Source organism: Aestuariibius violaceus (assembly GCF_040779325.2).
In the GTDB taxonomy this organism is placed as follows: domain Bacteria; phylum Pseudomonadota; class Alphaproteobacteria; order Rhodobacterales; family Rhodobacteraceae; genus Aestuariibius; species Aestuariibius violaceus.
Window position 1 is genome coordinate 554,981 of record NZ_JBFONT020000002.1, and the last position, 56,452, is coordinate 611,432.

The window sequence follows — 56,452 nt, forward strand, 5'->3', positions numbered from 1 at the left end:
GCCAGAAGGCCAGCCATTCGATCAGATCAAGCGCCCGCCTGCCGAGATAGACCGCTGCGTCGAGCTGCAGCACATAGTGATCGAGCACGAAAAACCCTGCGATCAGAAGAAGAAGCCAGATCGCGATCCGATTGGTCATTCCCGTCCCTCGACTTCCGTGGCGATCCGAGTCGGCGCCATTAGAGTGTGCATCTCTTAAGAAAACCAATCCCCGGCATCTACGGCAGAAGAAGCGAGGAATCGCCATAGCTGAAGAAACGGTAACGCTCGGCGATGGCATGGTCATAGATCGCCCGGATCCGCTCCGGCCCCATCAGCGCGGAGACAAGCATCATCAAAGTCGATTTCGGCAGGTGGAAATTGGTCATCAGCCCGTCGGCAATCCGGAACCGGAAACCAGGCGTGATGAAGATGTCGGTCTCCCCCACCCAGGGCGCAATCGCACCGCCCTGCCCCGCCGTCTCGATCAGCCGCAGCGCGGTGGTCCCCACCGGGATGATCCGCCCCCCGGCCGCCCGCGTCATCTCGATCTCCGCCGCGGCCCGCTCGGTGATCTCGCCCCACTCCGCATGCATCTTGTGATCGGCGATGTTGTCGGCCTTGACCGGCAGAAACGTGCCGGCGCCCACGTGAAGCGTCACATGGGTGAACTCGACGCCCCGCGCCCGTAGCGCTTCCAGAAGCGGCTCGTCGAAATGAAGCGATGCCGTCGGTGCGGCCACCGCCCCCTTCCGGGCGGCCCAGACGGTCTGATAATCCTCGCGATCCCGCTCATCCGCCGGACGCTTTGCCGCGATGTAAGGCGGCAGCGGCATCGCCCCGGCCTCGGCCAGGGCCGCATCGAAATCCTCACCGGTCAGCGAGAACCGCACCTGTGCCTGCCCGCCCTCCCGCGCCTCGATCACCGCCGATAGACCGCCGGGAAAGACGATCTCCTCCCCGTCCTTCACCTTTCGCAGCGGCTTGACCAGGGCGCTCCACCTCCCGTCCGCCTGCGGTGCCAGCAGCGTCACCTCGATCTGCGCGCTAACCGGTCCCTGGGCGCTCTGCCGATGCCGCGTCCCCGTCAGGCGCGCGGGGATCACTTTGGTATCGTTCAGGATCAGCCGGTCGCCGGCGCGCAGGATCTCGGGCAGGTCATAGACGTGGCGGTCGCTAATCCGGTCGCCCTCGGCCAGCAGCAGGCGCGCCGAACTGCGCGGCTTGGCGGGCCGTGTGGCGATCAGGTCTTCCGGAAGGTCGAAGTCGAAATCGGAAAGCTTCATTGCGTCAGGTCTGGCGCCGGCCTCCGAAAGATCTCGCGGAACATCCCCGGCGTCAGCGCAGATAGCGGATTGACCGAGACCTGCGGCGCGCGCGGCGTGCCTGCCAGGTTGAAGTTGAAGCCGATCAGCCCTTCCCCCCTGCGGGTCAGCGGCGCACCGATCTGGTTCACGAGATAGACGGGAGACACGACGCCCTGGAAATTCATTGCCTTGCTGGCAAGCGTATAGACCCCGTCGAGAGAGAGGCCAAGGGACGGCCCGACGGCCGACGACTGCGCCACGATGATCTGGTTCGGCGTCAATCGAAACCGCGCCGAGACCTCGTCGAATTGAAGCCCGTTGCCATCAAGCTGCTGGATCAGCCCGACCACGGAAATCGCGTCCAGCAGCGCGGCCATCGACGGGGCATCGCGCAGCCGGATATTGGTCAGACTGAGCTGTCCATCGTAACTGCCCCGCGCCCCTGTCGGAACGAGGACGAGGTCCATGTTGCCCTTGCGTGCCCCTTCCACAAGATCGGCCGCCCGCAGGACAAGACCGGCATTGTCCGACCGGATCTGAAGCGCCGTCCCCCCGTTCTGCGGCGCCAGGCGGCCGGTCACAGGGGCACGTCCATTGACGTCACCACTGAAATTGCCCGAAAGCCCCCGACCGGTATTCAGCGTCGACCGAAAGTTCTCGACATCGATGCCATCGGTCACCGTCAGGCGATCCAGGGCAACGGCAATCGGCGCCCCCGCCCCGCCGCCTGAGCCGTTTCCGAAATCGGGAAGGTTGCGCAGATCCATCGTTCCGCCGCGGATGGTGACAGCAGGCGTGGCGCCGGGACCCCGCCCCCGCAATGTCACCGGGGCATTCAGCCAGTCGCCGACCCTCAACCGGGACAGGTCCAGGCGCTCCAGCCCGCCATTCGCCAAACTCAATGTCCCCGACGCCTCCAGGCCCGGGGCCGACAGGGATAGCGCGTCAACTGTCGGCGGATTGCTCAGGGCGCCGGAAATCTCCAGACGGCCCGAGGCACTTTCGCGCTTCGTCCAGCCGATGGCGGGCACCGCGAGACGGACGCCCGACAGATCCGAGTTCAACCGGAACGACGGCGGCGCCCCCTTGGGCAGGTCGAGCGCGATATTGGCCTGCCCCAGGCCCGCCACCGTCCCCGGGGGCAACCCGATCCCGAAGGTGTCGAGCGCATCTTGCGAAACGGCAACCCGCCCAGTCACGGACGCAACCGCCCCGGGGAAGAACGGCTGCGCATAGCGGATCCGCGCAGGCACGTCATCGATCAGCACCGCGCCTTCGACCGCCAGGCCCTCAGGTCCGGCCGTGATGCCCAACGTGTCCGCTGTCAGCGTCCGGTTCGGAATCAGCCCGTCCGACTTCGCGTCGGTCACGGTCCCGCTGGTGAAGAACAGAACGTCGCTCGTCGTAAGCGGACGCTTCAGCGGCAGCTCCAGGCGCGTCTGTGCTACGGCCCTCCCTTCGGCCAGCTCCGGGGTTCGCCCTGCCCTTTCGATGAAATGAAACGGTTCCTGATCAAGCAGCGACAGCGTCGCGCCGAGCGATCCGTCGGTTTTCAGAAAGGCCCGCGCCGGCTGCGGCTTCTGCGCCAGATCCGGGATCTCGAACGTCGACCCGGCGACAGAGATCGGCCCGCCGAAAGGCGGCGTCACCGTCCCGCCGGTCACGGCGACCTGCAGCCCGCCATTTTCAAGCGTCAGAAAGCCCCGCCCCTCCTCGATCGGCGGAAGTGTCCGAAGGATCCCGATCGTCGCGTCTTCGATACTGCCCGAGACCGCATAGCGGGCCGGCTGTCCCTGGGCAGTCCTGATCCCCGCCGAGATATCGGTGACCCGCCCCTCACGGATATTGCGCTGGATCCAGTCACGGGTCTTCGGCTTGTACGAGGCGGGCCAAAGCTCTTTGAACCGCTCCGCCGTGGTCTCGGGGAAGGTCGCATCGAGGGCGGCCTGCCAGCCATCCTGATCGACCGTGACCTGACCTTTCGCCGAAAGCGTTCCGGTCGGCTCGACAACGCTGATCTGCCCGAAATCGACGCTGAAGGGGCTGAGGGTCAGCCTGAAATCCGTCTGAACTTCGTCGACCCGAACCGGCTCCTCATACAGATCCGGCAGAGCAAGATCGATGTGTCTCAGGCTGAACTGCGCAACAAGGGCATTCGGGAACCCGTTCTCGAAATCGCGAAGATAGGCGCTGCCGTCGGCGACGAACCCGCCCTGCTCGCTCTGCACCTCGATCAGATCAAATGACAGCCGTCCCTCCGCCGGATCGAAGGATACATAACTCTGCGCGCTGTCGAACCGCACCGGTTTCGCCGCCGCATTTGGCGCAAGCGCACCGGCGCCGACCCCCAGCGTCCCGCTGATCGGGCCGACGGTCCCGTCACCCGACAGCGTGGTCCGCGCCGCCCCGGTGATCGGCGCATCGAGAACCGACAGGAAGGCAAGCCCCGGCGCTTGGGTCGCCATATCCGCCGCCGGCATCTGCTCGACTGACAGGCTCACGAGGCTGTCGCGGGTATCCGGCACCTGATCCAGTCCCACACGCAGGCGGCTCGCATAAGCACGCCCCGACAGCAGGGACAGATCCGCCCGCAACCGCCGCCCCTCGGTCAGATCGATCGTCACCCGCCCGTCATCGACGACCCAGCTTCGGCCGACCCGCGCATCGGTGTAGTTCAGCACGATGTTCTGGGCCGTGATCTCCTCCAGCGCCGCCAGCGGCTGGCTCTCGAGGATCGCATCGAAACGCGCCATCATGTCCGGAACCGATCGCGGCGCCGACGGGCCTTCGGCGAAGTCAAAGGCGACGGCAAAGCCCCCGTTCGCCGCGCGGTGAAGCGCCAGCTCTGCGCCGGTCATGTCGAGTGTCTGAACCAGCGGCACCTGATCGAAGATCAAACCGCGCGGGCTGATCAGCGCATCCGCCGATTGCAGCCGCGCAATACGCCTGCCGGTCGCGTCGGACAGCGTCACGTCGGTCAGCCGCACCCGCGGATGCAGATCGCTGCCCAAACGCACATAGATCTCGCCGAAGTCGACCGCCCCGCCACCAAGCGCGGCGTCGACCCGCTCGGCCACGCTGGTCTGAATCCAGGACGGGGCGCGGATCTCAAGGTCGATGATGAGAAGCGCCGCGGCAATCACAAAGGCGGCGATGAAAACCAGCGTCAGCGTCACTGTCCGGACGCAAACCCGCAACGTGCCGAGGCAGATCCGCCAGGGCAGCCTGCGGCCGCTCTTGACCTCGGAGATCTCCGAAGGCTCCGCCGGATCCGCTCCGGCCGGCGCCGTCGTGATACGATCGTCGCCCAAAACCTCTGCCTCGTCCTTGATCGCGCCCCTCCTTCCCATCTTGCGATGACGGCGTCTTTCTTTTCGCTGCGCGGCCCCTAGAACAATACCGAAATATGGCCACCGCGAGGCGGCCCGACCAAAAAGGAGACTGACCCCGTGACCGACACGCCCCAAATCGACAGCAAAGCCCCGGACTTCACCCTGCCCCGCGATGGCGGCGGGGACGTGTCGCTCTCTGATCTCAGCGGCAAGAAAGTGGTCCTTTACTTCTATCCCAAGGATGACACGTCAGGCTGCACCAAGCAGGCCATCGGTTTCAGCGATCACCTCGCCGATTTCGATGCCGCGGGCGCCGTCATCCTTGGCGTCTCTAAGGATAGCATAAAAAAGCACGATAAGTTCCGCGACAAACATGACCTCAAGGTGATCCTTCTCTCGGACGAGGAAAGCGACGTCTGCGAACGTTACGGCGTTTGGAAGGAAAAAAGCATGTACGGGAAAACCTATATGGGCATCGAGCGGTCCACCTTCCTGATCGACGGCGACGGCGTTCTCCGGCAGGAATGGCGCAAGGTGAAGGTCCCCGGCCATGTCGAGGGCGTGCTGGACGCAGTAAAGGCCCTGTGACGGCGAAAGGGGCGGATGTGACATCACTCAGGGAAAGGGCGGTCGAGGTTCTGACGACGGCAGACGGTCGCGCAAAGACAGCGCTGTCGCGCGCCCACGCCGCCGACTGGGATGCGGCGCGCACAGCCGGCACCCCGATCCCTCTCGGCGTGGCCCCCCCGCCCGACCGCCCCGCCCGGCCGGACAACCCGCCGCTCGTCGATCCCCGGGACGTCCCGCGGCGCAAGCCCGGCAGTCCCGAAGGCCGGATCGCCATCCTCCATGCCATCGCGCATATCGAACTGAACGCGGTCGACCTCCATTGGGACATCATCGCCCGCTTTCCCCAGATCGAGATGCCGCCCGGCTTCTACGACGATTGGGTCCGCGCCGCCGACGAGGAATCCAAGCATTTCAATCTCGTCTGCGACCGGCTCGAGGCGCTTGGTTCCCATTACGGCGCGCTCACCGCCCATGCCGGCATGTGGCGGGCCGCCGAAGATACGGCCGAGGATCTGATGGCTCGCCTTGCTGTCGTGCCGATGGTTCTGGAAGCGCGCGGTCTCGACGTGACCCCCGGCATGATCTCTCTTTTCGAACGGGCCGGCGATCCGGAAACGGTCGATGCGCTCAAGGTGATTTACGCGGAAGAGGTCCATCACGTCGCCTACGGCACGAAATGGTTCCACTTCCTCTGCGGTCGAAAGAATCTCGATCCGAAGGACGCATTCCATTCCCTCGTGCGGAAATATTTCCCCGGCGGCACGAAACCGCCCTTCAACGAAGAGAAACGGGCAGAGGCCGGATTGCCGCCGGATTTCTATTGGCCCTTGGCCGGTTAACCCTGCGAAACCCCGTTTTTCGGCGAGTTCTTGCCCAAAACCTGCAGTTGCGCGCTGATTTCTCCCCGATCTGCGCAAAAAAGTTGCGGCGTTGCGAAGGCACCGATATTCGATTTGTAACGTGCGCCGAACAGAAAGGTCGCACGAGTGCGCTCGTTTGTGGGGAACGGGCCGGTTGGGACAGGTTAATTCAAGGGACGGAGCGTGCGCAGGAAACTCATTGACCGTTTGAACCACGCCCTCGAGAGGGCATTCCCCGAAAAACGGCTTTTTCTAAGATCCGAGACGGACACAAGGTTCATCCGCCTCACACCATCGACGCAGTTGATCGCATGGAGCGGCTCTACGCTCGTTGTCGGCTGGTCCATCATCGCAACGTCCATCGTTCTGATGGACTCCATCGGCGCCGGAAACTTCCGGGCCCAGGCGGAACGCGATCAACAACTCTATGCAGAGCGCTTGAATGCGCTCTCGGCGGAACGCGACATGCGTGCGGCAGAGGCTGCTGCGGCCCAGACCCGGTTCGACGAAGCGCTCGATCAGGTCTCCCGGATGCAGTCGGAATTCCTGCGCTCCGAAGAGCTGCGCAAGGAACTGGAAACCGGGATCGAAATCATCCAGGCGACGCTCCGCAAGACGGCGCGGGAAAGGAATGACGCCCGCGACGAAGTGCAGACGCTCATGGCCAGTGTCGAAAGCGGCATCGTCCCGCAAAGCGATGCGGACGCGACCGGCACCGTCGATCTTCTGTCTGCCGCCCTCGCCTCCACCGCCGCCGAACGCGACATGATCGCAGCCGATGCGGAGTTTGCGATCGAACGCGCCGCGGAACTCGAACTCGAACTTGAACTTCAGCACGAGAAGAACGACCACATCTTCCGCCAGCTGGAAGAGGCGATGCTCGTCTCCGTCGAACCGCTCGATGAGATGTTCAAGGCCGCCGGCATGGATCCCGACAACCTGATCGCTCAGGTGCGGCGCGGCTATTCCGGCCGCGGCGGTCCGCTGACGCCCGTCCAGTTCTCGACCCGGGGCGGCACCAACGACCCCGAGGCGCAGCGCGCGAACGACATTCTGGGCAAGATGGACCGGATCAACCTCTACCGCATCGCGGCTGACCGGGCGCCGTTCGATGTGCCCGTCAAGGCCGCCTACCGCTTCACGAGCGGTTTCGGCCCCCGCTGGGGACGGATGCATAACGGCGCCGACTTCGCCGGGCCCCACGGGACCCCGATCCATACGACAGCCGACGGCGTCGTCACCCATGCCGGCTGGCTGTCGGGTTATGGCCGCCTGATCAAGATCCAACATGAGTTCGGGATCGAGACGCGATACGCACATCTCAGCCAGATCCGCGTCAAGGTCGGACAAAGGGTCTCGCGCGGCGATCATATCGGTGATATGGGGAACTCCGGACGGTCCACCGGCACCCATCTTCACTACGAAGTCCGGGTCGGTGGCAGACCGGTCAACCCCATGATCTACATAAGAGCGGGACGCGATGTTTTCTAAGAGCAAAATCAATGAGCCCGGGCCCAAATCCGGCGAGCAGTCCGGAGATGCCCCCAAGGCAGATGCCCCCAAGCCCTCCACGGCACCGGCAAAGGACGCACCTCCGTCAACGCCCAAGGCCAAGCCACCGGCCTCCGTGCTGTCGGCTGACCTGCACATCACCGGCAACGTCAAGACGTCCGGCGATATCAATGTCGAAGGCCAGGTCGAAGGCGACATCCGCGCCCACCTCCTGACCGTCGGCGAAGGTGCGACGATCAAAGGCGAAGTGATGGCTGACGACGTCGTCGTCAACGGCCGCATCGTTGGCCGCGTGCGTGGCCTGAAGGTGCGCCTCTCGTCCTCCGCCCGGGTCGAAGGCGATATCATCCACAAGACGATCGCAATCGAAAGCGGCGCCCATTTCGAAGGGTCGGTCCAACGCCAGGACGATCCGCTCAGCAGCGGCGGCAAGCCCGTCGCGGCAAGCGGAACCACCGCGAAAACCTGATCGCATCAGCATCGAACGAACGAAAGGCATCGCATCTGCGGTGCCTTTTTCTTTGTGCGCCCCCCGGCCCAATGCAATGGTGCGGGCATAGAACAGACGATTGGCGGGCCGTTTCCGCACCCTCACCCCGATTGAGACATTCATTCGCCGGAGACGCGTCTTGAGCACATCGCTTTCCTTCAGAACCCGCCACGACCCGTCCTTCTGTTCCGAAGCCGCCCGCCCCTGGATCCTGATCGCCGCGATTCTCGCCTCTGCGCTTGGCTTCATCGACGGCTCCATCGTCTCGATCGCGCTGCCCGCCATGCGCGAGGATCTGGGCGCGACGCTGGCCCAGGCCACCTGGATCTCCAATGGCTACATGCTGCCTCTCTCGGCCCTGATTCTCGTGGGCGGTGCCGCAGGCGACCGGTTTGGGCTGGTGCGCGTCTTCGGCATCGGCATCATCGTCTTCGTTGCAGCCTCCATCATCTGCGCCCTCGCGCCGACTCCCGAGGTTCTGATCGCGGGCCGGGCGCTCAAGGGCATCGGCGCGGCCTTGGTCGTGCCCGGATCGCTCGCGCTGATCGCGCGGGCCTATCCCAAGGCAGAGCGCGGCCGGGCCATCGGCTTCTGGGCCGCCTCCTCTGCGCTGACCACCGCGCTCGGGCCGATCCTGGGCGGGGCATTGCTCTCTTTCGGTGGCGAGGCCGCCTGGCGCCTCATCTTCGCGATCAACCTGCCCTTCGGCCTCTTCGTCCTCTGGATCCTGCGCGCCAAGGTCGGGCAGGATCGTCCACTGACCGATGACGGCCTCGACTGGATCGGCGCGGCCCTCATCAGCCTCTCGCTTGGTCTTGGCGCCTGGGCCCTGACCCTGCTGATTGCGGGCGATGACGCCAGCCTCTCCCCGGCTCTCCTCGGCACCGGCGCCGCGCTGGCGCTGATCCTCTTTCTCGCGCAAGAGGCCCGCGCGCGGCATCCCATGATGCCCCTGCACCTCTTCGCCGATACCCGGTTCTCTGCCGCCAACCTCGCGACCTTCTGCCTCTACTTCGCCCTGGGCGCGATTCTGTTCTACCAACCGATGACCGTCATTGCCGGCTGGGGCTATTCCGAACTCGCGGCGTCGGCCGCCTTTGCCCCCCTCTCGGTCTTCATCGGTTTCCTCTCCGGCTGGGTCGGCGGCCTCGCCGACAGAGTCGGGCCGGGCAAACTCGTGGCGACAGGCTCCGCCCTCGTCGCGATCTCCTTTGCAGGCCACGCCATCACCGCCCCGCTCGAGGCATTCTGGACCCTCACCGTTCCCCTCAATTGCCTCATGGGCTTCGGGATGGCGCTGGTCGTGGGCCCCCTCTCCACAGCCGTCATGGCAAGTGCGACGGACGAGACCACCGGCGCCGCCTCCGGGATCAACAACGCGATCAGCCGCATGGCGGGTCTCATCGCGGTTGCGGCGATGGGCAGCGTCGCAGCAGGCGTCTATGCCGGCCCGGCCAGCTTCGGCGCCGAGGCCGACCTTCCTGGACACTCAGAGGCGACGAACGCCGCCTTCGCGGCCATCGCCTGGATCACTGCCGCATTGTCGGGAATAGCCGCAATCGTGGCCTGGCTCGGGATCGCCGGTCGCTCGGAAGACGACGGCAGCGATGCCGGCCAGACCGAGGATGTGATTTAGGCATCGATCCTTAAGAAAGGGTTAAGCCCTCATAAGGGTGCGTAAAGCGCCCGCCGGTAGATGTGCCAGCTGGCATGCCCAAGGATTGGCAGGACCACCACGAGGCCCAGAAACGCCGTCATGATCCCGGCGAAAAGTCCCACTGCGATGACCGCCGCCCAGATCAGCATCACGCCGAGATTCTGCCGCACGCAGGACAGGCTCAACAGCATCGCAGAGACGAAGTCGATCTCCTGATCCAGCAGAAGCGGCAGGCTCACAACGGTCAGCGCGAACAGAAGATAGGCCAGAACGCCACCCACCACGATTTCGATCGCGATCATCGTCAACCCGCGCGGTGTCATCAACGTCTCGACCGAGGACGTGATGTTGACCAGCGCCGACGGCCCCATGACCAGCGCGAAGATCATATGCGCCAGGAACGTCCAGAAGAGGAAATAGATGACGATCAGCGCCCCTAACCAGGGGATCTGCCGGTTCCGCTCGGCCCAGACGACGCCCAGGATGCCGGGCCACTCAAGCGGCTCGCCCGCCTCCAGACGGCGGCTCACCTCATAAAGCCCGACAGCCGCAAACGGCGCGATCAGCGGAAAGCCAAGGGAGGTCGCCAGGATCCAAAGAACGTGGCCGGCTCCAAGCCAGACCATCGCAAAACCGCCCAGCACGTAGACGGCGCTGAAGAAAAGCCCGAATTGCGGCGCGGCGCGGAAATCATCCAAGCCACGACGCAGAGACACGAAGATCTCTGCAACGGTCAGCCGGCCGATCGAAGGGAGCGGCGCGGCAGTCGGGGCCGGAGTGACGCTCATGCCGTCAGGGTGACGTCACGGCACGCCCGCGTCAAGGCAATCAGGCGTCCGCGCCCTCGCCGCGGGCCTTGCCCGACATGCCTTGCGCCAGCGTTGCCGCCATGAACTTGTCAAGGTCGCCGTCCAGAACCCCTTGCGTGTCCGAGGTCTCGACGCTCGTCCGCAGATCCTTCACCATCTGGTAAGGCTGCAGCACGTAAGACCGGATCTGATTGCCCCAGCCGGCATCCCCCTTGTTCTCATGCGCCTCGTTGATCGCCGCATTCCGCCGGTCCAGTTCCATCTGATACAGGCGGGACTTCAGCGCCTTCATCGCGATGTCCCGGTTCTGGTGCTGCGACTTCTCCGACGACGTCACGACGATCCCCGTCGGAATATGGGTGATCCGCACGGCCGAGTCGGTCGTGTTCACGTGCTGCCCGCCCGCCCCGGACGAGCGATAGGTGTCGAGCCGGATATCCGACGGGTTCACCTCGATCTCGATATTGTCGTCGACCACCGGATAAACCCAAACCGAACTGAAAGACGTATGTCGCCGGGCAGAGCTGTCGAAGGGCGAGATCCGCACCAGCCGATGCACCCCCGATTCCGACTTCAGCCAGCCATAGGCATTGGGTCCCGAGATCTTGTAGGCCGCCGACTTGATGCCGGCCTCATCGCCGGCACTCTCCGATTGCAGTTCCACCTTGTAGCCATGCTTTTCGGCCCAGCGAACATACATCCGCGCCAGCATCGACGCCCAATCGCAGCTTTCCGTGCCGCCCGCGCCCGCATTGATCTCTAGGAAGGTGTCGTTCCCATCCGCCTCCCCATCGAGAAGCGCCTCGATCTCCTTCTGCGCGGCCCGCTCCTTCAGCGCCTTGAGCGCCGTCTCGGCCTCGGCCACGACCTCTGCATCGTCTTCCATCTCGCCCAGTTCGATCAGCTCGACATTATCCGAAAGCTCCTGCGCGATCGTCTTCTCGGTCTCGATCGCATCGACGAGCATCTGCCGCTCCCGCATCAGCTTCTGCGCCGCCTCGGGATCGTTCCACAGGTTCGGATCCTCGGTTCGCGCGTTGAACTCTTCCAGCCGATGCGCGGCGGTCTCGTGATCCATCCGCTGCCGCAGAAGCGTCAGCGACTTCTCGATATCTGAGACGACGGATTGGATTTCGGCGCGCATGGAACGGAACCTCGAAGCGGAATGAAGCGCTGGTGTAGCGAAGGCCCTTAGGGCCGTCAAACCGTCCGCTCGGCGCTCCCGTTCGGGCGCTTCTCGCTCGCGAAGAGGCCCGCAAAGGGCCGATGAGCATCCCTTCTCAGTAAAGCCCGCCCGACGACAGCGTTCCGAAATTCGCCCGCGGCCCCACCGTTACCGACTGTCCGGTCGAGGTCGTCACCCGGCGGCCACCACCGCCCGCCTCTTCGAACAGCGGCACGTCGGAGGCCATCGTGAACCCACCATCGAAGGTGATCCCGAAGATCGGCTCCTCTCCCGCCCGGAAGCATTCCGACACGACATTGCCGCCCGACGCGCCGGGCGGCAGGCGCGATCCCGAGAAGCGGTCGATCTGGATGAAATCGCAGCCTTCCGGGATCGCAAACTTGCTGCCACCGTACTTGGCCACAGCAGCCTGCATGAATTCATTGAAGACCGGCGCGCAAAGCCGCCCCCCCCCCGCGCCCTGTCCCATCGGCCGCGGGTTGTCGAAACCAATGTAGCACCCGGCGGCAATGTTGGACGTGAAGCCCACGAACCACGCATCCTTCTCGTCGTTCGTCGTTCCTGTCTTGCCCGCCACCGGCACCGACAGGTTGACGGCCCGCGCCGCGGTTCCCCGCTGCACGACCCCCTCCAGCATGGAGGTCAGCTGATACGCGGTCACGGCATTCATCACCCGATCCCGGTTCGACACGATCGACGGGGCCTCGCCATAGGGCAGGCGCGGGTCCGAACAGTCTTCGCAGATCCGTCGGTCATGGCGATAGATCGTGGTGCCGTAGCGGTCCTGCACCCGGTCAACGAGCGTCGGTTCCACCCGCTCGCCGCCATTGGCGAACATCGCGTAGGCGGCGACCATCTTGAAAACCGTCGTTTCCTCCGAGCCGAGGGCGTTCGACAGATAGGCGTTCATGTTGTCGTAGACGCCGAACCGCTCTGCGTAATCGGCGACGACGCCCATGCCCACTTCCTGGGCCAGGCGGATCGTCATCAGATTCCGCGACCACTCGATCCCCGTCCGCAACGGTGTCGGGCCATAGTAGCGATTCGTCGCATTCTTCGGCCGCCAGACACCGCCGCCGGGGATCTCGACCTCGATCGGCGCGTCAACGACGATCGTCGCCGGCGTGTAACCGGAATCCAACGCCGCAGCATAGACGAAGGGCTTGAAGGCCGATCCGGGCTGCCGATCCGCCTGCGTCGCCCGGTTGAAAACCGAATGCTGGTAGGAAAAGCCGCCCTGCATGGCCAGGACACGGCCGGTATGCACGTCCATCGCCATGAAGGCGCCCTGCACTTCCGGGATCTGGCGCAGCGACCAGCGGATGAACGCCCCGTCGTCATCCGTCGTCATCTTGCGCACATGAACGACGTCGCCCCGTTCGAAATTGTCGAAGAAGTTGCCGCGCATCCACTGAATGTCTTCCCGCGGCACCACGGGTGCTGGGTCGCCATCGCGCCAGTCTTCGATGCCGAGCGTCAGGCTCTGATCCGCGATCTCCAGCACGACGGCAGGATGCCACTCCTGCTCAAGCACCACATCGCGGGGGACGTCGACATCGCCAAGCGCCTCCTGCCAGTTGGCCAGCTGCTCTTCCGGGATGACCTCCCCGGTGCCGCGCCATTCACCGGTCCCGCGATCATACTGCTCCAGCGCACGGCGGAGGGCCTTTTCGGCCTCGATCTGCATCTCGGGATCGATCGTCGCCCGGATCGACAGCCCGCCTGAGAAGAACTCGCTCTCGCCGAACGTGCCCGACAGCTGGCGCCGGATCTCGTCGGTGAAATAGCCCCGCGGCGGCAGCTCGGCCTTGAAGCTCGCGAAGTCGCCCGATTGCACCGTCCGCAAAGGTGCGACCGCAGCGGTCTCGAACTCCTCGCGGGTGATATAGCCGTTCTCCCACATCTCGCGCAGAACGAAGCGGCGGCGATCCATCGCCCGCTCCCGGTCACGGACCGGATGATAGTTCGACGGCGCCTTCGGCAGGATGGCCAGATAGGCCGCCTCTTCGAGGTTCAGCTGCGCCAGCGGCTTGTTGAAATAGCTCTGCGACGCGGCCGCGACCCCGTAGGAATTCGCGCCAAGGAAGATCTCGTTCAGGTAAAGCTCTAGGATCCGGTCCTTCGAGAGAGTCTCCTCGATCCGCGCCGCCAGGATGATCTCCTTGATCTTCCGCTCGACCGAGCGCGACCCGTCCAGAAGGAAGTTCTTCATCACCTGCTGGGTGATCGTCGAAGCGCCGCGGATATCCTCCCCACGGGACCGGACCGCATCGCGCACCGCCGCCGCGATCCCTTCGACGTCATAGCCGCCGTGCTCGTAGAAGCGCTTGTCCTCGGCCGATATGAAGGCCTGCTTCACAAGGTCCGGGATCTCCTCCGACGGCGCGAACAACCGCCGCTCGGTCGCAAACTCGTCGATGATCCGCCCTTCGCCCGAATAGACCCGGCTGATCGTCTTCGGCGTGTAGGAGGCCAGCACGGATGTCGACGGCAGGTCGCGGCCATACATCCAGAAGATTCCCCAAAGGCCCAGCGCGGCCATGATCAGGCCAAGCGTCACCATGGAGAACAGACCACCAAGGGCGGATAGGACAAAGCGGATCACGGGCGGGGTATCCTCAAGCTCGTGGAATACATCGGTCTATATGTGGTTTCCCGGGACCGGTCAAAATAACAAGATGTGAAAGCCAGCCGGTTGTTGCCGCATCTCATCGCCGCATTCCCTCCCGGAATGACGCATCCTCCTCGACCCACCGCGCAACGCCCGATGCGATCGCGCGGGCAACAGCCGCCCGGCCCTCGGCGGTCTGCAGACGCGCCCGGTCCTCGGGATCCGACAGGAACCCCGCCTCGATCAGGACCGACGGCATATCGGCGGCCCGCAGAACCGCCAGCGATCCATGCCGCAGCGGGCGGCGGTTCATCGGCACCCCCTCCGTCTCCATCGCCGCGGTGATCGCCCGGGCCAGCGCCGCACTGCGCGGCGCGGTATCCTGTCGCACCAGATCCATCAACGCGATCGCCACGCCGTCATCCTTGCCCGACAGGTCCACGCCCAAGATCAGATCGTCGGGCCCGTGCCGCATCGGCATCAGCCGCGAGGCCGGCGCCAGCGCCTCATCCGACAATGTATATAGGCTCGCTCCCCGCGCGCCGCCCTCCTCCAAAGCGTCCGCATGCAGCGACAGAAGTGCGCCGGCCCCCGCGGCCCGCGCCCGGCTGATCCTCGCCTGCAAGCCCAGAAAGCTGTCATCCTCCCGGATCAGAACCGCCCGCACCTGCCCCTGCGCCGCAATCTCCTCGGCCACCTGCCGGGCCAAAAGCAGCATCAGATCCGCCTCGTGCAGATCTCCTGTAACCGCGCCCGGATCGCGCCCGCCATGTCCCGGATCGATCGCAATCACAGGCCGTTTATCGGCTGCCGTGACAGCCCCCGCCAACAGGATCAGAAAAGGGATCAGAAAAGCCCGCATCACATCGCCTCTGGTGAGCGCTCTCTCCGGACCGCTTCCAGATCACTCTGCCAGATCCCGAGCAATCATGCAAAGCCCCTTCATCTGGCCGCAAATACTCCCGCCGGAGGCATCGGGCGGCCCGGCCAGAACCGCCCCGCCGGGCAACGCACGACCGTCAGAAGCTGGCGTATAAAGAATGAAACGCGCCGCAGGCGCTCAATCCGGCAACACCTGCCGCGCGGACAGAAACGCCGCCACCCGCGCGGCCCCCTCCGCGATCTCCGCCTCCGCCCCCGCATAGGAGAACCGCAGATACCGATGCCCGCGTCCTGGATCGAAATCCAGACCCGGCGTCGCCGCAACCCCCGCCGCGTCCAGAAGCTCCCGGCTGAAGGCCAGGCTGTCCTCCGTCCACCGGCTTACATCCGCATAGAGGTAGAACGCCCCGTCCGGCGGTGCGATCCGGTCCACCCCCGCCCCCTCCAGGGCCGCCCGCAACACATCCCGGTTCTTCAGATAAACCGCCCGGTTCGCCTCCAGCTCCTCCCCACACTCCAGCGCCGCCAAAGCCGCCACCTGGCTCGCATGGGGCGCGCAGATGAACAGGTTCTGTGCCAGTCGCTCGACACTCCGCACATGCGCCTCCGGCACCACCATCCACCCGACCCGCCAGCCCGTCATCGAAAAATACTTCGAGAACGAGTTGATCACATAGACCTCGTCCGTCAATTCCAGCGCGCTCACCGCCCGCGCCCCATGGTGCAGGCCATGATAGATCTCGTCCGAAATCAGCGCCGTCCCTGTCTCCGCACAGGCTCCCACCAGATCCGCAAAAACCGCCCTTGGCAGGATCGTTCCCGTCGGATTGGCAGGCGAGGCCACAATCAGCCCGTCCAGCCCCGCCTCCCGCACCTGCCCGGGCGTCGGCTGGAAGCGGTCGGCAAGCCGCGTTTCCATCCCCACCGCCTCCAGCGACATCGCCTTCAGGATCTGCCGGTAGGACGGATAACACGGCATCCCCAGCCCGACCCGCTCGCCTGCATCGAAAAGCGCCGAAAACGCCAGGATGAACGCGCCCGAGGCGCCGGACGTCACGATCACCCGCGCCGGATCCAGGTCCACCCCGTACCACTCACGGTAAAGCCCCGCGATCCGCGCCCGCAGCTCCGGCAGCCCCAGCCCCACCGTATAGCCCAGCGGCCCCGCCTCCAGCGCCGCCGCCAGGGCAGCCCGCGCCCCGGCGGGCGCCCCGGTCCCCGGCTGGCCCACTTCCATGTGGATCACATGCCGCCCCGCCGCCTCGGCCCGGCGCGCCGCCTCCATCACATCCATCACGATGAAGGCATCCACCTCGGACCGTCTTGAGTTCCGCATGCTCTCTCCCCTATCGTCGCGCGCGTAGGGGCTTGTTCCAAGCGACCGGCCCGCCGTCAATCGCCAGCGCCCCGCTCAAGGGGCCATCCGGAGGGCCATGCTCAAGATCACACGCCTTCTCGGCCTTGCCCTCATCGCGCTTGTGCTCACGCTCAGCCAGGCGCGCGCCCTCACACTCCTGCGCGATGCGGAAATCGAATATTCCCTGCGCCAGATCTCCCAGCCGATCCTGCAGGCCGCGGGCCTAAGCGTCAGCCAGACCCGGATCATCATCATCGGCGACAGCTCGCTCAACGCCTTCGTCACCGATGGCCAGACGATCTTCATCCATTCCGGCCTGATCGAGAAGCTCGAAACCGCGGCCCAGCTTCAGGCGGTCATCGCCCACGAGGCCGCCCATATCGCCAATGGCCATATCGCGCGGCGGATGCAGAACTTCCGCTCCTCCAGCCGGGCCGCCCGGATCGGCATGGCGCTGGCGACGGCCGCGGCCATCGGCGGCCAGGGTGAGGCCGCGCTCGCCATCGGCAGCGGCTCTGCCGAAGCCGCCCGCCGCTCCTTCTTCGCCCATACACGGGCCGAGGAAGCCTCGGCCGACCAATCGGGCGTCCGTTACATGGTCCGCGCCGGCGTCGATCCGCAGGCCGCCGTCGAGGTCCTCAACATCTTCCGCGGGCAAGAGGCGCTGTCGGTCGGCCGCCAGGACCCCTATGCCAGCACCCACCCGCTGACCCGCGACCGCCTGCGCGCCATGGAAGGCTTCGCGGCCTCGACGCCGCGCCTTCCGCCGAACCAGACCGCCGAATACTGGTTCGCCCGCGCCAAGGGGAAGCTTTCGGCCTTCACCCGCGCGCCCTCCTGGACGCTGCGGCGCGCCCGCGGCGACAACAGCCAGATCGGCGTCATGCGCCGGGCCGTGGCCGAACATCGCAAGCCGAACCCCCGCCGCGCCTTTGCGCTGGCCGATCAACTCGTCGCCATGGCGCCCAGCGATCCCTTCGCCCACGAACTCCGCGGCCAGATCTTCCTGGAAAACCGCCAGTTCGACGCCGCCGTGGGCGCCTATGGTCAGGCCGTCCGGCTCGCCCCCGAAACCGCCCTCATCATCGGTGGCTATGGCCGCGCCCTGCTGGCTGCGGGACGCCCGGGCGAGGCGCTGCCAGCCCTCGAACGCGCCCGCGCCCGCGATGGGGAAGACCCCCGGATCCTGCGCGACCTCGCCGTGGCCTACGCCCAGAACGGCAATAACGGCATGGCCTCGCTCACCACCGCCGAACGTTACGCGCTTTTCGGGCGCCTGAACGACGCTGCAATCCACGCCGAACGGGCCCGCGGCCTTCTGCCGCGCGGCTCTGCCTCTTGGCGCCGGGCCGAAGATCTGGTCAGTGCGGCCTCACGCAACCGCGGCAACTGAACGAAAGGACAGGACATGCGAAAACTGGCCCTGCTGCTATGCCTTGCCGCGGCCCCCGCCGCGGCCCTCGACCTGAACGCCCTCACCGACGATGAGCGGGCAGCATTCAACGCCCAGATTCGCGCCTACCTGCTTGAGAACCCCGAAATCCTGGTCGAGGCGATGGACGTCCTCGAAGACCGGCAAGCCGCCGAACAGGCCACCCGCGATGCCGAGGCGATCGCGGCCAATGCCGACGCGCTTTTCGAGGATCCGAATTCCTGGCGGGGCGGCGCCGAAGACGGCGACATCACCGTTGTCGAATTCCTCGATTACCGCTGCGGCTTCTGCAAGCGCGCCCACCCCGAGGTCGCGGCGCTCCTCGAGGCCGATCCCAACGTGACGCTCGTCGTCAAGGAATACCCGATCCTGGGCGAGGCCTCCCTTCTCGCCTCGCGCTTTGCCATCGCCACCCTGCAGGTCGCGGGTGACGACAGCTACAAGCTGGTCTCGGACGCGCTGATGGGCATCAACGGCGACATCACCGAACAGACGCTGACCCGCCTCGCCAACACGCTCGGCCTCGACACCGACGCGATCCTGGAGCGGATGGACAGCGACGCCGTGACCGAGGTCATCGCGGCGAACCACCAACTGGCCCAACGCATGGGCATCTCCGGCACGCCCAGCTTCATCATGGGCGACCAGCTCCTCCGCGGCTACGCCCCGCTCGCCCGGATGCAGGCGATCGTCGAGGAGGAACGGTCGGAAGGATGAACCGGGCAAAGGTGGTCGAAGTCTCGACCCACCTCGCCGCCACCCCCGACCGCGTGTGGGACGAGGTCCGCCGCCCCGCTCTTCTTCTTCACATCGCAGCGCCCCTGGTGCGCTTCGAACCGGTCGATCCGCCCACCCTGCCCGAGCAGTATGCCGAAGGCGACTACCGCATGGCCATGCGTCTCTACGGGGTCGTCCCCCTCGGCGAACAGGTCATCTCGATCAGCTACCCAGAGCCGCAGAACGGCACCCGCTTCATCCGCGACAACGGCTACAGCGACACGATCCACCGCTGGGATCACCTGATCTCCATCGCACCCGAAGGCACCGGCACCCGCTACGCCGACCGGATCGAAATCGACGCCGGCTGGCGCACACCCGCCCTCGTGGCCTTCGCCCACCTCTTCTACCGGCACCGCCAAAAGCGTTGGCGGCAGCTCATCGCCCGCGATTTCGCCTATAGCTGACTACTCGGCCGCCTTGTCGCTCGCCGCCGTCTCGGCCTCGATCTGCGCGGCCTTCTTCTCGACCTCTTCGACGATGTGCTCCACCATCTGCTCGTTCGACATCTTGTGGCTCGCCTTGCCCGCAAGATAAACCATGCCGGACCCGGCCCCACCGCCGGTAAAGCCCACATCCGTCATCAGGGCCTCCCCCGGCCCGTTCACCACGCAGCCGATGATCGACAGGCTCATCGGTGTCTTGATGTGCTCCAGCCGCTTTTCCAGCACCTCGACCGTCTTGATCACGTCGAAGCCCTGCCGCGCGCAGGACGGGCACGAGATGATGTTCACCCCGCGATGCCGCAGCCCCAGCGCCTTCAGGATCTCGAACCCGACCTTCACCTCCTCGACCGGATCGGCCGACAGCGACACGCGGATCGTGTCCCCGATCCCCATCCACAGGAGATTGCCCAGCCCGATCGCCGACTTGATCGTCCCCGACATCAGCCCGCCCGCCTCGGTGATGCCCAGATGGATCGGCGCATCCGTGGCCTCCGCGATCCCCTGATAGGCCGCCGCGGCCAGGAACACGTCCGACGCCTTCACGCTGATCTTGAACTCGTGGAAATCGTTGTCCTGCAGGATCTTGATGTGATCCAGCCCGCTTTCCACCATCGCCTCCGGGCACGGCTCGCCGTACTTTTCCAGCAGATGCTTCTCCAGCGATCCGGCATTCACCCCGATCCGCATCGAACAGCCGTGATCGCGCGCCGCCTGGATCACCTCGCGCACCCGCTCCGGGCTGCCGATATTGCCCGGGTTGATCCGCAGGCAGGCCGCCCCCGCCTCCGCCGCCTCGATCCCGCGGCGATAATGGAAATGAATGTCCGCCACGATGGGCACCGGGCTTTCCCGCGTGATCTCCTTCAGCGCCTTGGCGCTGTCCTCGTCCGGCACCGAGACGCGTACGATATCCGCCCCCGCCTCCGCCGCCGCAACCACCTGCGCGATCGTCCCGGGCACGTCCGTCGTGACCGTGTTCGTCATCGTCTGGACCGAAATCGGGGCATCTCCGCCCACCGGAACGCTGCCGACCATGATCTGGCGGCTCTCGCGACGATAGATGTTCCGCCAGGGGCGAACGGAATTGAGCGACATCAGGCGCGCCTTTCGAAGCGGTTCCAGAGCTGTCCTAGAGATAGAGCGGCAAGGCGGAACCCGCAACGCTTGCCCTTGGCGTCACTCGGCCGCGGGCGCCTCGACGGCAGCGCCAAGGTTCAGCGCAACAAGGAATTCGCGCAGCTCCGCATCGGCTTCGAGATCGGCAATCTGATACCCGTCGCGAATGGCCTCGGGCGACAGGGCAAGGTTGCTCACGACCTCGCCCGTGCCACCGACCGGCCCGAAGGCCTCGCCGCCCACGATCAGATAGGTCGCCCCGCCATTGCCCGTCCGCAGAACCGGCGCGCGCTCCAGGATCGGCACGACATAGCTCTGCCCGCGCTGCAGGGTCTGCTCGTTCAGCGTCGTGCCATCCGCCGCCCGCACCCGCATCCAGGCAGGACCCGCTGCAACGACGATGACATTCGGGATCGGATCCTCCGTCACCTGCGCAACAGACCGGGGCGCCTCGTCCTGGGCCACGTCGGGCACCGCATCGACCGGCAAGGGCATCGGCCCGACAAACCCGCCCGGATCGGCGCGGGCGATGTCGTCAAACGCCGGGGCCGGCTCCGGCACGAACGTCCCTATCGACCGGGGGTCCAGCGTGGCGATCGGCCCGTCCCGCGGGATCAGCCGCGGCACATCCAGCGCCTCCGGCCGGTAAAGCCGGTCCAGCGCCTCGGCCGAGGGGGCCTCGGGGATCGACGCGATCACCTCTTCCTCCACAACCGGCGCACCGCCGCCCGCCAGCGGATCGATATCGGCAACGACCGTGGGCGGCTGCTCCACAGGCGCCAGCTGCACCCGCTGCACCTCCTGCAGGACCGTCCAGCCGCCATAGCCCAGCCCGCCGATCAGCGCGAGCAGCACAAGAACCGATCCGACAGCCCCCGGCTCAACGCCGGAGAACATCCGCTCGCCCATCGGCTGATACGGCATCTTCGACGCGGCAAAGGGATCGGCGCTGCCGCCGGTCGCCGCAGGCGCCAGCACATCCTCCCGCCCCGACCGCAAGGTCGACGCGGCACTCGACATGCCGTGCGCCGTCGTGAACCCGCTTTCATCACAGAAGGTCTGGAACGCCCATTCCGGGTCCATCCCCAGATAGCGCGCATAGGACCGCACATAGCCCGCGATGAAGCCGGGCGTATCGAAGGCCGACGGATCCGCATTCTCGATGGCAGCGATATAGGCGGCGTTGATCCGAAGCTCTCTCTGCACGTCAAGCAGCGACTTGCCCAGCGTGGCCCGTTCGCCCCGCATCATGTCGCCCAGGCGCAGCTCGAAATCGTCGAATCCCTTCACCCCGACATCCGGCATATCCGGAGCCGCAGGCTCGATCTGTTCGATATCACGCTTGTTGCCGCGCCTGATCATAGGCTTCGACCTGTCCTGCTGCCTGCCCCTTCATAGCAGATCATTCGATTCGAATGACCTGCTTTATTATCAAGCAACTACCATAGGGACATTTTGGTTGCACCCGCCTCCCGCGGGTCAACCGGCCAGCTCAGCGCGATTCAGCGCACAATGCGACCAGAGCGCATCAAGCGCCTTGACGAGCGCCGAAATCTCTCCCGGCCCGTGAACCGGCGACGGCGTGAACCGCAGCCGCTCCGTTCCCCGCGGCACGGTCGGGAAATTGATCGGCTGCACATAGATCCCGTGATCTTCCAGCAGCATGTCCGACAGCATCTTGGTATGGACCGGATCGCCCACGATCAGCGGCACGATATGGCTGCCATGGTCGATGATCGGCATGCCGAGGCCTTTGAGTCTGGTCTTCAGCACCTTCGCCTGCGTCTGGTGATCGTCGCGCAGGGCCTGATCGCGCTTCAGGTGCTTCACACTTGCCACGGCCCCGGCCGCCACGGCAGGCGGCAAGGACGTCGTGAAGATGAAGCCCGGCGCGTAAGACCTTATGGCATCGGCCATCTTCGCATTCGTCGCGATATAGCCGCCCATCACGCCGTAAGCCTTGGCCAGCGTCCCGTTGATGATGTCGATCCGGTGCATCAGCCGGTCCCGCTCGGCCACGCCGGCGCCGCGGGGGCCGTACATGCCCACCGCGTGAACCTCGTCGATATAGGTCAGCGCTCCGAATTCGTCGGCCAGATCGCAAATCGCCTCGACCGGTCCGAAATCCCCGTCCATCGAATAGATCGACTCAAAGGCGATCAGCTTCGGCGCGTCTGCCGGCAGCGCCTCCAGCAGCTCGCGCAGGTGGTCCAGATCGTTGTGCCGGAAGATCCGCTTTGCCCCGCCATTCCTCCGGATGCCTTCGATCATCGAGGCATGGTTCAGCTCGTCCGACAGGATCACCAGCCCCGGAAACAGCTTCGGCAGCGTCGACAGTGTCGCGTCGTTGGCGATGTAGGCCGAGGTGAACAGAAGCGCCGCCTCCTTGCCATGCAGATCGGCAAGCTCCGCCTCCAGCGCCTTGTGATAGACCGTCGTGCCCGAGATGTTGCGCGTCCCGCCCGATCCGGCGCCCGCCGCATCGATCGCCTCGTGCATCGCCTCCAGCACGACCGGATGCTGCCCCATCCCCAGATAGTCGTTGCCGCACCAGACGGTCACCGGCCGCTCCGACCCGTCCGGATGCCGCCAGACGGCATGGGGGAAATGCCCCCGCCGCCGTTCGATATCGATGAATGTGCGATACCGCCCTTCCTCGTGAAGGCGTCCTATGGCGGTGTCGAGATGCGCGATGTAGTCCAAAACAACCTCTTCCCTCGGCGTCCTCCCCCGATATAGGCCCGCGCCCCGCGGGGCAATATCCCGCACCACGACACCTTGCCGCGTCTGGACACTCCCGACGCCGCGGAACATCCTACCGCCATTACCCTCAAGGAGATCCCGATGCTCGACCCCGTCCTCGCCCGTATCGATGCCGACCTGCCTGCCGCGATGGACCGGCTGAGCGACTTGCTGAAGATCCCCTCGATCTCCACCGACCCGGCCTATGCCGCCGAGTGCACAAAAGCCGCCGACTGGCTGGTCCGTGACCTCGAAACCATCGGCATCTCGGCCGACGCCCGCCAGACCCCAGGCCACCCCATGGTCGTGGGCCATGGCGGCGAGGGCGGCCGCCACCTCCTCTTCTACGGCCATTACGACGTCCAGCCGGTTGATCCGCTCGACCTCTGGGACCACGACCCCTTCGACCCCCGTGTCGAAGGTGGCCAGATCCGCGCCCGCGGTGCCGCCGACGACAAGGGCCAGCTCATGACCTTCGTCGAGGCCTGCCGCGCCTGGAAAGCCACCCATGGCAACCTCCCCTGCCGCCTGACCTTCCTTTTCGAAGGCGAAGAGGAATCCGGCTCCCCCTCCCTCATCCCCTTCCTCAAGGACAACGCCGACGAACTCCGCGCCGAGCTTGCGCTGATCTGCGACACCGGCATGTTCGACCCCCAGACGCCCGCCATCACCACGATGCTCCGCGGTCTCCTCGGTGAAGAGATCACCATCACCGGCCCGTCCCGCGACCTCCATTCCGGCTCCTATGGCGGCGCCGCGATCAACCCGGCCCGCGTCCTCGCGCGCATCCTCGCCAGCCTCCACGACGACACCGGCCGCATCACCGTGCCTGGTTTCTACGACGGCGTGACCGAACTCGACCCCTCCGTCAAAGCCCAATGGGACCAGCTCCCCTTCGACGCCAACGCCTTCCTGGGCGACGTTGGCCTCTCCGTTCCGGCAGGCGAACAGGACCGCACCCCGCTCGAGATGATCTGGTCCCGTCCGACCTGCGAGATCAACGGCATGACGTCGGGCTATACCGGCGACGGCTTCAAGACGGTGCTGCCGTCCAAGGCGTCCGCCAAGATCAGCTTCCGCCTCGTCGGCCAGCAGGACCCGTTCAAGATCCGCGACAGCTTCCGCAAGCTCGTGCGCGACGCCCTCCCCGCAGACTGCTCGGTCGAATTCAAGGACCACGGCGCCGGCCCCGCCTCGTCCATGGACATCTCAGACCCGGCGTTCGAGGCCGCCCGCCAGGCCCTCTCAGACGAATGGCCGAACGAGGCCGCCTTCGTCGGCGCCGGCGGCTCGATCCCCATCGCCGGCTATTTCGGCGACTACCTCGGCATGACCGCCCTCCTCGCCGGCTTCGGCCGCGACGACGACCGCATCCACTCCCCGAACGAAAAATACGACGTCGAAAGCTTCCACAAAGGCATCCGCAGCTGGGCCAGGATCCTCGCGGCGCTCTCCAACTAGGGCATCAAAACCTCCACCCGCCCGGGATTAAGCGGCACCGCCGGGCGGGCGCCAGCGCCCGGCAATCTGTCACAAATCCGTTGGCCACGACTTCTACCAAGGGACATCAACCCCTTGGAGACCCCCGATGACATCCTTGCGCGCGCTCACTGTCCTTGTGATTTCCGCGGTGACCTGTTTCTCGCTCCCTCACGATGCCCTGGCCGACCCGATCGCCGAGGCGACCGAAGCGATCAAGACGCGCTTCCTGCAGACCCTTGCCCCCGAACAGATCACCGATGCCAATCCCAGCGATTTCGAAGCCCTCCTCACCGAGGACGAGCGCGCCCTTTTCGCAACCGGCTACATCACCTTCACGGTGGATGCCCCCGTCACGGTCTACATCTTCCGCGATACCCGCCTTGACGAGGTGAACGAACCCTTCTGGCTCGCCGACCAGGGCTTCGACCGCACCGATTTCTCGGCCGAAGCCTACCAGCGCGACTTCGACGTCTGGCGCCGCGACTACCCGGCGGGCGAGATCGGGCTTGGCATCCATGCCCTGCGCGTGGTCCGCGAACACTACTTCATCGGCGTCACCCCCCAGGGTCAGATCGCCCCGGCCGAGGTCGCGAACCTCGCGCCCGATTATCTCGATACCGGCACCCTGGAACGCGGCGCGCTGACCTATGTCGACCGCTCCGTCACGCTCGACGCCGTCTCGCCCGAACTCGAAGGCATGACGCTGATCCGCACCCCGTCCGACCGCCGCCCCGCCGCTGCAATTTACGGTGCGTTTCATGAAACCGATCACCCGGCGACCGCCCGCCCCGACCAGATCTTTCTGACAATCGCCGAAGACCCGCGCGAACAGATGGCGGTGAACTGGCGCACCGATACCTCTGTCACGGGCCAATCCGTCGCGCTCTGGCTGGCCGAGGCGTATAACGCGCCAAACCGCCCGGACCCGCAGATCTTCCCCGCCGACACCGCGCTCGTCGAAAGCCCCCGCGTGGTGAACCAGACGGCAATCCACCGCCACAGCGTGCTCCTCGATGGTCTGGAACGTGGGACGCACTACACCTACGCCGTCGGCTCCGACGCAACCGGCTGGTCCTCCGCCGCCACGTTCGAGACGGCGCGCAGCGGCGAACACCCGATGTCCTTCGCCTTCATCGGCGACGTCCAGGAAGGCTTCGACCGGTTTGAAAGCGTCATGGACACGCTCATGCGGATGCGTCCCGATATCGACCTTCTGATCTTCGGTGGCGACCTCGTCAGCCGCGGCAACGACGCCGATCAATGGGACGATTTCTTCGCCGCCCTCGGCGATGCGGGCCGGTCGATCCCGCTTGCGCCGATCGCGGGCAATCACGAATACCTGCCCGATGACGATCCCGCCTATTACCGCGCCACCTTCCGCCTGCCCGACAACGGGCCCGAGGGCATCCCGGCTGGGCTCGCCTACCATTTCGAATTCGGCGGCAACACCTTCATCATGCTCGACAGCAATGCCTGGAATGGCGAACAGCGCGACTGGCTGCCAACGGCGCTGGAAGAGGCCGACGACGACTTCTCCTTCGTCTTCACCCACCACGCCGCCTACACGTCGCGCCCGGGCCGCTATTACGGCCGCATCACCGAAAACTGGATGCCCATCTGGGAGCAGAACGATATCATCTCGATGGTCTTCCAAGGCCACGACCACGCCTATATGCGCACTCACCCGATGCTGGGCGGCGAGGTCTCGACGGTCGATGACGGCGGCATCTACTATGTCGTCTCCAGCGCGGGAGAGAAGTTCTACGAGATCGACAGCCACGACTATATCGAGCGATCCGTGGAAAAGCGGCAAATGTTCCAGATCATCGACGTCATGCGCGACGACGACCGCATGATCTACCGCGCCTACGATGTCGACGGGATAGAGCATGACCGGATTGAGATCGAAGACTGAGACCCCACGAACGGAGGATGGGCCATCCCGCTCGCCCTCCCTGTGACAGGAAGCCGCACATAACGGCTTGACCCCAACGAAGGGTGGGCAATCTGCCCACCAATCGCCGCGGAAACAATCCTGCCGCTTTCATCGGATTGCCCAAACGTTGCGCTGCACCGCAGCAGAACGCACCGTTAAGGCGGATCTATTGCGCCGCGTTGTCCGACAGAAAGCTGACGCAATGCCGACGGAATGCCGACGCGGCCATTTCCGGGAAAAAAATCAGCATTAACGGATGATTCGCGGCCCCTCGCCCTGTCGCCCCCCGCGCGCCACCGTCCGTTCAGTCAATCCTCGCTTAACGCTTATGGCACGGCAGAGCGCCCTCCCCTTTACTCCCATACGCGATCACCCCAGCCTGCGCACAATGACCCGCATCCTGCTCTTCAACAAACCGATGAACGTCCTCTCCCAGTTCACTGATGGAGATGGTCGCAAGACGCTCAAGGATTTCATAGACATCCCAAGCATTTATCCTGCCGGGCGGCTCGACCGCGACAGCGAAGGCCTCCTCGTCCTCACCGACAACGGCCGCCTCCAGGCCCGCCTGACGAGCCCCAGGGCTCGGACCCCCAAGGCCTATCTCGCCCAGGTCGAGGGCCTCCCCTCGGAGGAGACCCTGCAAAGGCTCCGCACCGGCCTGACCCTCAAGGACGGACCCACCCGCCCCGCTAAGGCTCGCCTCATCCCGGACCCCGACCTCTGGCCCCGCGATCCGCCCATCCGCGTCAGAAAATCCATTCCCGACAGCTGGTTAGAGCTCACCCTCACCGAAGGCCGCAACCGCCAGGTCCGCCGCATGACCGCCGCGATCGGCCACCCCACCCTCCGCCTCGTTCGCTGGAGCGTGGGCGAGTGGACCCTCGACGGGCTCGCGCCGGGAGAGTGGCGCGAGGTCTAGGTCAGAAGTGGCAGCAGCTTGTCGACCGAGGCCTTGGCGTCACCATAGAACATCCGGGTATTGTCCTTGTAGAACAACGGGTTCTCGATCCCGGAATACCCCGTTCCCTGCCCCCGCTTCGACACGAAGACCTGCTTGGCCTTCCACACCTCCAGCACCGGCATGCCCGCGATCGGTGAATTCGGATCCTCCTGCGCGGCCGGGTTCACGATGTCATTCGAGCCGATGACGATGACGACGTCGGTATCCGGGAAATCTTCATTGATTTCATCCATTTCCAAGACGATGTCATACGGCACCTTCGCCTCCGCCAGTAGCACATTCATATGCCCCGGAAGTCGGCCGGCGACCGGGTGGATGGCAAACCGAACCTCCTTACCCGCCGCCCGCAATTTCCGCGTCAGCTCCGAAACGCTCTGCTGCGCCTGTGCCACGGCCATGCCGTATCCCGGCACGATGATCACGCTGTCCGCCTCGTCGAGGGCCGAGGCTACGCCATCAGCCTCTATCGCGACCTGCTCGCCCTCGATTTCCGCAGCCTCTCCGGTTGCTCCACCGAAACCGCCCAAGATCACGCTGATGAAAGACCGGTTCATCGCCTTGCACATGATGTAGCTGAGGATCGCACCGGACGAGCCGACCAAGGCGCCCACGACGATCAGAAGGTCATTGCCAAGCGAGAACCCGATCGCCGCCGCGGCCCATCCCGAATAGGAGTTCAGCATCGAGATCACGACGGGCATGTCGGCCCCGCCGATGCCCATGATCAGGTGGTAACCGATGAAGAGCGCTGCGACCGCGACCAAGAACAGCGGGAAGAACGCCCCGCTTCCGAGATACCAGAAGAGGCAGAGAACCGCGATCGCGGCGGCTGCGATGTTCAGCAGATGCCCACCGGGCAGCTTCTCGGCCGCCGATGTCACGCGCCCCGAGAGCTTCCCATAGGCGACGACCGACCCGGTGAAGGTCACCGCGCCGATGAAGATGCCAAGGAAAAGCTCGATGCGCAGGATATTGATCTCGACCGGGGTCTTCGAGGCGACCAATTCGGCAAAGGTGCCGGTGGCCGTCTCACCCGTCCGAGCGGCGGCCTCGACCAGACCGATGGTCCAGTCGGCGTTGAAGCCGACAAAGACCGCAGCCAGCCCGACCAGCGCGTGCATGCCCGCGACAAGTTCGGGCATCTGCGTCATTTCGACCCGCGTTGCGAGCTGATACCCGACAGCTGCACCGCCCGCGATCAGGATAAGCGAAAGCAGCCAGAGCCCTGCGCCCGGTCCGATAAGCGTGGCAAGCACCGCCACGCCCATGCCGACAATACCATACCAAACCGCGCGCTTGGCGCTTTCCTGGTTCGACAGCCCGCCAAGCGCGAGGATGAAGAGAACAGCGGCGACCGCATAAGCGGCGAAGGTGAATCCGAAATCCATTGACCCTGGTCCCTTACGATTTCTGGAACATGGCGAGCATGCGCCGTGTCACGAGGAAGCCGCCAAAGATGTTGATGGCGGCCATGAAGACCGAGATCGCAGCCAGGATGACCACCAGCCAGGACCCAGACCCCATCTGCATCAGCGCGCCAAGGATGATGATCGACGAGATCGCATTGGTGATCGCCATGAGCGGCGTATGCAGCGAATGCGCGACGCCCCAGATGACCTGGAAGCCCACGAAGACCGCCAGCACGAAGACGATAAAGTGCTGCATGAAGCTCGCCGGCGCATAGAGACCGGCCAGAAGCACAAGCCCGCCACCGATGGCCAGCAGCGTAACCTGCTGCTTGGTCTGCGCCTTGAACGCAGCAACCTCCTGCGCCTTCTTCTCTTCCGGCGTCAGCTCCTTCGGCTTCTCTTTCTTTGGCGCCGCAGCAATGGCCGCCACCTTCGGCTGCGGCGGCGGATATGTTACCTCACCACCATGGGTGACAGTGGCGCCGCGGATGACGTCGTCTTCCATGTTGTGATTGACGACGCCATCTTTCTCGGGCGTCAGATCGGTCATGAGATGCCGGATATTCGTGGCATAAAGCGTCGACGATTGGGTGGCCATCCGGCTTGGGAAATCCGTGTAACCCACGATGGTCACGCCATTATCCGTGACGATCTTTTCATCCTTGACGGTCAGCTCGCAGTTCCCGCCCCGCTCGGCGGCAAGGTCCACGATCACCGATCCGGGCTTCATCGCCTCGACCATATCCTTGGTCCAGAGAACCGGCGCATCCCGGTTCGGGATCAGGGCCGTCGTGATGACGATGTCCATGTCAGGCGCCATTTCGCGGAACTTCTCCAGCTGCTTTTCCTGGAACTCTGGGCTCGACGGCGCTGCGTAGCCCCCGGTGGACGACGAATCCTGACCGCTCTCCTCGAAGTCGAGGAAGACGAACTCCGCCCCCATCGACTCGATCTGTTCGGACACCTCGGGCCGCACGTCGAACGCGTAGACGATGGCGCCCAGCGACGTCGCCGTCCCGATCGCCGCCAGCCCCGCGACGCCAGCACCCACCACCAGAACCTTCGCCGGGGGCACCTTGCCCGCCGCCGTCACCTGCCCGGTGAAGAAGCGGCCGAAGTTGTTCCCGGCCTCGATCACCGCGCGGTAGCCAGCGATGTTCGCCATCGAGGATAGGGCATCCATCTTCTGCGCCCGGCTGATCCGCGGCACCATATCCATGGCGACGACCGTCACGCCCTTCTCGGCAAGGCCCTTCATCTGGTCCTCGTTCGAGGCCGGATAGAAGAACGAGACAAGCGTCTGATCCTCCTTCAGCCGCTTCGCCTCCGTATCGCTCGGCGGGCGCACCTTGGCGACCACCTCCGCCTCACGAAACAGCTCCGCTCCGCTTTTGACGACGGTCACGCCGACCTCTTTGTAGGCCGCGTCATTGAACCCGGCCGCCTTGCCCGCGCCCGCTTCAATCAAGCATTCATGCCCCAGCTTCTGCAGCTCCTTGGCGCTGGCCGGGGTCATCGCGACCCGGGCTTCGCCCTCGGCCGTTTCCTTCGGCGTTCCGATCTTCATGGGGGGCAGTCTCCTTCATCCGTTGGCCGCGGGGCCACGCCTTGATTAGCCAAGGTAATTTTCTTTCACAAGTCGGCCAGTTTGCGATCAAAAGAGAATACCGTCGCATGCCCTTAGGATGTGGCGTTCCAACCCTTGTCCTTCTCCGGGCGGCAGGCCACTCTCACCACAACCTCGGGAGGAACCAGATGGAGCATCAAGGGCGTCACGCACTCGTCACCGGCGGGAATGCGGGCATCGGGCTGGCGATCGCCAGGAGCCTCGCGGACGACGGAGCGACCGTGACGATCACCGGGCGCCGGACGGACCTCCTCAATCAGCTCGCAGCTGAGGATGATCGCCTTCATGCGCTGCAGATGGATGTTTCTGACGAAGACAGCGTTCGACAGGGCATCGCCGATGCTGCCAAGGCGCGCGGCCCGATATCGATCTGCGTTGCCAATGCCGGGATTGCCGAAGGACAGCCCTTCGCCTCGGTCGCTCTCGACGATTGGCGTCGGATGATGTCGATCAATCTCGATGGCGCCTTCCTGACGTTGCAATCCGCCCTTGCCACCTTGGGACGCGACGATTGGGGACGGATGATCGTTGTCTCCTCCATCGCCGGCGTCCACGGCCTGAAAGGGGCGATCCCCTATACCGTCTCCAAGCACGGCATGATCGGGCTCATCCGGGGCTTGTCGGAAGAGTATATGGGCAGCCGGATCACCTTCAATGCGATCTGTCCGGGTTATGTTGAGACGGACATCGTCACAAACCAGGCCAAGGCGATCGCCAAGCGCCAGGGAATTACCGAGGAAGAGGCGACGGCTTACATGGCCAAAGGCAATCGTCACCGGACGCTTCTGCAGGTCGACGAGGTTGCCGCGTCCGCCCACTGGCTTTGCTCCGAGGGCGCGCGGTCGGTCAACGGCCAGACGATCCAGATTGCCGGCGGTCAGATCGCGTGACGGACCGCCAATGACCGATTTCGCCGAAACCAAGACATTATTTCACCTGCCAGAGGGGGTCGTCTATCTGGACGGTAACTCTCTGGGGCCACTGCCCAAATCGGCACCCGCCCGGATTGCGCAGGCGGTCGAGGCCGAATGGGGCGCAGAGCTGATCGGCGGTTGGACCAAGTGCGGCTGGATGGATCAACCCACCGCATTGGGAGACCGCATCGGCCGTCTGATCGGTGCCGCGCCGGGGACGACGACCATCGGCGATACCCTGTCGATCAAGGTCTTTCAGGCGCTTTCGGCGGCCCTTGCGCTGCGTCCGGACCGGAGAATTGTGCTGACTGACATGGGGAATTTCCCGACTGATCTCTACATGGCGCAATCCCTTCTCGATGCGCTTGGGCAGGGCCATGTCCTCAAGGCCGTTGCGCCGGAGGAGGTCGCAGATCACTTGGGCGAAGACGTGGCGGTTCTCATGCTCACTCAGGTCGATTACCGGACAGGGCGTCGACACGATATGGCCGGGTTGACGGCTGCTGCACATGAGAAGGGCGCGCTAACTGTCTGGGATCTCGCGCACTCCGCCGGGGCGATTGCTGTAAACATGATCGGGACCGGAGCGGATTTCTGCGTCGGCTGCACATACAAGTTCCTCAATGCCGGGCCAGGCGCGCCTGCCTTTATCTCGGTTGCCCCGCAGCATGCAGAGAAGACCGAACCGATCCTTGCCGGGTGGCTCGGCCACGCTGCCCCCTTCGCCTTCGAGCCAGCCTATCGCGCCGGTCTGGGGATCGAGCGGTTCCGCGTGGGGACACCGCCGGTTCTGCAGATGGCGGCGCTCGATGCGGCGCTCGATATCTGGGATGGCGTCGATCTCGCAGCTCTGGAGGAAAAGGCCGCAACTCTTGGAAATCTCTTCATAAACGAGGTGGAGGCGCGCTGTCCGGACCTGACCCTCGCCTCCCCACGGGATGCGCGCCATCGTGGCAGTCAGGTATCGTTCCGGCACCCGGACGGCTACCCGATTATGCAGGCGCTGATCGCAGATGGCGTGGTGGGAGACTTCCGCGCGCCGGACATTCTTCGCTTCGGGATCACGCCGCTGTATCTGGATGAAGCTGATATCAGAACTGCCACTGAACGTATTGAAACCGTAATGAAAACTCGCGCCTACGATCTGCCGGAGCATCGCGAGGTCAAGGCCGTCACGTGATCGAGCTTCGCCCTTTCAAGCTGGATCAGGCGGCTTCTGCCCGCCGTCTGATGCACGACGCGATCCGCATCGGCGCGGCGGAGCTTTATGACGCGGACCAGCGCAGCGCCTGGTCGCCCTCGCCTGCGCCGGGACCGGAGTGGCGGGATCGATTGGCCGACCATATCACGATCATGGCTTTCGAGGTCCTGCCCGAGATCGACGTTCTCGCCGGTTTTGGAACGATCCGGCGGGACGGGTATCTGGACCTGCTGTTCGTTGCACCGAACCAGCGGCGGAGCGGTCTGGCCGGGCGCCTTCACGATGCTCTGCTCGACGGGCTGACCGATCCCCTGCCGGAGCGGCTGACGACGCGCGCCTCTCTCTATGCCCGGCCGTTTCTGGAGCGGCGCGGCTGGGTCGTCACGGCGGAAGATCCGCAGACGCGGGGGGAGGCTACCTTGCCGGCCTATGCGATGGAACGACCCTACAAGCTTTTGTAATCACTTACCAAAAGGTGCCGTGGGTCTTCGTCTTCCTCGATCTCCGCAAAGCGTCCGATGGGCTCCCGAAAGATGTTGTCGGTCTCGTCGTCGTTCACCATCGAGACCTCCCCGATCAGCACATGGCCACCGTCCCCCCAGAAGGCGTGCCAATCGCCGGGCATCAGCGTCACGCTTTCGCCGGGCGCGAGTTTCAGCACCTCGCCCGGCGCGAAGTCTTTGGGGATGCCATCGCACATCACGGTGCCGCCCGCGGTTTCATCGAAGCGGCCCTCGGCGTCAGACCCGTAGAGTTCCACCGCCAGGGTCGCCCCGCCGCGGTTGATGATATCCTCGGCCTTGATGACATGGGTGTGCATGGGAGAAAGCTGATCTTTCTTTGAAATCAGCAGCTTCTCGGCATAGCACATGCCCTGTCCGGCGCGCAGATCCTCCAGCCGTCCGTTGCGGAGCGTGAAGAGGAACAGCCCCATCTCGCCAAACCGGCCCTGACCGTAATCGGTGATGTCCCAGCCGCAGCGCCGGTCGACGATCACTTGGGCTTCGGGCGCCCTGAACCGGTCGGGCGTCCACCAGGCGAAGGGCGGCAGCTGGAACCCGAACCGCGCGATCATCTCTTCGGCCTCGGCCATTATCTTGTTGATTTCGCTCCGTTTCATATTTCCACCCCACGACAGTGTTCTGCGGATCTTCGCGCATCGTCCGACGGAAGTCTTCACAGATACCGTTCAAAGCTCATCGGAAACGCCAGGAAAGGCAAAATCCATGAAGCTTTTCAGCACTGCACTTGCAATGATACTTCTTGCAACCCCGGTTCTTTCGGATGACCGGCACCCGCCGATACCTCTTCTGCTCCAGAACAGTGACGGCCCGGGCGACCGATTTGACGACCATCGGCGAAACCACCGGGCAGATCGGATCGAAGATCGCATTGACGAGCGGTACGATCGCGGCCCGATCGATCGGATCGAGGATGTCTACGACCGCCGTGAGGATTACCGCGATCGTCGCCGGGGACCATGGCGCCCACTTGCTATGAATTGATTAACGCGGCGGGTGGGGGCAATCGTGCCCGCCCGCGCAACACTAGGCGCTGAGCAATGTGCGATGCTGGCGCAGGTCAGCCCAGGCGCGGACGGCGTCGCCGAACGCCTCGAACAAAGGGCGGGAGACCGGGTCGCAGGCGGCGTTCCATTCAGGGTGCCACTGGACCGACAGTGTAAAGCCCGTTGCGCCTTCGATATGCAGCGCCTCTGGCGTGCCGTCGGGCGCATGGCCGTCGATCGAGACCCGTGCGCCTGGCCGCTTGATCCCCTGACCGTGAAGCGAGTTGGTCATCACCTCACGCGCACCGAAAAGGTCCACGAACGGACTGCCTTCGCGCAGGGTCACGACGTGGCGGAGGGCAAACTTTTCCTCCAACGTCCCGTCGGGGGGCATCCGGTGATTGTCGCGGCCAGGCAGATCGCGGATCTCTGGGTGGAGCGCGCCGCCCATCGCGACGTTGACCTCCTGAAACCCTCGGCAAATGCCAAGGAAGGGCTGGCCACGATCCACCAGTTTGCGGATCAGCGGCAGGGTGATGGCGTCGCGATTGCGGTCGAAGGCGCCATGGGCGGGCGTTTCGTCCTCGCCGTATTCCTCGGGATGCACATTGGGGCGCCCACCGGTGAAGAGGAAGCCGTCACAGACCTCCATCAGTTCGTCGACACTGACATAGGCCGGGTCGGCCGGGATCAGCATCGGCACGCAATCCGAGACCTCGGCGACGGCGGACGAGTTGATCGTGCCGCCTGCATGGGCGGGATATTCGTCATTGATCATGTACGAGTTACCGATGATGCCGACGATGGGCCGTGCCATGAGACCTCCTGATGTGTTCCGGCCGAAGATAGGCGCGGCGCGGCGCTTGGAAAACCTCAATTTTAGTAGAGTCATCCTAAGGGGAATGCACAGAAAGTAGGGGCAACCTTACTCGTCAGGTGCGGGTGATCCGGGGCACACTGATAATGCGCCTTGGTGCGCATGTTGGTATTTGAGTGGAGTGTTACCGATGGAAAATGCGTTCATTTACGACGCCGTCCGGCGGATCGAGGAACAGGAAGAGATGCGGGCGCAAGCCTATCTGCATGCCCCCGATCCGCTGGAATTCGAGTTCGGCGAAGACGACCCCGAAGTTCCCGAAGAGGCGTTGGAAGACTGGCTGTTCGACGGCCACTGAGCCTCTGACCCGCGCTGCCGTTGCCTAAGGCCCCGATTGTCGCTAGCTCCGACAAGGAGAACGACAGGGAGGGTCGCATGGTTGATCGCGTGGAACGGGCCGGATTGCAGGTGGACCGGCATCTGGCGGATTTTCTCGAAGGCGAGGCCCTTCCCGGGACCGGGATCGAGGCCGGTGCCTTCTGGGACGGGTTCGCCGGGATCGTCCGTGACCTGACGCCGAAGAACCGCGCGCTGCTGGCGCGGCGGGACGAGTTGCAAAGCCAGATCGACGACTGGCACATCGCGCGGCGTGGCAAGCCGCATGATGCGGACGCCTATCGGGCGTTCTTGAAAGAGATCGGCTATCTCGTTGACGAAGGGCCGGATTTCGAGATCGAGACCGCGAATACCGACCCCGAGATCGCCGCCCTGCCCGGACCGCAGCTGGTCGTGCCGATCATGAATGCGCGCTTCGCGCTGAATGCGGCGAATGCGCGGTGGGGCAACCTCTACGACGCGCTTTACGGCACCGATGCGTTGGGCGATCTGCCCTCGGGCGGCGGCTATGACAAGGCGCGCGGGGCGAAGGTGATCGCCTGGGCGAAGGAATTTCTGGATCGCGCCGCGCCACTTGAGAGCGGCTCGTGGAGCGATGCAACCGAGCTGAGCTTTGCCGCTGGCGGGTTCGTCGTTCAGCAGGGCGAGACGTCGACCGGGCTGGCCGATCCGACGAAATTCCTCGGCCATGCGACCATGGGCGATTTCAAGGCGTTTCTTCTGCAGAACAACGGCTTGCGGATCGAACTGCTGGTCAACCGCGACAACGAGATCGGCAAGGATGACCCGGCCGGGCTGGCCGCCGTGAACCTGGAATCCGCCGTCTCGACCATCATGGATTGCGAGGATTCCGTCGCTGCCGTCGATGGCGAGGACAAGGCGCTGGCCTACCGCAACTGGCTGGGGCTGATGAAGGGCGACCTGAAAGAGACCTTCCAGAAGGGCGGCGAGACGATCACGCGCGAACTCTACGGGGATTTCGATTATACGGCGCCCGATGGCGCGCCCTTTCCGGTGAAGTGCCGGTCGCTGATGCTGGTCCGGAATGTGGGGCATCTGATGACCAATCCGGCCATCCTCGACGGGGACGGCGCGGAGGTGTTCGAAGGGCTGATGGATGCGGCCTTCACCACGCTGATCGCGATGCATGATCTGAAAAAAACGGAAGGGCCCCGGAACTCGGAAACCGGCAGCGTTTATGTTGTGAAGCCCAAGATGCACGGGCCCGAGGAAGTGGCCTTCGCCGTGGAGATCTTCGACCGGGTCGAGGACATGCTGGGCCTGCCGCGCAACACCGTGAAGATCGGGATCATGGACGAGGAACGGCGCACCTCGGCCAATCTGAAAGAATGCATTCGGGCCGCCAAGTCCAGGGTTTGCTTCATCAATACCGGCTTCCTCGATCGCACCGGAGACGAGATCCATACCTCGATGGAAGCAGGCCCGATGATCGAGAAAGGCGCGATGAAGGGCACCGACTGGATCCAGTCCTACGAGGCGCGCAACGTCGACATTGGCCTCGCCTGCGGCCTCAAGGGCAAGGCCCAGATCGGCAAGGGGATGTGGGCGATGCCCGACCGGATGGAGGCGATGCTGGAGGAAAAGATCGGCCACCCGAAGGCGGGCGCGACCTGCGCCTGGGTGCCCTCGCCTACGGCGGCCACCTTGCACGCCACGCATTACCATGAAGTCGACGTCCTGGCCCGTCAGGACGAGTTGAAGGCCGGTGGCCCTCGAGGGACGCTCGAGGCCCTGCTGACCATCCCGGTCGCAGAGGGGCGAAACTGGTCGGAGGAGGAGATCACGCGCGAGATCGAGAACAACGCGCAAGGCATCCTCGGCTACGTCGTGCGCTGGATCGATCAAGGGGTCGGATGCTCGAAAGTGCCTGATATCAATGACATAGGCCTGATGGAGGATCGCGCGACCTGCCGGATCTCCTCCCAGGCGCTGGCGAACTGGCTGCATCACGGAGTGATCTCGCGCGATCAGGTGATGAAGGGCATGCGCAAGATGGCCGAGGTCGTGGACCGGCAGAATGCGGGCGATCCAAGCTATGAGCCGATGGCGCCCGGCTTTGACGGGCTGGCCTTTCAGGCGGCGTGCGACCTTGTCTTCAAGGGGCGCGAGCAGCCCTCGGGCTATACGGAGCCTGTTCTGCACCAGCGGCGGCTGGAGCTGAAAGCGGCGCGGTGAGGGGCGTGGTGGGGTGAAACCCCACCCTACATCACCGCGGGTGCCACAGGTCTGAAGCGATCGTGACGGGTGCGGGCGGGGGGTGAGACGACCTTTCCCCGACTGACCCTGCGAATCGTTCGTTAATGCAGGCAAAACAGGCCGATTTGCCGTGTCGGCATCCCGTCGGCTTTACGTCGGACTTTTGTCGGGCATTTTTCCGACGAGGAGCCCGGTAACGGAGCGTTCTGCCGCACTGCAGCGCAACAGCGTGGACAATGCGGCGGACGGGCGGAATTGTTTCCGGGTCGAGTGAAGGGTGGCGAGGTCGGGCAGCGCCTGCCTGGGCGGGCGTTTCGGCGAAACGACTCCGATGGCAGGTGGGTCGTGCGGAGATGCACCATTTCGGTAGTCGAGAGGGTGAAAGCGCCTGCCGGGGGGCAGGCAGGCGCTGCCCCGGCCGGGGGCCGGGCGGGAAGGGATGGAGAACGCTGGCTCCTGTTGAAACCATACTTTTCCTCCTCAAAGGAGGTCCCGGCGCGAGGCCGGGACGGGTTGGACGGGGCGGCGGCGGGGTGCCCCCGCCCTACCCCACCGGCGGCAGACCGACCGCCTCGCGGCCTTCGTTGGTCTTGAGTGAGAAGTCGGTGCCGCGGTGGGCGTCGCCGCCGGGGCCGCAGAGGTAGGCGATGCCTTTGGCGACCCAGTCGGGGGGGATGTGCGCCTCCCATTCCAGCTGGCTGACGGGGTTGAGGCCGGACGCCTTGATCTCGCGCTGCATTTCGGTCGCCACGGTGCCGGGGCTGAGGCCGATGACGCGGATCCCGTCGTCGCGGTACTCCTTGTCGGCGCAGCGGGTGAGCGACAGGGCGGCGGCCTTGGACGAGCAATAGTGGCTCCACCCTTCCAGCGCGCCGGTGGCGGCGCCGGAGCTGATGTTGATGACGGTGCCGCCGCCGCGTTCCAGCATCGCGGGGATCGCGGCGCGCAGGCCGTGATAGACGCCTTTGTAGTTCACGTCGGCCACCCGCGCCCACTCGGCCGGGTCACTGTCGGCGAGGCGGGCGATGGGGTCGATCAGGCCGGCATTGTTGACCAGGATGTCGAGGCCGCCATGGGCCTGAACCGTCCGGTCGACCAGCGCGGCGACGGCGGCGTAATCAGCCACGTCGGTCGCGATGGCGGTGCCGCCGATCTCGTCCGCGATGGCCGTGATGGCGCCTTCGGAGCGGGCGGCGAGGACGACGTTGGCCCCCTGTTCGGCGAAATGGCGAGCGGTGGCTTCGCCGATGCCGCGGCTCGCGCCGGTGATGATGGCGGTCTTGCCGGTGAGGTCTGTCATGTCGTTTCCTTTCTCAGGCAGGGCCTGTTTCAGGTGGTGCCTGGCTCAGGCGGCGCGGGCTTCGATGGCGGCGATGGCCTGCGCCTCTTTCTGCGAGAGCGCGGCGAGGTCGCCGGTCGTGCCCTCGATCCCGACGATCTGGATATCCTCGATCCCGAGGAAGCCAAGCAGGAACTTGAGATAAGGCGCGAGGAAATCGGCGCCGGCGAGCGGGCCGTCGTTCAGATACCCCTCGGCCCCGTAGGCGCAGGCGACGATGGCACGGCGGGTTTGGACCAGACCGCGGAAGCTGCCGTCCTCATAGGCGAAGGTATGGCCGATGCGGACGATCTGGTCGATCCAGGCCTTGAGCGCGGCGGGCACGGTGAAGTTGTAGATCGGCGTGGTCAGTAGCAGCGTGTCGGCCTGCTGAAGCTCGGCGATAAGCGTGTCGGACAGCGCCGTGGCGGCGCGCAGGTCGTCGGTTATGGCCTCGGGCGGGGTGTAGAAGCCGGTGATCGTGTCCTGCGCGATGGGCGGGATGGAGCCGTCGGTGATCGTGCGGGTGGTGACGGTGCCGCCGGGATTGGCGGCACGCCAACGGGCCTCGGCCCGGTCGCCGAGGGTGCGGGAGAACGAGCCGTCCGTGCGGGTCGAGGCGTCGATGCGAAGGAGGTGGGGCATGGGGCTGGCCTTTCGGTTGTGATGGAAGAGGGCTAGCCCGTGCGGGATTTGCGAAAAATGCTTGCCATGGCATGTTGCTCGTGCATTTTCTGCACGAATGGAGATCGAAGCGCTCAGGATCGTGTCGCTGGTCGCGCAGCAGGGGAGCTTTGCGGCGGCGGCGCGGGTGCTGGATATGGACCCGTCGACGGTCTCGCGGGTCGTCGCGGGGGTGGAGCGGGATCTGGACCTGCGGCTCTTTCAGCGGACGACGCGGCGCCTGTCGGTGACGGAGGCGGGAGAGACGTTTCTGCGCCGGGTCGGGCCTTTGGTCGAAGAGTTCGATCAGGCGCGGGAGGCGGCCTTGGAAGCGCGAACGCGGCCCAAGGGGCGGGTGCGGCTAACCGCGTCGGTCGCGTTCGGGTATGAGTGCATCGTGCCTCATCTGGCGGCCGTCCGGGAGGCGTTGCCGGAGGTCACGCTGGACCTGGTGCTGACCGATCAGAACGTCGATCTGGTGGGCGAGAATATCGACCTGGCCGTCCGGCTGGCCCCGGCCCCCGAAGGCGATCTGATCAGCCGGCGGCTGATGACGACGCGCTACCGCGTCTGCGCCGCGCCCGCCTATCTGGAGCGGTTCGGGCGCCCGGAGCGGCCTGCGGAGCTGAGCGGCCACGACTGCGTGCGCTACGACCTGCCGGGGTTCCGCACACGGTGGCTGTTCCGCGATGCGGACGGCGCGGTGGAGGAGGTTCCGGTGGGCGGGACGTTCGTGATCTCGAACGCCTTGGCGCTGAGGCGGGCCGTGCTGGAGGGTGTCGGCGTGGGGCTGCTCGCCGTGCATTTCGCGGGCGAGGATCTGGCGGCGGGGCGGCTGGTGGATCTTTTCCCCGCGCACGAAGTGACGGCGACGGCCTTTGAGACCGGCGCCTGGCTGCTCTATCCGAGCCGGGCCTACCTGCCCGCGAAGGTACGCGCGGTGATCGATTTTCTGGCCGAGCGGCTGCGGTAGTGCCCCGGCCCCTTGCGGGACCGGGGTCTTGTGTCAGGCAAACAAGGACTGGGAGGTAAGCTCGCTTGCCATGACATCCTCGATCAAGATCGAGGAGCCGTCGGCGGCGACAAGGAGCGCACCGCCGTCGGTGTCGGAAAGGTCGAAATCGGAGAGGTCGGCCCCATCCTCGAAGGCGAGATCGTCGATGCCGGTCTCGAAATCGGTGATCGTGTCAGTGCCGAAACCCTCGTCGTCGAAGACGAAGGTGTCGGCCCCTGCCCCGCCGGTCAGCTCGTTCGAAAGCTCGTTGCCGATCAGCGTGTCGTCGCCGCTGCCGCCGACCGCATTCTCGATCCCGGTATCGCGCGCGATCGCGAGGTTGCCGGTGCCACCGCCGTAATCGGAATAGGTCTGGTCGTTGAGGTTGATCGTCTGGTCGGAGCCGTAGCCCGACAGGTCGATCGTATCCTCGCCGCCCGAATCCGCGATGGTGAGCGTGACGGGCATATCGAAGCTGGTGAAATCCAGCCGCGCCTCGCCCGTCGTGTCGTTGAAGCCGTAGGTCGTGTCGCCGGTGCGGGTGTCGGTTGCGGTGCCGTACATGTCCTGCACGGCGATCACGTCCGCCGGCATGGGGGTCGTGACGAAGGCGAAGCTCGCGTCGACGAAGGTGTTCTCGGTCTGGGAGAAGTAGGACATCACGGTCGCCTGCCAACTGTCATTGGCATAGTCGGCGTCGTCGGGATAGCGGCCCGAACCGTTGTAGAAGCCGCCATGGCCGAGGCCGAGCGCGTGGCCGATTTCGTGGATATATGTCTGGAACGAGTAGCTGTCGAAGCCGGTGTCGTAGGCGGCGATCCAGTCGGTGCTGATGTTGACGTTGGATGACAGGATCTCTCCGTTCGAGATGGAGCTGAAGGCGTAGGCGCCGCTGTCCTCGTCGTCGAAGGTGATCTGCGCCTGACCGGTCGTCTCGGTGAAGGTGATGCCGGTGACGTCGGCCCAGGCCTCCAGCGCCTCGCGGGCGAGCACCTGCGCTTCGGCGGTGAGGCCGGTGAGATTCACCGTGATCTCGTTCTCGGAGCCGGTATCGAATTGCCGGGGGCTCCAGAATTCGGCCCGGATGAAGTTGGCAATGCCCTCAAGGCTGCGCGGCTGGTCGGGCGCGAATGTGCTTTCGGGGCCGGATAGGCCGGCCTCGTGGTCGTGGTCGTGATGCATGTGTCCGCTCCTAGTCGGATGGTGGTCCGGTGACGTGGGTGGCGAGCGTGTCCGCAAACTGGTCCATCATCGGGGCGGACAGCGTCCTGTCGACGACCGAGAGCTGAACCGGATCGCCCAAGGGCTCGCCGGTCGCATCGGAAAGCTGGGCCTCGATCAGCACGGGAGAATGGGCGGTGACGTGCAGGATCATTGGATCCTCCTGCGCCGCGAGCCTGTCGGACAGCGCCGCGCAGAGCGTGTTGGCCAGCGCCGTGCCATCTTCCGTGTCTGCGGTAACCTTGCAGGTCAAAGGGGAAGCCATGGTGTCTGCTCCGATAGGGAAAGCCCCCGCGACGACGCCGAGGCCGGCCACGAGTGCGCGCGTTCTGCGGTGTCCGGTCATTGCGGTTGCCTGTGCCACGTTAGGTTTGCGGGGCGCCCCCTGCCCACATGTGCAGGGGTAGACCGGGACGGCGGGGGCTGTAGAGCATCGAGCCTATCGGGCGCCGATTTCAGCGCGAAGTCGCGGTTGCGGCAGGGTGCACCCGGCGCGGATTCGCTGCTGCAAATGCGGGGCTGGTGCTGGGCCGATCCTTGCTGGCTTTGGGACGCATGACCGGCTGGTCTTTGCGGGTGATCCTGCCCTAGATGGGGACGGATGAACTCAAGGGAGGCAACATGGCCGAGATCACGCTGGAGCAGGCACGGACGATCGTGCGCGAAACGATCGCAAAGGGGCGCGAGATGGGGCTGAAGCCGCTGTCGGTCGTGGTGCTGGACACCGGCGGGCACGTGAAGGCGTTCGAGCGCGAGGATGGCGCCTCGCCCGGGCGATTCGGGATCGCCCAGGGCAAGGCCTATGGCGCGGTGATGCTGGGCATGCCGGGGAGCGCACAGATGGCGCGGGCCGAGCAGCAGGCGTATTTCATGGCCGCGGTGAACGGGGTCTTCGGCGGGCAGGTGGTGCCGGTGCCGGGCGGGATCTTGGTCAAGGATGGGGATGCGGTGATCGGGGCCGTGGGGGTAACAGGTGACACCTCGGACAACGATGCGGAGGCCGGGATGGCCGGGATTGCGGCGGCGGGGCTGGACGGGGCGGCTTGAGCCTCTCCTAGCTGGCTCGCCTTTTCTGTCTGACGCAGCTCAGAGCCCCCGCCCGGCGGCAACGCCGGGCAGCGCCCGACCCGCCCCCACTGGGCGGGCGCTTTTGCAACGGTACAAGTAGCTCGACAACAATGCATTTGAGAAAGGGCGCGGTTAGATCATACCCGCCCCGTCGGGTCGGGCGCTGCCCTCTTTTCTCTACTGCGCTGATTTCCTACCCGCCCCTGCGACACTTCTCCGAGCAATAGCGGACCTCGTCCCAGACCCGCGCCCACTTCTTGCGCCACGCGAAAGGCCGCCCGCAGGCGGCGCAAACCTTCTGCGGCAGGTCGCCCTTGCGCACAGCCTTGCCGCCCGTGCGGGGCATGGCTACTGGCTGACCTCCTCGACGGTGCCGGTGCGGCCGTCGATCTGTTCATCGGCGCCCACGGGCTCGTCCCCGCGCGAAACGACAATGACGCTCAGCAGAACGATCAGGCCGACGCCAAACGCCACGGCTGCGGCGATGCCGATCAGCGGGCCCTTGTGCCGCTTTTCCTGTTTCTCAACGTCAGTATCCGGTGCAGACATTCTATGGTCCCCTTACTTGGTTCCGGCGCGGCTTGCCGCCCGCCGTTCATGAACCTAACGTGCGGCCGAACACCCGGTTCCGCGAGGGAAGATCCATGAAAGACGCCGCACCGCAACGCATCCACCTCGCCGATTATCGTCCACCGTCGCATCTGGTCGAAGACGTGCATCTGACCTTCCAGCTGGACCCCAAGGCGACGCGGGTCACGAGCCGGATCCGGTTCAAGCCGAACCCCGACAGCGAAGAGACCGGGTTCCGTCTGCATGGCGAGGGGCTGACTCTGATCTCGGCCAAGATCGACGGGACACGGGTCGATCCCGAAATGGTCGAGGACGGGCTGGTCGTCGCCGCCCCGAATGACGCCTTCACCTGGGAGGCGGTCGTCGAGATCAACCCCGAGGACAACAAGGCGCTGGAAGGGCTTTACCTCTCGAACGGGATGTATTGCACCCAGTGCGAGGCGCAGGGATTCCGCCGGATCACCTACTATCCCGACCGGCCCGACGTGATGGCGCCCTTCACCGTGCGGATCGAAAGCGACCTGCCGGTGCTTCTGTCGAACGGCAACCTGAAGGAACGTGGCGAGGGCTTCACCGAATGGCACGACCCCTGGCCCAAGCCCGCCTACCTTTTCGCGCTGGTCGCTGGGGAGCTGGTGGATGTCCACGACACCTTCATCACCAAATCGGGCCGCGAGGTGCAGCTGGCCGTCTGGGTGCGCAAGGGGGACGAGCACAAATGCGGCTGGGCGCTTAATTCGCTGAAGAAGTCGATGAAATGGGACGAGGATATCTACGGCCGCGAATACGACCTCGACATCTTCAACATCGTTGCCGTCGACGATTTCAACATGGGCGCGATGGAGAACAAGGGGCTGAACATCTTCAACGCCTCTGCCGTGCTCTGTTCGCCCGAAACCTCGACCGACGCCGATTTCGAGCGGATCGAGGCGATTGTCGCTCATGAATATTTCCACAACTGGACCGGCAACCGGATCACCTGCCGCGACTGGTTCCAGCTCTGCCTGAAAGAGGGGCTGACGGTCTTCCGCGACCAGCAGTTCACGGCCGACATGCGGTCCGCCCCCGTGAAGCGGATCGAGGATGCGATCCTTCTGCGCGCCCGCCAGTTCCGCGAGGATGCGGGGCCGCTCGCCCATCCGGTGCGGCCCGAGAGCTTTGTCGAGATCAACAACTTCTACACCGTCACCGTCTACGAAAAGGGCGCGGAGCTGATCGGGATGCTCAAGCGGATCGTCGGCGATGAGACCTATTACAAGGCGCTCGACCTCTATTTCGAACGCCATGACGGGGATGCGGCGACGATCGAGGACTGGATCAAGGTGTTCGAGGATGCGGCCGACCGGGATCTGTCGCAATTCATGCTGTGGTACAGTCAGGCCGGGACACCGAAGATCACGGTGACCGAGACGTTCGAGGAGGGCACGCACACGCTGGTGCTGGAGCAATCGGTGCCCGACACGCCCGGGCAGGCGGACAAGAAGCCGATGCATATCCCGCTGCTCTTCGCGCTTTTCGATCCCGATACGGGGCAGCAATTCGGCGAGGACGTGCTGCTTGAACTGACGGAACCCCGGATCGAGATCCGCACGCGGGGGCATGACCGCAAGCCGGTCGTGTCGCTGAACCGGGATTTCTCGGCGCCGGTGATCATCGACGACACGTCACGCACCGACGACCGGCTGTTCCTGCTGGCCAACGAGACCGACAGTTTCAACCGGTGGGAAGCGGCGCGGTCGCTGACCCGTGATGCGCTGACGGCGCTGGCGACGGGGGGCCTTGGACCGGGGGAGGAATATCTCGATGCCCTGAACGGGCTCCTGGTCGATGACAGCCTCGATCCGGCCTATCGCGCGCTGATCCTGCGCCAGCCGTCGGAAGAGGAGATCGCGCAGGCGATCTTCGACTATGGCCGCCACCCGGAGCCGCTGTCGGTCAACCGCGCCGCCGATACGCTGCGCGCCCGCATGGCCGCCCATTTCGAGCCGGATCTGCCGCGGCTCTTCCGGGGGATGCAGGTGCATGGCGCCTACAGCCCGGAGGCCGCCGATGCGGGGCGGCGCGCCTTTGCCAACGGGCTTTTGACGCTTCTGTCGCGGCTTGACGGGGGCACGGCGGCGCGGGCCCAGTTCGACCAAGCAGACAACATGACGAACCGTCTGGCCGCCCTTGGCAGCCTTTTGCAGATCGACGAAGGGGCCGAGGCGCTGGCCCGGTTCGAGAGCGACTGGAAGCATGACCGGCTTGTGATGAACAAGTGGTACGCCATCCAGATCAGCCTCGCCCCGCCCGAGGCGGCGGTCGGCACCGCCAGGGCCCTGACCGAGCGGGAGGATTTCGACTGGACCAACCCCAACCGCTTCCGCGCGGTGATGGGCGGTCTGGTGAGCAACCCGGCTGGCTTCCACGACGCGACCGGCGCGGGCTATGAATTCCTGGCCGACTGGCTGATCCGGCTGGACGAAAAGAACCCCCAGACCGCCGCCCGCACCTCGACCGCGTTCGAGACGTGGAAGCGGTACGATCCCAAGCGGCAGGATCTGATCAAGGCCCAGCTCGACCGGATTCTCGGGACGGAGGGCCTGTCGCGGGATCTGACCGAGATGATGACGCGGATCCGTGGCGATGACGACTAGCGGATCCTGACCGGGAGGGGCAGCCGAGCTGCAGCTTGCCGGACCGGCCTTTGTTGTATATGAAACGTATATGTTTCATATTGCAGATAGGAGGCCGAGATGGGCATCGTGAAGATCGGCGAGGAGCTGCATCAGGAGGTGCGCAAGGCGAGCGCCGTCATGTGCCGCTCGATCAATGCGCAGGCCGAGTTCTGGATGAAGATCGGGATGCTGGCGGAAAGCAATCCGGCGCTGTCGTTCAACGAGATCGTGGCGATGCAATTGAAGGCCGCGGATGTCGGCCTCGATACCGTCGACGCCGCCTGACATGGTCAAGACGCCGGACGAGCTCGCCCTGATGCGCAAGTCGGGGCGCCTGCTGGCCAGCGTGTTCGAGATGCTGGACAGGCAGGATCTCTCTGGCATGTCGACCTTGCAGATCAACGATCTGGTCGAGGCGTTCATCACCATCGATCTGGCCGCCCGTCCTGCGAGCAAGGGCCAGTACGGATTCCAGTTCGTCCTGAACTGTTCGATCAATCACGTGGTCTGCCACGGCATTCCGGACCAGGACGAGATCGTCCACGACGGCGATATCATCAACCTCGACATCACGCTGGAAAAGGACGGGTTCATCGCGGATTCCAGCAAGACCTATGTGGTCGGGAATGCGTCGGCCGCGGCAAGACGGCTGGTCCGGATCGCCCAGGGCGCCCTCTGGCAGGGGATCAGGCAGGTGCGCCCGGACGGGCATCTAGGGGATATCGGCCACGCGATCGAGCGCTATGCCAAGCGGCACAATTGTTCCGTTGTGCGCGAGTATTGCGGACACGGGATCGGCCGGAGGATGCACGAAAAGCCCAACGTGCTGAACTTCGGTCAGCGGGGAAGTGGTATGCGGTTGCAGGAGGGCATGGTTTTCACGATCGAGCCGATGGTCAATCAGGGAAGCCGCAAGGTGAAGACCGAGGAAGATGGGTGGACCGTCGTGACGCAGGACCGAAAGCTCTCGGCCCAGTTCGAACATACGGTCGCGGTGACCCGGAAGGGGGTCGAGGTGTTGACGTTGCGCACCGATGAGACGCCGATGCTGGAACGGATTGCTTAGGTCAATGTCCGATCCCGGGGGCGTCAGTAGCCGCCAAAGAGCGATCTGATCCCTGTCAGGATAGGAGGGGCCGCCACGCCAACGCCGGCGCCGAGGCAGAACCGCAGGAGCGGCGCGAGCCGTGGCGGGATGGCGACGCCGAGAAATCCGCAGACGATCGCGTAGAAGCTGATCGAGAGAGCATCCATGCGCGACGTCTAGCGCTTGTTGAGAATCGGTCTGTAACTCTTTGTTCGGGATGAAAAAAAGCGGTTCTGCTGGACGTATTTATATCACATGCATTCTGACTTCGAACACAGCTTATCCTGCAGCATCCATCGACCGACATCCGGGTCGAAAGCGTCAGTCGATGATGGAATAGATGTCGGCGGCGCGTCGTATGATGCGGCGGAGCTGCATCTGAACCCCTTCATAGCTGCACAGAGCGGATCTGACTTCTACTTTCACCAGCAGGACATGGAACTCGCTACGGCAGCTCTCGCTGCGAAAGAACCTGTCATAAACCGGCACAATGGCCTCTCTCAGACGCCCGCGATCCGGCAGGCTAAGATCGGCCATACTGCGGATATCATCCTCCGACGGATAGGACGCGTCCAGAATATCGGCGGTCTCGACGGCGAGGTTCAGAAAGTCCCTCACCGTCGGGAACGGTCTAGGGCCGTCTTCGGTACCATCCAGTGACCCTCCCGCAAAGTAGGCCTCCCTGGCGATGACATTCAGGACGCAAAGCTCATACTCTGCCTTAGCTTCCTCGCGGTTGAGATCATCGCAGACATGATGGGGCGTCATCGGAAAAAAGCAGGCATTCACGACGGCGTCGGCCCAGTAATGACGACAATTGCTATCGTTGACCTCGCAGGAGGCTCGACCGCGATCGTTCGTGATCGCATCGGCCAGAGCTTGTGCATTGCAAGGGGCGTTTTTCGTCAGGTCGATGAAGAACGCGTGATCGAGCCCGATGGTGAAAGGCGGGCCAGAGACATAGCGATGCTCCAGGGAGGTGAAAATCTTCTCGGGGGAACTGGTCTGACCCGATGCTGCAACGGTGAAACAGGCGAGGGCTGTCAGGATAGTGACCGCGCGATACATCTTCGTTGACAGACTTCGCATTCTTCGATGGTGGAAAAATCGGGGGCTTGTCATGGAAAGTCTCTAAGAAAAGGGCCTTCTATAAATGCATTTGAGAGAGGCCGAGACCGTCAATAGGGCCCGTCTTCCAAAACGCCATCCGCGGACATCTGGGCGTAGAGCAACCCTTCGCGCAGGCCGCGGTCGGCAACCGACAGGCGGTCGGTCGGCCAGAGGCGCATGAGCGCCTGCAGGATTGCGGCGCCGGACATGATCAGCGCCTGGCGGTCGCGGCCGATCCGGGGGTCGGCGCGGCGGCCGGCGGGGCCGAGGGCGAGGTAGTTCGAGATCACCGCGTCGATCTGGTCGGACGTCATGCGCAGCCCGTCGACCTTCGTGCGGTCATAGCGGCGCAGGCCCAGGTGAGAGGCGGCGACCGTGGTGACGGTGCCCGAGGTGCCGATGATCTGGAACCCCTCGCGCACGGGTTCGTCGGCATAGGGGGCGAAATCGGCCAGCTTTTCCTCGAAATACCAGCTCATCAGCGCGAAACGGGCCGTGTCGTCCTCGACATCCGAGAACTGGTCGCGGAGCGTGGCGACCCCGAGCGGTACGGAGATCCAGTCGACCACCTTGGCCGCCGGGAACGGCCCGGGATCTTGGCGGAACCCGGAATGCAGCCGCATGATCGCACGCGGCCGGTCGGCGCGGGGCACCTTGGTGAGGTCGATCCAGACAAGCTCGGTCGAGCCGCCGCCGATATCGACGACCAGGAGTTGCTCTGTCTTGGTCGAGACGAGCGGCGCGCAGGAGATAACGGCAAGCCGCGCCTCCTCCTCCGGCACGATGATCTCAAGCGGCAGGCCCGTCTCGCGCCTGACCTGGTTGACGAACTGGTCGGCGTTAAGCGCGCGGCGGCAGGCCTCGGTCGCCACCAACCGCATCCGGCCCACCTTGTGGCGGTTGATCTTCTGGCGGCAGATCCGCATCGCGCTGATCGTGCGGTTCATCGAATTGCGGCTCAGCCGGTTCGACCCTTCCAGCCCGACACCAAGCTGGACGTTCTTGGAAAAGCTGTCGATGACGTGGAACTGGCTGCCCTTCGGCTGTGCGATCAGCATGCGGCAACTGTTCGTGCCGAGATCTAACGCAGCGTAAAGCGCGTTAGGGTCTGGTTTCTGCGGCGCGGGGCTTTCGACCGCCTTCGGGAATGCGCCCGCACCGTCGGGACGCCTGGGCGCCATCTTCACGCCCTCCAATTCGAGTTGTCTTAACACTAGGTGAGGGTTGGTCCCCGATCAAGCGCCGCGATGGCCGGATTCACGATCGTCATGCGGAGATTTCATCTGCGGGTCCGTGGACGCGGGCAAGGGGGGATGGCATCTGGGGAGGCGCAGGTCGCTCTGCGACGGCGCCGCGTCGAAATCGGACCATGCAGCAGCCGGACGCACGCGTAGACAGGACGGACGGAGAAGGAGAATCATGACCGATATCACCGTGGTCTACTGGCGCGACATCCCGGCGCAGGTGATTGCTGGCGGCGGTCGGCGCGGCGCGAAAGTGCAGCTGTCCGAACGGTTCGAGCAGGCAATCGACCGGGCCGCGATGAAAAGCGGGGCCGCGGGAACGGACGATTACCTTTCCGAATGGCGAAAGGCGCCCGGTGCGCCCGAGGAGGGTGCGGGGGACGATGCCGCCGCAGCCGCCGCGGCGCGGATCGAGGCGGCTTACGATAAGGACCGGTTGCGCGCCCTGATCGAGGCAGGCGGCTGGGAGCACGCGGCAGAGTGAGGTGCGGCTGATGAGTTTCCTGAAGTTTCGCAAGACGGCGGCGGTGCCTGCCCCTGCCCCGGACGTGGTGGCCGCGTTCGTTCAGGGCTACTCGATCGAGGTCATGCCCCGGACGGCAGCCAAGGTCGAGAGCTTCGCCGAGATCCTGCCGGTCGGCACCCGCGTCTACATCGCCCATCTGGAAGGCACCCCGATCGAGGAAATGGTCGCGACCGCCGCACGGATCGCGGGCGAAGGCTTTCCCGTGATGCCGCATTTCCCGGCGCGGATCATCCCCGACCGGGCGACGCTGGCCGACTGGATCGCGCGCTATCAGGGCGAGGCCGGAGTGGATCAGGCACTGGTGCTGGCGGGCGGGATCGGCGGCGCGATCGGGGAATTCGACAACTCGATGCAGCTTCTGGACAGCGGCCTCTTCGACAAGGCGGGTTTCAAGCGGCTGCATGTGGCGGGCCACCCGGAGGGGAACAAGGATATCGACCCCGATGGCGGGCTGCACAACGTCTCGGAAGCTTTGCGCTGGAAGCAGGGCTTTTCCGAGCGCACCGATGCCGAAATGGCGATCACCACCCAGTTCTGCTTCGAACCCGGCCCGGTGATCCAATGGGCCGAGGGTCTGCGCGAGGCCGGGATCGCCCTGCCCGTCCATATCGGCGTGGCGGGGCCCGCCAAGCTGCAGACGCTGATCAAGTTCGCCATCGCCTGCGGCGTGGGCCCGTCCCTGTCGGTTCTGCAGCGGCGGGCGGCGGACGTGACGAAGCTGCTGACGCCGTATGAGCCGACGGATTTCGTGGCGGCCCTGGCCGCCCACCGGCAGGCCCATCCGGATTTCGCGATCACGAACCTTCACCTTTTTCCGCTGGGCGGCATCCGCGCCAGCACTGACTGGGCGGCCGCACATGGTGCCGCGCCCCAAAAAGCGAGCAGCCCATGACCAGAACGATCGTCGAGTCCAAATCCAAAACCGCCGTGATCGGCTTTGACGAGCCGTTCTGCGTCATCGGCGAGCGGATCAATCCGACCGGACGCAAGAAGCTGGCGGCGGAGCTGGAGGTGGGCGATTTCTCGACGGTCGAACGGGACGCGCTGGAGCAGGTGGCCTGCGGCGCGATGGTACTCGACGTGAATTCCGGGGCCGTCTTCAAGAACAAGATGGCCGAGGATCCGCGCTATGCGGACAACAACTTTGTCGAGCCGCCGCTGATGCGGGATCTGATCGCGCTGGTGCAGAAGACGGTCGATGTGCCGCTCTGCATCGACTCAAGCGTGCCTGCCGCCTTGGAAGCCGGTCTTGAGGCTTGCGAAGGGCGGCCGCTGCTGAACTCCGTGACGGGCGAGGAGGAGCGGCTGGAGAAGATCCTACCGCTGGTCAAGAAATACAATGTGCCCGTCGTCGCGATCTCGAACGACGACGAAGGGATCAGCGAGGATCCCGAGGTTCGGTTCGCGGTGGCCAAGAAGATCGTCGAGCGGGCGGCGGATTTCGGGATCCCAGCGCATGACATCGTGGTCGATCCGCTGGTGATGCCCGTGGGCGCGATGGGAACGGCCGGACGGCAGGTCTTTGCGCTGGTCAAGCAGCTGCGGGAAGAGCTGGAGGTCAACACGACCTGCGGCGCGTCTAACATCTCGTTCGGGCTGCCGCATCGGCACGGGATCAATTCCGCCTTCCTGTCGATGGCGATCGGGGCCGGGATGACCAGCGCGATCATGAACCCGGTGCGGTCGGTTGAGATGGAGGCGGTGAACGCAGCCAACTACCTAATGAATCGCGATCCGGGCGGTGCGTCCTGGATCGGCTTTTCCCGGGTTCTCGACAAGGTGGGCGAAGGGGTACCGTTTCCCGAGGCGGCGCAGGCGGCCTCTGCGGGGGGCACGCGGCGGGATGGGCGGCGGCGCAGGCGGGCTTAAGGAAGCGCTAACCAGGGCGCGCTATGCCGGGGGCATGAAGAACCTCACGCGCAAGCCGGTCGGGCAGGATTGGCTCGATCAGATCTTTTGCAGTCAGTCGGCGCTGCGGGGCGGCGCCGTCCGGCGGCGCAAGGCGGATGTGCTGCGCGAGGTCGGGCTGGATCGACTCGAGCTTGAGGTGCGCAGGCGCGGGTTCCACATGGTCGATTGCGGCACCGACCTTGTCATCAGTTGCTCGGGGACACCGCTGCGCATCATTTATTGAGGGAACAAAACCTTCTAGAAGGTTTTGAGAAGACAGAATTTTCTAGAAAATTCTGCACTTGCAAATTCTTCTAGAAGAATTTGGGCCGCCCTACCGTTTACGCTCCCACCGGCCGCTTTCCTGCGACCAGTATTGCGCTTCGACCCCCGCTTCGGTGAGGCCGCGCCATTGCGTGCGGGCGCGTTCCAGCGCGGCGCCGTCGGTGCCGTCGAAAAGGATACAGACCCGCTCCATCCCGGCGCAGTCGTCGGCCGTGATCTCCGTGCCGCCCACCCCCATCAGGCAGCGCGCGCCGTTGGCCGACGCGTCGCCCGCGGTCAGCAGCACCGGCTGGTCGGCATCGTGCGGACCACCAGCAATGCCGTGGGCGAGAAAGCCATCATCGGGCCCGCGCCACAGCGCGTCGTCGAGGCCGCTGAGCGCCTCTTCCGGCGCGCGGACCGCCACCCGCCAGCCCGCCGCCAGCGCCCGTTCGACCAGTTGCGGCAGCGCGGCTTCGACCGGCTGGCGCGTCAGGTGATAGAAGTAGGCTGCGCCCACCTCACGCCTCGAACCGGTCCGCGATCAGCCGGTCGAGCGCGAGCACGCCCCAGCCGCTTGCCCCCTTCGGCGCAAGCACGGTGCCGTCGCTGCGGCTGGCCACGCCCGCGATGTCGATATGCATCCAGGGCGTGTCGTCTTTGACGAACCGCTGGAGGAACTGGGCTGCGGTGATCGAACCGGCCGGGCGGCCGCCCACGTTCTTCATGTCGGCGATCCGGCTTTTCAGCTGATCATCGTAGGCTTTGCCAAGCGGCATGCGCCAGGCGCCCTCGCCTTCGGTTTCCGCCGCCTTGAGAAAGGCGCCCGCCAGATCGTCGTCATTGGCGAAGATGCCCGCCTTTTCGTGGCCCAGCCCGATGATGATCGCACCGGTCAGCGTGGCGAGGTCGATCATCGCGGCGGGTTCGAACCGGTCCTGCGCGTACCACATGACATCGGCCAGAACGAGGCGACCTTCGGCATCGGTGTTGATGATCTCGACGGTGTCGCCCTTCATCGAGGTCACCACGTCACCGGGACGGGTCGCGGTGCCGGACGGCATGTTTTCGACCAGCCCGACCAGCCCCACGACATTCGCCTTGGCCTTGCGGCCTGCCAGCGCCTTCATCACGCCGACGACGGTGCCGGCACCGCCCATGTCCATGGTCATGTCTTCCATGCCCTGCGCGGGCTTCAGGCTGATCCCGCCGGTGTCGAAGACGACGCCCTTGCCGACCAGGACGAGGGGCTTGGCGTCGCCGCCGTTCTCCCACCGGATTACGCCGACCTTGGACGGCGCGGCAGAGCCCTGCCCGACGCTGAGGAGCAGGTTCATGCCAAGTTCGCGCAGCCGGTCCTCTTCGATGATCTCGATCTTGAGGCCGTCGTCGGACATCGCTTCGATCCGGGAGGCGAAATCGGTGGTCGTCAGGACGTTGGCCGGTTCGTTGACAAGATCGCGGGTCAGGAAGATGCCGTCGGCCAGGGCCCCGGCCCGGGTGAGGTCGACGGTTTCGGGGCGGGAATGCATCAGGATCATCTCGGGCCGGGGCTCGCCCTGATCGGACTTGCGGGCCTTGAATTCGTAGTCGCGCAGCATCAGGCCAAGTGCCAGGTCTTCCCCCTGTTTCAGCGCATGGGCGAGAACCAGAAGTGCCGCATCCCCGCGGGAGGCTGCGATGGAGGCGCCAGCCTTGCGCGCGGCGTCGCGATCGGCCTTGGGGTCGAGTTTCGCGACGATCACCGCCTCCGCTTCCAGACCCTGCGGAAAGGACAGGGTCGTGGCGTCGCCCTCTTTCATCTTCTCGAAGGATTTGCTGTCGGCGAGCCGCTTGAGCGCGCCCTTCATCTTGCTGTCGATGCGGCGGGCACTGGGCGACAACGCCCCATCGGTGCCCATCAGAACCGCTATCCGGCCGGCGCGCGCCTCCAATCCGTCAAGGTCTGTCTCAAGCAGTTGGAAGGGGGCGCGATCGGTCATGGGAGGCTCCTGTGGAGTGGACATCATCCGTCCGTCCCGATTAGCCGCTTGCCGCGCCGGTCCGCAATAGCGGTTCACCATGGCGCGCAAATCGGCTAGCCAAGAGCCCAAACAGATCCCGAGCAGAGCCCCGCCTTTGGCCCGTATCGACCGCTACGTCTATGCCCAGCTGATGATCCTGTTCGGGTTCTTCAGTTTGATCCTGGTGCTGGTCTACTGGGTGAACCGGGCCGTGCTGCTGTTCGACCAGCTGATCGCCGACGGACAATCGGCCGGCGTTTTCCTTGAATTCACCGCTTTGTCGCTGCCGAACGTGATCCGGCTGGTCCTGCCGATTTCGGCCTTCGCGGCGTCGGTCTACGTCACCAACCGGATGTCGTCGGAAAGCGAGCTGGCGGTGCTGCAGGCGACAGGCCACGGCGCCTTCCGCCTGGCCCGGCCGGTTCTGGTCTTCGGCCTGACCGTGACGTTCCTGATGAGCGTGCTGGTCCATGTCCTGACGCCGCTGTCGCTGGCCCAGCTGAACGACCGGGAGGCGCAGATCGCCGAAAACCTGACCGCGCGCCTGCTGGTCGAGGGGGAGTTCCTGTCACCGGCGAACGGCATCACCGTCTATATCCGTGAGATCGCCCCGGACGGGACATTGAACGATGTCTTCCTGTCGGACACGCGGGAGCCTGATCAGTCGACGATCTATACCGCAGAGCGTGCGTTTCTGGTGCGCGGCGAGGAGGGTCCGCAACTGGTCATGCTGTCCGGGCTGGCGCAGACGCTCGAGAGTGCGGACCAGCGGCTTTTCACCACGCGGTTTGAGGATTTCACCTACAACCTCGGGGAATTCATGACGACGTCCGAGCGGACCCGGCGCAGCACGCGCGAGATCTCGACGTGGGACCTGTTCGCGGCGACGCCGGAGACGCAGGCGCTGACGCGCGATACGGCAGAGGAACTGCGCCGGACCGGTCATATCCGTGTGCTCGAGGCGGGATTGTCGCTGGTCGCGGCGCTGATCGGGTTTTCGACCCTGCTTGCCGGAGGATTTTCACGGTTCGGGATCTGGCGTCACATCGTCATTGCCATCTTCCTTCTGATCGCGGTGAAGGCGCTGGAAAGCGCCATCCTCGGCGCGGTCGAGGCGACACCGGCGATCTGGCCGCTGATCTATCTGCCGTTCCTGGTCGGCTGCCTCATCGCCGTGCTGCAATTGCTGAAGGTCGAGCGTCCCGGCCTCTTTCCCCGGGGAAGGGCCGCGGCATGATCCTGCATCTCTACTTTGCCAAGCGGTTCGCGCGCACCTTCGCCGGGGTCTTTGCCGTCTTTTTCCTGATGATCGCCTTCCTCGACCTGATCGAGCAGCTGGGCAAGTTTGCGGGCGAAGGCGTGGGGTTCGGGCGGATCGTCGGCCTGACGCTTCTGAATACGCCCGAAGGCGTGTACCGGATCCTGCCGCTGATCACGGTCCTGGCGACGATCGCCCTGTTCCTGTCGCTCGCCCGGTCGTCCGAGATGGTGGTGACCCGTGCCGCGGGCCGGTCCGCCCTGCGCAGCCTTGTTGCGCCGACGATCGTCGCCTTTATGATCGGCGCGGCCTCTGTGGCGGTGCTGAACCCGATCGTGGCGGGCACCCAGCAGGAATACGAGCGGCGCGAAGCTGATATCGAACGCGGCGGCACATCGACGCTGGCCCTGTCGGAAGAAGGGCTGTGGCTCCGCCAGGGGGATGGCGACCAGCAGACGGTGATCCGCGCCGAGAGCGCGTCGCTCGACGGGACGCGGCTGGCGCGCGCGTCGTTCATCGTCTTCGGAGAGGGGTCCGGGCCGACGCGGCGGCTGGAGGCGGCGCGGGCCGAGCTGCGCCCCGGCGAATGGGCGCTGGAAGACGTCAAGGCGTGGCCTCTGGGAACGATCGAGAACCCCGAGGCGGCGGCGACGCGGCACGACAGGCTCACCCTGCCCTCGACCCTGACGCGCGATCAGATCCGCGACCGGCTGGGTACGCCGTCCTCGATCCCGATCTGGGACTTGCCTGCGTTTATCGAGCAGCTCGAGCGTGCGGGGTTCTCGTCCCGGCGGCATCTCGTCTGGTTCCAGATGGAGCTGGCCCTGCCCGCCTTCCTCGTCTCGATGCTGCTGGTTGCGGCGGGGCTGACGATGCGTCATCAGCGCGGCGGGAGGACAGGGATCGCGGTGCTGATCGCGGTGATGCTGGGCTTCGGGCTCTATTTCCTGCGGAACTTCGCGCAGATCTTGGGCGAGAACGGCCAGATTCCGGCAATCATCGCCGCCTGGATCCCGCCTTCTGCCGCGATCTGTCTTGCGCTTG

53 protein-coding genes (2 of these 53 cut by a window edge) are annotated in these 56,452 nt (G+C 65.0%); 27 read left to right on the forward strand and 26 right to left on the reverse strand.

What is annotated here, in order from left to right; translation table 11 throughout:
- The 3 genes from AADZ90_RS09980 to AADZ90_RS09990 form a co-directional block, all read right to left on the reverse strand.
- A protein-coding gene (locus tag AADZ90_RS09980) for a hypothetical protein (RefSeq protein ID WP_367309845.1) crosses the window boundary here: on the reverse strand, positions 1 to 139 show its 5' portion. 5 nt of this gene lie to the left of the window's left edge; the window shows 139 of its 144 coding nt (coding positions 1-139); its start codon is at positions 137 to 139; the stop codon falls past the left edge of the window.
- A gap of 79 nt (positions 140 to 218) precedes the next feature.
- Positions 219 to 1,265, reverse strand: coding sequence for a tRNA preQ1(34) S-adenosylmethionine ribosyltransferase-isomerase QueA (gene queA, locus AADZ90_RS09985; protein WP_367309846.1), 1,047 nt, complete (start codon positions 1,263 to 1,265; stop codon positions 219 to 221).
- Entirely contained in the window at positions 1,262 to 4,636 is a 3,375-nt protein-coding gene (locus tag AADZ90_RS09990) for a YhdP family protein (protein WP_367309847.1), read from the reverse strand. Before AADZ90_RS09990 ends, queA begins: the two co-directional genes overlap by 4 nt.
- 99 nt (positions 4,637 to 4,735) lie before the next feature.
- Here AADZ90_RS09990 and bcp point away from each other — a divergent pair, with 99 nt between their 5' ends.
- From bcp to AADZ90_RS10015, 5 genes are all read left to right on the forward strand, one after another.
- Positions 4,736 to 5,206: a thioredoxin-dependent thiol peroxidase gene (gene bcp / locus AADZ90_RS09995; RefSeq protein WP_367309848.1), complete on the forward strand. Its 471-nt coding sequence runs from the start codon at positions 4,736 to 4,738 to the stop codon at positions 5,204 to 5,206.
- A 17-nt stretch (positions 5,207 to 5,223) separates the two neighbouring features.
- Positions 5,224 to 6,027 (forward strand): ferritin-like domain-containing protein, encoded by an 804-nt coding sequence (locus AADZ90_RS10000; RefSeq protein ID WP_367309849.1) that lies wholly within the window; start codon positions 5,224 to 5,226, stop codon positions 6,025 to 6,027.
- A gap of 204 nt (positions 6,028 to 6,231) precedes the next feature.
- Positions 6,232 to 7,539, forward strand: a complete 1,308-nt coding sequence (locus AADZ90_RS10005; protein WP_367309850.1) for a DUF5930 domain-containing protein — start codon at positions 6,232 to 6,234, stop codon at positions 7,537 to 7,539.
- Complete coding sequence (locus AADZ90_RS10010) at positions 7,529 to 8,029, forward strand: bactofilin family protein (RefSeq protein ID WP_367309851.1); 501 nt, start codon at positions 7,529 to 7,531, stop codon at positions 8,027 to 8,029. The genes AADZ90_RS10005 and AADZ90_RS10010 overlap by 11 nt, the downstream gene beginning before the upstream one ends.
- 160 nt (positions 8,030 to 8,189) lie before the next feature.
- The gene (locus AADZ90_RS10015; RefSeq protein WP_367309852.1) at positions 8,190 to 9,686 is read left to right on the forward strand and encodes an MFS transporter; all 1,497 of its coding nucleotides are present in this window, start codon (positions 8,190 to 8,192) and stop codon (positions 9,684 to 9,686) included.
- 29 nt (positions 9,687 to 9,715) lie between these two features.
- Here the strand turns inward: AADZ90_RS10015 and AADZ90_RS10020 are convergent, their stop codons facing one another.
- The 5 genes from AADZ90_RS10020 to AADZ90_RS10040 all read right to left on the reverse strand — a co-directional run bounded on the left by AADZ90_RS10020 (position 9,716) and on the right by AADZ90_RS10040 (position 16,531).
- Positions 9,716 to 10,495, reverse strand: a complete 780-nt coding sequence (locus AADZ90_RS10020; protein ID WP_367309853.1) for a DUF2189 domain-containing protein — start codon at positions 10,493 to 10,495, stop codon at positions 9,716 to 9,718.
- A gap of 40 nt (positions 10,496 to 10,535) precedes the next feature.
- Positions 10,536 to 11,660 (reverse strand): peptide chain release factor 2, encoded by a 1,125-nt coding sequence (prfB, locus tag AADZ90_RS10025; protein ID WP_367309854.1) that lies wholly within the window; start codon positions 11,658 to 11,660, stop codon positions 10,536 to 10,538.
- 136 nt (positions 11,661 to 11,796) lie between these two features.
- Positions 11,797 to 14,307 (reverse strand): penicillin-binding protein 1A, encoded by a 2,511-nt coding sequence (locus AADZ90_RS10030; RefSeq protein ID WP_367309855.1) that lies wholly within the window; start codon positions 14,305 to 14,307, stop codon positions 11,797 to 11,799.
- 103 nt (positions 14,308 to 14,410) lie between these two features.
- Entirely contained in the window at positions 14,411 to 15,175 is a 765-nt protein-coding gene (locus tag AADZ90_RS10035; protein ID WP_367309856.1) for an N-acetylmuramoyl-L-alanine amidase family protein, read from the reverse strand.
- Positions 15,176 to 15,373: 198 nt separating this feature from the next.
- Positions 15,374 to 16,531 carry a pyridoxal phosphate-dependent aminotransferase gene (locus AADZ90_RS10040; protein WP_367309857.1) on the reverse strand — a complete coding sequence of 386 codons (1,158 nt, stop codon included), beginning with the start codon at positions 16,529 to 16,531 and terminating at the stop codon, positions 15,374 to 15,376.
- A 97-nt stretch (positions 16,532 to 16,628) separates the two neighbouring features.
- On the opposite strand from AADZ90_RS10040, the gene AADZ90_RS10045 reads away from it, so the two are divergent.
- Genes AADZ90_RS10045 through AADZ90_RS10055 form a run of 3 tightly spaced genes read left to right on the forward strand, consistent with a single transcriptional unit; the run spans position 16,629 to position 19,168 of the window.
- Positions 16,629 to 17,945, forward strand: a complete 1,317-nt coding sequence (locus AADZ90_RS10045; RefSeq protein WP_367309858.1) for a M48 family metalloprotease — start codon at positions 16,629 to 16,631, stop codon at positions 17,943 to 17,945.
- Between the two features lie 15 nt (positions 17,946 to 17,960).
- The gene (locus tag AADZ90_RS10050; protein WP_367309859.1) at positions 17,961 to 18,701 is read left to right on the forward strand and encodes a DsbA family protein; all 741 of its coding nucleotides are present in this window, start codon (positions 17,961 to 17,963) and stop codon (positions 18,699 to 18,701) included.
- The gene (locus AADZ90_RS10055) at positions 18,698 to 19,168 is read left to right on the forward strand and encodes an SRPBCC family protein (protein ID WP_367309860.1); all 471 of its coding nucleotides are present in this window, start codon (positions 18,698 to 18,700) and stop codon (positions 19,166 to 19,168) included. Before AADZ90_RS10050 ends, AADZ90_RS10055 begins: the two co-directional genes overlap by 4 nt.
- On the opposite strand, the gene ispG is transcribed toward AADZ90_RS10055, so the two are convergent.
- The 3 genes from ispG to hemA all read right to left on the reverse strand — a co-directional run bounded on the left by ispG (position 19,169) and on the right by hemA (position 23,026).
- Complete coding sequence (gene ispG / locus AADZ90_RS10060) at positions 19,169 to 20,302, reverse strand: flavodoxin-dependent (E)-4-hydroxy-3-methylbut-2-enyl-diphosphate synthase (RefSeq protein WP_367309861.1); 1,134 nt, start codon at positions 20,300 to 20,302, stop codon at positions 19,169 to 19,171.
- Positions 20,303 to 20,383: 81 nt separating this feature from the next.
- A complete protein-coding gene (locus AADZ90_RS10065; protein ID WP_367309862.1) occupies positions 20,384 to 21,685 on the reverse strand; it encodes a helix-turn-helix domain-containing protein in 1,302 nt (433 codons plus the stop codon).
- A gap of 117 nt (positions 21,686 to 21,802) precedes the next feature.
- Positions 21,803 to 23,026 carry a 5-aminolevulinate synthase gene (gene hemA, locus AADZ90_RS10070; protein ID WP_367310217.1) on the reverse strand — a complete coding sequence of 408 codons (1,224 nt, stop codon included), beginning with the start codon at positions 23,024 to 23,026 and terminating at the stop codon, positions 21,803 to 21,805.
- A 141-nt stretch (positions 23,027 to 23,167) separates the two neighbouring features.
- Here hemA and AADZ90_RS10075 point away from each other — a divergent pair, with 141 nt between their 5' ends.
- The 3 genes from AADZ90_RS10075 to AADZ90_RS10085 all read left to right on the forward strand — a co-directional run bounded on the left by AADZ90_RS10075 (position 23,168) and on the right by AADZ90_RS10085 (position 27,405).
- Positions 23,168 to 24,526 carry a M20/M25/M40 family metallo-hydrolase gene (locus AADZ90_RS10075; protein ID WP_367309863.1) on the forward strand — a complete coding sequence of 453 codons (1,359 nt, stop codon included), beginning with the start codon at positions 23,168 to 23,170 and terminating at the stop codon, positions 24,524 to 24,526.
- A 127-nt stretch (positions 24,527 to 24,653) separates the two neighbouring features.
- Positions 24,654 to 26,462, forward strand: coding sequence for a purple acid phosphatase family protein (locus AADZ90_RS10080; protein ID WP_367309864.1), 1,809 nt, complete (start codon positions 24,654 to 24,656; stop codon positions 26,460 to 26,462).
- Positions 26,463 to 26,871: 409 nt separating this feature from the next.
- On the forward strand, positions 26,872 to 27,405 hold the full coding sequence (locus tag AADZ90_RS10085) for a pseudouridine synthase (protein ID WP_367309866.1): 534 nt from the start codon (positions 26,872 to 26,874) through the stop codon (positions 27,403 to 27,405).
- Here the strand turns inward: AADZ90_RS10085 and AADZ90_RS10090 are convergent.
- Entirely contained in the window at positions 27,402 to 28,835 is a 1,434-nt protein-coding gene (locus AADZ90_RS10090; protein ID WP_367309867.1) for an NAD(P)(+) transhydrogenase (Re/Si-specific) subunit beta, read from the reverse strand. The two genes, AADZ90_RS10085 and AADZ90_RS10090, sit on opposite strands and share 4 nt — an antisense overlap.
- A gap of 13 nt (positions 28,836 to 28,848) precedes the next feature.
- Positions 28,849 to 30,423, reverse strand: coding sequence for a Re/Si-specific NAD(P)(+) transhydrogenase subunit alpha (locus tag AADZ90_RS10095; protein ID WP_367309868.1), 1,575 nt, complete (start codon positions 30,421 to 30,423; stop codon positions 28,849 to 28,851).
- Between the two features lie 188 nt (positions 30,424 to 30,611).
- On the opposite strand from AADZ90_RS10095, the gene AADZ90_RS10100 reads away from it, so the two are divergent.
- Genes AADZ90_RS10100 through AADZ90_RS10110 form a run of 3 tightly spaced genes read left to right on the forward strand, consistent with a single transcriptional unit; the run spans position 30,612 to position 33,059 of the window.
- Positions 30,612 to 31,373: an SDR family NAD(P)-dependent oxidoreductase gene (locus AADZ90_RS10100; RefSeq protein ID WP_367309869.1), complete on the forward strand. Its 762-nt coding sequence runs from the start codon at positions 30,612 to 30,614 to the stop codon at positions 31,371 to 31,373.
- A gap of 10 nt (positions 31,374 to 31,383) precedes the next feature.
- Positions 31,384 to 32,577, forward strand: a complete 1,194-nt coding sequence (kynU, locus tag AADZ90_RS10105) for a kynureninase (RefSeq protein WP_367309870.1) — start codon at positions 31,384 to 31,386, stop codon at positions 32,575 to 32,577.
- Complete coding sequence (locus AADZ90_RS10110) at positions 32,574 to 33,059, forward strand: GNAT family N-acetyltransferase (RefSeq protein ID WP_367309871.1); 486 nt, start codon at positions 32,574 to 32,576, stop codon at positions 33,057 to 33,059. Before kynU ends, AADZ90_RS10110 begins: the two co-directional genes overlap by 4 nt.
- On the opposite strand, the gene AADZ90_RS10115 is transcribed toward AADZ90_RS10110, so the two are convergent.
- Positions 33,044 to 33,718, reverse strand: a complete 675-nt coding sequence (locus tag AADZ90_RS10115) for a D-lyxose/D-mannose family sugar isomerase (RefSeq protein WP_367309872.1) — start codon at positions 33,716 to 33,718, stop codon at positions 33,044 to 33,046. The genes AADZ90_RS10110 and AADZ90_RS10115 overlap by 16 nt on opposite strands.
- A gap of 427 nt (positions 33,719 to 34,145) precedes the next feature.
- Positions 34,146 to 34,922, reverse strand: a complete 777-nt coding sequence (locus tag AADZ90_RS10120; protein ID WP_367309874.1) for a gamma-glutamyl-gamma-aminobutyrate hydrolase family protein — start codon at positions 34,920 to 34,922, stop codon at positions 34,146 to 34,148.
- Between the two features lie 190 nt (positions 34,923 to 35,112).
- Here AADZ90_RS10120 and AADZ90_RS10125 point away from each other — a divergent pair, with 190 nt between their 5' ends.
- Together AADZ90_RS10125 and AADZ90_RS10130 are read left to right on the forward strand one after the other, a co-directional pair.
- Positions 35,113 to 35,280 carry a hypothetical protein gene (locus AADZ90_RS10125; protein ID WP_367309875.1) on the forward strand — a complete coding sequence of 56 codons (168 nt, stop codon included), beginning with the start codon at positions 35,113 to 35,115 and terminating at the stop codon, positions 35,278 to 35,280.
- 77 nt (positions 35,281 to 35,357) lie between these two features.
- Entirely contained in the window at positions 35,358 to 37,514 is a 2,157-nt protein-coding gene (locus AADZ90_RS10130) for a malate synthase G (protein WP_367309876.1), read from the forward strand.
- Positions 37,515 to 38,079: 565 nt separating this feature from the next.
- Here the strand turns inward: AADZ90_RS10130 and AADZ90_RS10135 are convergent.
- Positions 38,080 to 38,835, reverse strand: a complete 756-nt coding sequence (locus tag AADZ90_RS10135; protein ID WP_367309877.1) for an SDR family oxidoreductase — start codon at positions 38,833 to 38,835, stop codon at positions 38,080 to 38,082.
- Between the two features lie 45 nt (positions 38,836 to 38,880).
- The gene (locus AADZ90_RS10140) at positions 38,881 to 39,498 is read right to left on the reverse strand and encodes an FMN-dependent NADH-azoreductase (protein ID WP_367309878.1); all 618 of its coding nucleotides are present in this window, start codon (positions 39,496 to 39,498) and stop codon (positions 38,881 to 38,883) included.
- Positions 39,499 to 39,595: 97 nt separating this feature from the next.
- Here AADZ90_RS10140 and AADZ90_RS10145 point away from each other — a divergent pair, with 97 nt between their 5' ends.
- On the forward strand, positions 39,596 to 40,489 hold the full coding sequence (locus AADZ90_RS10145; protein WP_367309879.1) for a LysR family transcriptional regulator: 894 nt from the start codon (positions 39,596 to 39,598) through the stop codon (positions 40,487 to 40,489).
- Positions 40,490 to 40,522: 33 nt separating this feature from the next.
- Here the strand turns inward: AADZ90_RS10145 and AADZ90_RS10150 are convergent, their stop codons facing one another.
- Positions 40,523 to 41,692, reverse strand: a complete 1,170-nt coding sequence (locus AADZ90_RS10150) for a M10 family metallopeptidase (RefSeq protein ID WP_367309880.1) — start codon at positions 41,690 to 41,692, stop codon at positions 40,523 to 40,525.
- Positions 41,693 to 41,702: 10 nt separating this feature from the next.
- The gene (locus AADZ90_RS10155; protein ID WP_367309881.1) at positions 41,703 to 41,996 is read right to left on the reverse strand and encodes a hypothetical protein; all 294 of its coding nucleotides are present in this window, start codon (positions 41,994 to 41,996) and stop codon (positions 41,703 to 41,705) included.
- A 356-nt stretch (positions 41,997 to 42,352) separates the two neighbouring features.
- Here AADZ90_RS10155 and AADZ90_RS10160 point away from each other — a divergent pair, with 356 nt between their 5' ends.
- Positions 42,353 to 42,778: a GlcG/HbpS family heme-binding protein gene (locus tag AADZ90_RS10160; RefSeq protein WP_367309882.1), complete on the forward strand. Its 426-nt coding sequence runs from the start codon at positions 42,353 to 42,355 to the stop codon at positions 42,776 to 42,778.
- A 214-nt stretch (positions 42,779 to 42,992) separates the two neighbouring features.
- On the opposite strand, the gene AADZ90_RS10165 is transcribed toward AADZ90_RS10160, so the two are convergent.
- Together AADZ90_RS10165 and AADZ90_RS10170 are read right to left on the reverse strand one after the other, a co-directional pair.
- The gene (locus AADZ90_RS10165; protein ID WP_367309883.1) at positions 42,993 to 43,145 is read right to left on the reverse strand and encodes a DUF2256 domain-containing protein; all 153 of its coding nucleotides are present in this window, start codon (positions 43,143 to 43,145) and stop codon (positions 42,993 to 42,995) included.
- A 2-nt stretch (positions 43,146 to 43,147) separates the two neighbouring features.
- Complete coding sequence (locus AADZ90_RS10170) at positions 43,148 to 43,348, reverse strand: hypothetical protein (protein ID WP_367309884.1); 201 nt, start codon at positions 43,346 to 43,348, stop codon at positions 43,148 to 43,150.
- Positions 43,349 to 43,443: 95 nt separating this feature from the next.
- On the opposite strand from AADZ90_RS10170, the gene pepN reads away from it, so the two are divergent.
- The 3 genes from pepN (at position 43,444) to map (ending at position 47,092) form a co-directional block, all read left to right on the forward strand.
- The gene (pepN, locus tag AADZ90_RS10175) at positions 43,444 to 46,005 is read left to right on the forward strand and encodes an aminopeptidase N (protein ID WP_367309885.1); all 2,562 of its coding nucleotides are present in this window, start codon (positions 43,444 to 43,446) and stop codon (positions 46,003 to 46,005) included.
- Positions 46,006 to 46,104: 99 nt separating this feature from the next.
- Positions 46,105 to 46,311 carry a ParD-like family protein gene (locus AADZ90_RS10180; RefSeq protein WP_367309886.1) on the forward strand — a complete coding sequence of 69 codons (207 nt, stop codon included), beginning with the start codon at positions 46,105 to 46,107 and terminating at the stop codon, positions 46,309 to 46,311.
- Positions 46,280 to 47,092, forward strand: a complete 813-nt coding sequence (gene map / locus AADZ90_RS10185; RefSeq protein WP_367309887.1) for a type I methionyl aminopeptidase — start codon at positions 46,280 to 46,282, stop codon at positions 47,090 to 47,092. The genes AADZ90_RS10180 and map overlap by 32 nt, the downstream gene beginning before the upstream one ends.
- A gap of 23 nt (positions 47,093 to 47,115) precedes the next feature.
- Here map and AADZ90_RS10190 read toward each other — a convergent pair whose 3' ends face one another.
- The 3 genes from AADZ90_RS10190 to AADZ90_RS10200 form a co-directional block, all read right to left on the reverse strand.
- Positions 47,116 to 47,280 (reverse strand): hypothetical protein, encoded by a 165-nt coding sequence (locus tag AADZ90_RS10190; RefSeq protein WP_367309888.1) that lies wholly within the window; start codon positions 47,278 to 47,280, stop codon positions 47,116 to 47,118.
- Between the two features lie 154 nt (positions 47,281 to 47,434).
- Positions 47,435 to 48,202, reverse strand: coding sequence for a hypothetical protein (locus AADZ90_RS10195; protein ID WP_411996992.1), 768 nt, complete (start codon positions 48,200 to 48,202; stop codon positions 47,435 to 47,437).
- An 89-nt stretch (positions 48,203 to 48,291) separates the two neighbouring features.
- Positions 48,292 to 49,404, reverse strand: a complete 1,113-nt coding sequence (locus tag AADZ90_RS10200; RefSeq protein WP_367309890.1) for a Ppx/GppA phosphatase family protein — start codon at positions 49,402 to 49,404, stop codon at positions 48,292 to 48,294.
- A 238-nt stretch (positions 49,405 to 49,642) separates the two neighbouring features.
- On the opposite strand from AADZ90_RS10200, the gene AADZ90_RS10205 reads away from it, so the two are divergent.
- From AADZ90_RS10205 to AADZ90_RS10220, 4 genes are read left to right on the forward strand one after another with little or no spacing between them, the layout of a single operon-like run.
- Entirely contained in the window at positions 49,643 to 49,951 is a 309-nt protein-coding gene (locus AADZ90_RS10205) for a virulence factor (RefSeq protein WP_367309891.1), read from the forward strand.
- Between the two features lie 10 nt (positions 49,952 to 49,961).
- A complete protein-coding gene (locus AADZ90_RS10210; RefSeq protein ID WP_367309892.1) occupies positions 49,962 to 50,885 on the forward strand; it encodes a methylenetetrahydrofolate reductase in 924 nt (307 codons plus the stop codon).
- Positions 50,882 to 51,862: a methyltetrahydrofolate cobalamin methyltransferase gene (locus AADZ90_RS10215; RefSeq protein WP_367309893.1), complete on the forward strand. Its 981-nt coding sequence runs from the start codon at positions 50,882 to 50,884 to the stop codon at positions 51,860 to 51,862. Before AADZ90_RS10210 ends, AADZ90_RS10215 begins: the two co-directional genes overlap by 4 nt.
- Positions 51,863 to 51,896: 34 nt before the next feature.
- Entirely contained in the window at positions 51,897 to 52,127 is a 231-nt protein-coding gene (locus AADZ90_RS10220; RefSeq protein ID WP_411996993.1) for an N-(5'-phosphoribosyl)anthranilate isomerase, read from the forward strand.
- A 90-nt stretch (positions 52,128 to 52,217) separates the two neighbouring features.
- Here AADZ90_RS10220 and AADZ90_RS10225 read toward each other — a convergent pair whose 3' ends face one another.
- Positions 52,218 to 52,667 (reverse strand): DNA polymerase III subunit chi, encoded by a 450-nt coding sequence (locus tag AADZ90_RS10225; RefSeq protein ID WP_367309895.1) that lies wholly within the window; start codon positions 52,665 to 52,667, stop codon positions 52,218 to 52,220.
- Between the two features lies 1 nt (position 52,668).
- Positions 52,669 to 54,129, reverse strand: coding sequence for a leucyl aminopeptidase (locus tag AADZ90_RS10230; RefSeq protein ID WP_367309896.1), 1,461 nt, complete (start codon positions 54,127 to 54,129; stop codon positions 52,669 to 52,671).
- Between the two features lie 136 nt (positions 54,130 to 54,265).
- Between AADZ90_RS10230 and lptF the strand changes: the two genes are divergently transcribed.
- On the forward strand, positions 54,266 to 55,387 hold the full coding sequence (lptF, locus tag AADZ90_RS10235; protein ID WP_367309897.1) for an LPS export ABC transporter permease LptF: 1,122 nt from the start codon (positions 54,266 to 54,268) through the stop codon (positions 55,385 to 55,387).
- Positions 55,384 to 56,452: the 5' portion of an LPS export ABC transporter permease LptG gene (gene lptG / locus AADZ90_RS10240; RefSeq protein ID WP_367309898.1), read on the forward strand. Its footprint extends 29 nt past the window's final position; 1,069 of the gene's 1,098 nt are visible here — the first part of the coding sequence; the start codon lies at positions 55,384 to 55,386; its stop codon lies off the right edge, out of view. The genes lptF and lptG overlap by 4 nt, the downstream gene beginning before the upstream one ends.

Coding starts and splice junctions, on each gene's coding strand:
- queA (WP_367309846.1), bottom strand. CDS start 1,265: ATGAAGCTTTCCGATTTCGACTTCGACCTTCCGGAAGACCTGATCGCC.
- AADZ90_RS09990 (WP_367309847.1), bottom strand. CDS start 4,636: ATGGGAAGGAGGGGCGCGATCAAGGACGAGGCAGAGGTTTTGGGCGAC.
- AADZ90_RS10010 (WP_367309851.1), top strand. CDS start 7,529: ATGTTTTCTAAGAGCAAAATCAATGAGCCCGGGCCCAAATCCGGCGAG.
- AADZ90_RS10020 (WP_367309853.1), bottom strand. CDS start 10,495: ATGAGCGTCACTCCGGCCCCGACTGCCGCGCCGCTCCCTTCGATCGGC.
- prfB (WP_367309854.1), bottom strand. CDS start 11,660: ATGCGCGCCGAAATCCAATCCGTCGTCTCAGATATCGAGAAGTCGCTG.
- AADZ90_RS10035 (WP_367309856.1), bottom strand. CDS start 15,175: ATGCGGGCTTTTCTGATCCCTTTTCTGATCCTGTTGGCGGGGGCTGTC.
- AADZ90_RS10040 (WP_367309857.1), bottom strand. CDS start 16,531: ATGCGGAACTCAAGACGGTCCGAGGTGGATGCCTTCATCGTGATGGAT.
- AADZ90_RS10045 (WP_367309858.1), top strand. CDS start 16,629: ATGCTCAAGATCACACGCCTTCTCGGCCTTGCCCTCATCGCGCTTGTG.
- AADZ90_RS10050 (WP_367309859.1), top strand. CDS start 17,961: ATGCGAAAACTGGCCCTGCTGCTATGCCTTGCCGCGGCCCCCGCCGCG.
- AADZ90_RS10055 (WP_367309860.1), top strand. CDS start 18,698: ATGAACCGGGCAAAGGTGGTCGAAGTCTCGACCCACCTCGCCGCCACC.
- ispG (WP_367309861.1), bottom strand. CDS start 20,302: ATGTCGCTCAATTCCGTTCGCCCCTGGCGGAACATCTATCGTCGCGAG.
- AADZ90_RS10065 (WP_367309862.1), bottom strand. CDS start 21,685: ATGATCAGGCGCGGCAACAAGCGTGATATCGAACAGATCGAGCCTGCG.
- AADZ90_RS10075 (WP_367309863.1), top strand. CDS start 23,168: ATGCTCGACCCCGTCCTCGCCCGTATCGATGCCGACCTGCCTGCCGCG.
- AADZ90_RS10080 (WP_367309864.1), top strand. CDS start 24,654: ATGACATCCTTGCGCGCGCTCACTGTCCTTGTGATTTCCGCGGTGACC.
- AADZ90_RS10085 (WP_367309866.1), top strand. CDS start 26,872: ATGACCCGCATCCTGCTCTTCAACAAACCGATGAACGTCCTCTCCCAG.
- AADZ90_RS10090 (WP_367309867.1), bottom strand. CDS start 28,835: ATGGATTTCGGATTCACCTTCGCCGCTTATGCGGTCGCCGCTGTTCTC.
- AADZ90_RS10095 (WP_367309868.1), bottom strand. CDS start 30,423: ATGAAGATCGGAACGCCGAAGGAAACGGCCGAGGGCGAAGCCCGGGTC.
- AADZ90_RS10100 (WP_367309869.1), top strand. CDS start 30,612: ATGGAGCATCAAGGGCGTCACGCACTCGTCACCGGCGGGAATGCGGGC.
- kynU (WP_367309870.1), top strand. CDS start 31,384: ATGACCGATTTCGCCGAAACCAAGACATTATTTCACCTGCCAGAGGGG.
- AADZ90_RS10115 (WP_367309872.1), bottom strand. CDS start 33,718: ATGAAACGGAGCGAAATCAACAAGATAATGGCCGAGGCCGAAGAGATG.
- AADZ90_RS10120 (WP_367309874.1), bottom strand. CDS start 34,922: ATGGCACGGCCCATCGTCGGCATCATCGGTAACTCGTACATGATCAAT.
- AADZ90_RS10125 (WP_367309875.1), top strand. CDS start 35,113: ATGGAAAATGCGTTCATTTACGACGCCGTCCGGCGGATCGAGGAACAG.
- AADZ90_RS10130 (WP_367309876.1), top strand. CDS start 35,358: ATGGTTGATCGCGTGGAACGGGCCGGATTGCAGGTGGACCGGCATCTG.
- AADZ90_RS10135 (WP_367309877.1), bottom strand. CDS start 38,835: ATGACAGACCTCACCGGCAAGACCGCCATCATCACCGGCGCGAGCCGC.
- AADZ90_RS10140 (WP_367309878.1), bottom strand. CDS start 39,498: ATGCCCCACCTCCTTCGCATCGACGCCTCGACCCGCACGGACGGCTCG.
- AADZ90_RS10145 (WP_367309879.1), top strand. CDS start 39,596: ATGGAGATCGAAGCGCTCAGGATCGTGTCGCTGGTCGCGCAGCAGGGG.
- AADZ90_RS10150 (WP_367309880.1), bottom strand. CDS start 41,692: ATGCATCACGACCACGACCACGAGGCCGGCCTATCCGGCCCCGAAAGC.
- AADZ90_RS10155 (WP_367309881.1), bottom strand. CDS start 41,996: ATGGCTTCCCCTTTGACCTGCAAGGTTACCGCAGACACGGAAGATGGC.
- AADZ90_RS10160 (WP_367309882.1), top strand. CDS start 42,353: ATGGCCGAGATCACGCTGGAGCAGGCACGGACGATCGTGCGCGAAACG.
- AADZ90_RS10165 (WP_367309883.1), bottom strand. CDS start 43,145: ATGCCCCGCACGGGCGGCAAGGCTGTGCGCAAGGGCGACCTGCCGCAG.
- AADZ90_RS10170 (WP_367309884.1), bottom strand. CDS start 43,348: ATGTCTGCACCGGATACTGACGTTGAGAAACAGGAAAAGCGGCACAAG.
- pepN (WP_367309885.1), top strand. CDS start 43,444: ATGAAAGACGCCGCACCGCAACGCATCCACCTCGCCGATTATCGTCCA.
- AADZ90_RS10180 (WP_367309886.1), top strand. CDS start 46,105: ATGGGCATCGTGAAGATCGGCGAGGAGCTGCATCAGGAGGTGCGCAAG.
- map (WP_367309887.1), top strand. CDS start 46,280: ATGTCGGCCTCGATACCGTCGACGCCGCCTGACATGGTCAAGACGCCG.
- AADZ90_RS10190 (WP_367309888.1), bottom strand. CDS start 47,280: ATGGATGCTCTCTCGATCAGCTTCTACGCGATCGTCTGCGGATTTCTC.
- AADZ90_RS10195 (WP_411996992.1), bottom strand. CDS start 48,202: ATGCGAAGTCTGTCAACGAAGATGTATCGCGCGGTCACTATCCTGACA.
- AADZ90_RS10200 (WP_367309890.1), bottom strand. CDS start 49,404: ATGGCGCCCAGGCGTCCCGACGGTGCGGGCGCATTCCCGAAGGCGGTC.
- AADZ90_RS10205 (WP_367309891.1), top strand. CDS start 49,643: ATGACCGATATCACCGTGGTCTACTGGCGCGACATCCCGGCGCAGGTG.
- AADZ90_RS10210 (WP_367309892.1), top strand. CDS start 49,962: ATGAGTTTCCTGAAGTTTCGCAAGACGGCGGCGGTGCCTGCCCCTGCC.
- AADZ90_RS10215 (WP_367309893.1), top strand. CDS start 50,882: ATGACCAGAACGATCGTCGAGTCCAAATCCAAAACCGCCGTGATCGGC.
- AADZ90_RS10220 (WP_411996993.1), top strand. CDS start 51,897: ATGAAGAACCTCACGCGCAAGCCGGTCGGGCAGGATTGGCTCGATCAG.
- AADZ90_RS10230 (WP_367309896.1), bottom strand. CDS start 54,129: ATGACCGATCGCGCCCCCTTCCAACTGCTTGAGACAGACCTTGACGGA.